The following is a 56,556-nucleotide window of genomic DNA, read 5'->3' on the forward strand; positions in this document are numbered from 1 at the left end:
ACGCCGTRAACCCATCCTTGGGGGCTTGGCCGCGGCATCCATGCCGCGGACACCCCCGCGACGCCCACCCGCCCGGCCCCTGACAGTTTCCTGCGTGTGCCAGCCACGGAAGAGAATCAAAAGATCAAAAGCAAAAGCAGGCTCTCGTTGTAGCGCCGAGCCCATGCTCGGCTGCCATACGCGAAGCCTCTGAGCCGAGCATGGCTCGGCTCTACAGAAGATCATTCCGATCATTATTTCGTTCATCCACGCATGGCGTGGATCCACCGTGTCGACCAAGGTCGACACCCATCAGGCACCGGCCATGCCATTCCGACAGATCGCAGGAATCTGTCGAAGGCGGGGTGGGTCCGGTTGCGGGGGTGTCCGCGGCATGGATGCCGCGGCCAAGCCCCCAGGGACGGGTTTACGGCGTCCCCCGCAACCGGACCCGCCCTGCCATCCCAAGGAATGCCCGCAGTTGCTGTTGCTTCGGCTGTTGCATTGGCCTCTGCGGGTGCAGGGCGCAGCCCTGCATCGACCAACTCCCTACTTCTTCAGGAAGTTGTCCACCAGCAGATGCTTCACATCGTCGAAGCGGCCGTTCAACACCGCCTTGGCGGCATACAGCGCCGTACCGGCCACCTGCTTGGCCTCGATCTGCGGCGGCATCACCAGCTCGGCGCGGCTGGTATGCACGTCCAGCAGCGCCGGGCCGCGCTGGGCAAGGAAGTCCTGCACAGCTTCTTCCAGATCCTCGCTACGGGTGACCGTGCGGCCGTGGAAGCCGATCACTTCGGCCAAGCGACCAAAGTCGGGGTTCTTCAGGTCGGTGTAGTTGTCCAGCAATCCTTCCACCTTCTGCTCCAGCTCGACGAAATTCAGCGAGCCGTTGTTGAACACCACCACCTTGATCGGCAGGTTCTCTTGCACTGCGGTCAGCAGGTCGCCCAGCAGCATCGCCAGGCCGCCATCGCCGGACAGCGAGATCACCTGCCGGCCCGGGAACGCCTTCTGCAGGCCCAGCGCCTGTGGCATCGCGTTGGCCATCGTGCCGTGCAGCAGGCTGGTCAGCGTGCGGCGGCGGCCATTCACCCGGATATGCCGCAACACCCACACCATCGGCGAGCCGCCGTCGGCGGTGAACAGCGCATCGTCGGTCGCATACTTCGACAGCAATGCGGTCAGGTGCTGCGGGTGGATCAACTCGCCTTCGCCCGGCTGTTCTTCCTGCTCGCGTTTCTTCAGCGCCTTGTCGCGACGTTCGATGCATTCGTCCAGGAAGCTGCTGTCCTCGCGCGGCGGCAGCATCGGCAGCAGCGCGTCCAGCGTCGGTGCGATATCACCCACCACGCCGAGGTTCACCGGATGGCGGCGACCAAGATGGCTGCCATCGCGGTCGACCTGGATGATCGTGGCCTTGTCCGGGTAGAACTGGCCCCAGGCGAAGTCGGCGCCGAGCAGCAGCAGCGTGTCGCACTCCATCAATGTGTGGAAGCCGGATTCGATGCCGAAGATGCCGGTCATGCCCATGTTGTACGGGTTGTCCGGCTCGACGAAGTCCTTGGCGCGCGAGGTGTGCGCGACCGGCGCCTGCAGGCGTCGTGCCAGCTCCAGCAGCTGCGCGTGCGCGCCCTGGCAACCGGCACCAGCGTAGACACCAATGCGCTTTCCCTGCCCCAACAACGCGGCGATACGCTGCAGTTCTGCGTCTGAAGGGCGCAGCACCGGCTGGGTGTAGTGCACAGAGAACGGCACATCGTGCTTCACCTCGGCCTGGCTGATATCGGCCGGCAGGATCACCACCGCCACACCGCGGCGGCTGATCGCGGCCTGGCAGGCCAGGGTGACCACGCGGCGCGCCTGTTCGGCGCTGTGCACCTGCTCGCAGAACACCGAACAACTGGCATACACCGCCTTGAAGTCCACTTCCTGCGGGAATTCCATGCCCAGCTCACTGGTCACCACCTGGCTGGCGATCAGCACCATCGGCGCGCGGTTGCGGTTGCTCTCGAACACGCCGTTGATGAAATGCAGGCTACCGGGGCCGCAGGAACCGGCGCAGGCGGTCAGCTCGCCGCTCACCAGTGAATCGGCGCCGGCGGCGAACGCTGCCACTTCTTCATGGCGCACATGCACCCACGCGATCTCGCTGCCATGCATCGCATCGGTCACATGGTTGAGCGTATCGCCCACGATGCCGTAGCAACGGCGGACACCGGCCTGCTGCAGGGCATCCACCACGATTTCGGCCACGCGCTTGCTCATCGGATACATCCTCGAACGGGGGAATGTCCGAGGCTAGACCCGGCGAAGTGATGCCTCCGTGGGCAAGTCGCGCATCACCTCGATGTGCAAACTGCGGACGGATGTCCGGTCAATCGTTGACGTTGATCCAGCCCAACACCGCACCGCGTTTCGGATTCTGGTAGCGCAGCTTCACCCAGCCGTCCTGTTCATCCAGCAGTTCCACGCGATCGCCCTGCACCAGGTAACGCTTGGTGCTGGTCGCGCCGGGTTGATCGAACAGGAACAGACGTGCCGGCACCACGGTAGCCTGCTGACCACGCAGCGGCCCGTCGGGCCGTGCGCCCAGGCCATCGGCAATGGCGCTCTCCAGCACACGACCGGCGGGATCGTAGGTGCGCCAGACCGCCAGGGGGCCCTGTTCATCGGTCTGTTCCCACTGCAGTGCGGCGTTCACCGTATCGCCCAGCATCAGCACATTCTCGCTGCGGTAAAGGTAGAGCGTTGCGCCTGCGAACCGGTACTGGTCGGCGTACCACATCGGGCCGCTGCGGCAGCTGCTGGTGAGGGTGCGGGTGGCAACGTCCACGCTCAGCCCCATCAGGTCACCGCAGCTGTCCTTGCCGTGGGTGTCGGCCTGCAGCGCGCGATACGAAGCGCTGGCCGGATCGAACCGGTACACCGCCACCGCTTCGTTGACCATGCCCACCGATGCACGCGCGACCAGCTCCGGGTAGCCATCGAAATCGACATCTTCCAGGGACCACCGCGAGTTGCCGTCGGCATCGGCCGCACCCGCCAGCGTCTGGCGCTTGCCCGACGGCGACAGCTGCACGGCGATGCTGCCATCCTGCTGGGGATCGGCGTGCGCCTGCACGTGGGTGGCCACCTGGAACCGCAGCGTTTCGCCATCGTCGCCACCCGCCTGCGCCGACGGTGCCAGCAGCCCTGCCAGCACCAGGCCCAGCACGCATTCCCTGTGTTTCATCATCGCTCCCTGCGGCACCGCGATGGCGCCTTCAACTCAGAACGATACCTCGACCGGCTGCCGCGACCACAGCACCGATTGATGCTTGGTCTGCTGCTTCCACGCCAGGCGGATCGCTTCGATATCAGCACGGCGCTGCGGGGTGTCCTCGTGCAGCACCACCAGCACCTTGGTGCGCAGGCGGTTGGGCGCGGCATCACCGCGGAACAGCCACTGGCCATAGGCATCGAACACGGTCAGTCCATCCGGGAAGCGCGGGGTCACTTCCTTGTCCAGGAAGGTGCGCCACTGCGCCTCGCTGATGGTGTCGGCCTGCGGACGGTTGCCCGCGCCCTGCTCCTCACCCACGCCGAAGTACAGCTCGCTGCGCACCCAGCCGTGGCCGTCGGACGGGCGTGCGGCATCGCCCTTCAGTTCGGCGGTGGTGGCCGTGGCATAGGCGCTGGGCGCCTGCGAGGACAGGCTGGCGCAGCCACTGGTGGCCAGCAGCACGGCGAAGACGAGGCCAAGGTGTTTCATCGGTACAGCTCCGGGGAAGGGGGGACAAGGCGAGCCGGCAGCGTACAGCGCCACCGGCCCGGCGTGCTGATGCCAACCGGGCATCAGCTCATGCCGGACCGGCAGGGGCTTGCATCGGCACCGGTCATCACGCGAAGATAATATATCGCTTCATCCGGATGGATGTAAGTGAAACTATCTCCCCCTTCCCCGTCGTCGTTGTTGCTGGAGCCCCCATGTCCGTCCGCCCGCCCGCGTCGCCGCTCGGCCTCGCCATCGCCCTCGCGCTTTCCTCCGCCGCCGTCCCGGCCCTGGCCCAGGACGCCACCAACCTGGACACTGTGATCGTCACTGGCACCCGTGCCGCCGACCGCACCGTGCTCGAATCCACCTCGCCGGTGGATGTGCTCACCGCCGAGGACATCCGCAAGGCCGGCGTGGTCAACGGGGAACTGGGCAGCGCGCTGCAGGCGCTGCTGCCGTCGTTCAACTTCCCGCGCCAGTCCAACTCCGGCGGCGCCGACCACGTGCGCGCCGCCCAGCTGCGCGGCCTGTCGCCGGACCAGGTGCTGGTGCTGGTCAATGGCAAGCGCCGCCATCACACCGCGCTGGTCAACACCGACAGCAAGATCGGCAAAGGCACCACCCCGGTCGACTTCAACTCGATTCCGGTCAGTGCGATCAAGCGCATCGAAGTGCTGCGCGATGGCGCCGGTGCGCTGTACGGCTCCGATGCAGTTGCCGGTGTGATCAACGTGATCCTCGACAACGGCGGCGACGGCGGCGAGATCGAAGCCAGCTACGGTGCCAACCACACCGACCTCAAGCCGATCGGCCGCACCCTCACCGATGGCCAGACCGGCAACATCAGCGCCAAGGTCGGCACCTCGTTGGGCGAGGACGGCGGCTTCCTGCGCGTCGGCCTGGAATACAAGCACCGCAACGGCACCAACCGCGCCGGCTTCGACCAGATTCCGCCGTGGGACCAGACGCCGGACAACCTGGCACTTCAGGGCAAGCGCAACTACGTGCTGGGCGATGGCAAGAGCAAGGACATCAACCTCTGGCTGAACACCGAGATCCCGGTCGGCCAGACGTCGACGTTCTACGCGTTCGGCACCTTCAACCAGCGTGATACCGAAGGTGCGAACTACTTCCGCTACCCCGATGGCGATGCCAACTGGAAGCAGGTCTATCCGAACGGCTACCGGCCGATCTCCGAAGGCGAGAACCGCGACGTGCAGGCCGTGGCCGGCGTGCGCGGCCAGTGGGGCGAGTGGAGCTACGACGGCAGCATCGATTACGGCCAGAACGACTTCACCTACCGCCTGCGCGACTCGCTCAACGCCTCGCTGGGCCCGACCAGCCCGACCCGCTTCAAGACTGCCGACTATGAGTACGCGCAGACCGTGGGCAACCTCGACCTGAGCCGCGTGTTCACCCAGAGCGAGCGCATCAGCCACACCCTGGGCCTGGGCGTGGAAGCGCGCCATGAGCGCTACCAGACCCGTCCCGGCGATCCGGCCAGCTATGCGGCCGGACCGTACACCGACCGCCCGACCGGTTCGCAGGCCGGTGGTGGCCTGACCCCGCAGGATGCGGCGCGCCTGTCGCGCGATGTCGCCAGCGCCTACGCCAGCCTGTCCAGCCAGTTCGGCGAAAAGTTCTCCACCGATCTGGCCGCGCGCTACGAGCACAACGACGACTTCGGTGGCGAACTGACCGGCAAGCTCGGCCTGCGCTATGAATTCACCCCGGCGTTCGCGCTGCGCGGTGCCATCTCCAACAACTTCCGCGCGCCGTCGCTGGCACAGATCGGCTACGAGTCCACCTCCACCGGCTACAACGCTGGCGGCCAGCTGGTGCAGGGCCGCCTGCTGTCGGTCAACAATCCGATCGCGCGGGGCCTGGGTGCGCAGAACCTGAAGCCGGAGAAGTCGATCAACACCTCGCTGGGCTTCACCAGCCGCATCGGTGAGCACTTCGACCTGTCGCTGGACTTCTTCCAGATCGACATCGACGACCGCATCGCGCTGTCGGAAAGCATCACCGGCGATGCGCTGACCGACTATGTGGCGGCCAACTACGGCGTCACCGGCCTGCAGAGCGCCAGCTTCTTCGTCAACGCCGCCGACACCCGCACCCGCGGCGCCGAGCTGGTTAGCAACTGGCGGCAGTCGCTCGGCAACGGCCAACTGCTGCTGACCGGCACCTACGCCTACACCAAGACCACGCTGAAGAACGTGCTGGCCACGCCGGCACAGCTGCGTGCACTGAACCCGGACTACGTGCTGTTCGGCATCGAAGAGACCAACACGCTGACCGATGCCACGCCGCGTACCCGCGGCAGCTTCTCGGCGGCCTGGAGCAACGACCACTGGTCGCTGAGCACCCGCGTGAACCGCTATGGCAGCGCCACCCGCGTGTTCAACTTCGGTGACGGCTACATCCCGCGCCAGACCTACCAGGCCGAGTGGCAGCTGGATGCGGAGGTCGAGTACCGCATCACCCCGCAGTGGAGCGTGGCCATCGGCGGGCAGAACCTCACCGACAACTACCCGGATCGATCCAACAGCGATATCCACTACTTCGGCAACCTGCCGTACGACGTGCTGTCGCCGATCGGCAGCAACGGCGCGTACTACTACGGCCGCGTCCGCTATACGTTCTGATTCGCAGAATAGACCCGGTAGAGCCGGGGGGGTAGAGTCGACTGTTAGTCGACTATCGCGCGCAGCGCGGGATTTTCTCGATCTGCGTGAAGGGCAGTCGACTAACAGTCGACTCTACCCCGTCGCCGGGTCCAGGGCCGGCAGGTCAGTGAACTGTCGCCCTGCCTCGACCTGCCCTACACGCCCGCGCTGGCAAGGTGGGGGACATGGCTGAACCGCTCCCCCTGCGTCCGCCACCGCCCTTGCTGGACGACGCCTGCGCGTTGTTCCTCGATGTCGATGGCACCCTGATCGAATTCGCTGCACGCCCGGATGCCGTGCAGCTGCTGCCCGATGTGCGTGAAGCCATCGGCCGCATCAGCGACCGCCTGGAAGGTGCCGTGGCACTGGTCAGTGGTCGCCCGCTTGAACAGCTGGATCAACTGTTCGCGCCTTTGAAGCTGCCCGCCGCCGGCCTGCATGGCCACGAACTGCGTGGCGAGGACGGTCGCGTCCTGCGCGACGAACACGACGACGACACCTCCGAGTGGCTGCACGCGCTGCACCAGCAGGCGATGCGCTTTGCCCATGGGCATCCCGGCGTGCTGGTGGAAGACAAGGGCGTCGGCCTGGCCCTGCACTGGCGCGGCGCGCCACACGCCGCCGGCGATGTCCGCGCATTCGCCGACCGCCACGTGCGCGGCCGCACCAGCTATCGCCTGCAACCGGGCGACCATGTCGTCGAGTTCGTCCCCGTAGGCACCGACAAGGGCCGCGCGGTAAGACGGATGATGCAGTACCTGCCGTTCCGTGGCCGCCTGCCGGTATTCATCGGCGATGACCTCACCGATGAATTCGGCTTCGATGCCGCCAACGGTCAGCATGGCTGGAGCGTACTGGTGGGCGAGCGTGAACCCAGCGCGGCGGTGTTCGCGCTGCCCGACATACGCAGCGTGCACGCCTGGCTGCGTGAGAATGCCTATTGACCCGGCCACCCCCACGGCCGCAACCGAGATGTACCGCGTGATGACCCAACCCGATCTTGATCTGGGCGTGGTCGGCAACGGCAGCTTCGGCGCCCTGGTCGACAAACATGCCCGCGTTGTCTGGAGCTGCCTGCCCACCTTCGACGGCGACCCCACCTTCTGCGCCCTGCTCGGCCCCAACCAGCAGACCGGCGGCGACTTCGCCATCGAGCTGGAGGACTTCGCCGACAGCGAACAGGAATACCTCACCAACACCGCGATCCTGCGCACCGTGCTGCGTGACACGCATGGCGGCGCACTGGAAATCCTCGATTTCGCCCCGCGCTGGCGCCAGAACGACCGCTTCTACCGCCCGGTCAGCCTGATCCGCCAGGTGCGCCCCTTGGCCGGCAGCCCACGCATCACCGTGCGTGCGCGCCCGCTGGCCGACTGGGGTGCGCGCGTGCCCGAGTCCACCTGGGGCAGCAACCACGTGCGCTGGGTGCTGCCCGGGCACGTGCTGCGGCTGACCACCGACGTACCGGTGCGCTTCGTGCGCGATGGCCTGCCCTTCGTGCTCAACCACCCGATCCACCTGATCCTGGGCGTGGACGAATCGCTCAACCGTTCGATCAGCGGCTATGTGCAGGAAGCCTTCCAGCGCACCCGCGACTACTGGCGCGAATGGGTGCGCTACCTGTCCATTCCGCTGGAATGGCAGGACGCGGTGATCCGCAGTGCGATCACGTTGAAGCTGTGCCAGTACGAGGACAGCGGCGCGATCATCGCGGCGATGACTACCTCCATTCCGGAAGCGCCCGGCAGCGTGCGCAACTGGGATTACCGTTACTGCTGGCTGCGCGATGCCGCCTTCGTGGTGCGTGCGCTGAACCGTCTTGGCGCCACGCGCACGATGGAGCAGTTCCTCGGCTACATCTTCAACCTGGCCACCACCGACGGCACCCTGCAGCCACTGTATGGCATCGGCTTCGAGGCCAAGCTGGACGAGAACGAAGTTCCCAGCCTGTCCGGCTATCGCGGGATGGGCCCGGTGCGTCGCGGCAACCTGGCCTGGGTGCAGCGCCAGCACGATGTCTACGGCAGCGTGGTGCTGGCCTCCACGCAGCTGTTCTTCGACCGCCGCCTGCAGGACCCGGGTGATGCGCACACCTTTGCCCGCCTGGAACCCCTGGGCGAACAGGCATTCGCCCTGCACGACGTACCCGATGCCGGCCTGTGGGAGTTCCGCGGCCGTACCGAGGTGCACACCTACACCAGCGCGATGTGCTGGGCGGCCTGCGACCGCCTGTGCAAGATCGCCGTGCGCCTGAAGCGCGACGACCGTGCCCACTACTGGCGCGAGCGCGCCGACACCATCCACGCACGCATCATGGCCGAGTCCTGGAGCGATGAGCTCGGCCACTTCACCGACACCTTCGGCGGCCATCGCCTGGATGCCTCGTTGTTGCTGCTGGCCGACATCGGCTTCATCGATGCGATGGATGCCCGCTTCGTCGCGACCGTCGAAGCCATCGGCCGCGACCTCAAGCATGGCAATTCGCTGTACCGCTACGTTGCACCGGATGACTTCGGCGAGCCGGAAACCAGCTTCACCATCTGTACCTTCTGGTACATCGATGCGCTGGCGGCGATCGGGCGCATGGACGAAGCACGAGGCATGTTCGAGCTGCTGTTGAAGCAGCGCAACCACCTTGGCCTGCTGTCGGAGGATCTGGCCTTCGACAGCGGCGAGGCCTGGGGCAACTTCCCGCAGACCTATTCGCACGTCGGCCTGATCACTGCTGCGATGCGCCTGTCGCGGTCCTGGCAGGAGGCCTCGTGAGTCGTCTGGTAGTGGTTTCAAACCGGGTGGCCGTGCCGGGCGAAAACCGTGCCGGCGGCCTGGCGGTCGGCCTGCTGGCCGCGCTGAAGGAACGCGGCGGGATGTGGTTCGGCTGGAGCGGCAAGAGCGTGCGCGATGGCAGCGGCACACTGCATCGGCAAAAAGACGGCGACATCGAGTTCGTCACGCTGGACCTGAGCAAGCGCGAGGTGGACGGCTACTACAACGGCTTCGCCAACCGCACCCTGTGGCCGCTGCTGCACTTCCGCCTGGACCTGGTCGACTATGACCGCGGCACCCGCGAGACCTATCACAAGGTCAACGCGCTGTTCGCCGACAAGCTCGCGCCGCTGCTGCGCGAGGACGACATCGTCTGGATCCACGACTACCACCTGATTCCGCTGGGTGCGTTGTTGCGAGAACGCGGCGTCGGCTGCCGCATCGGCTTCTTCCTGCACATCCCGATGCCTTCGGCCGACCTGCTGCAGGCCATGCCCGACCACCTGCGGTTGTTCTCGGCGCTGTACGCCTACGACCTCGTCGGCTTCCAGACCCAGCGCGATGCGGATCGCTTCCAGACCTACCTGCGCCTGTTCGGCGGCGGTCGCGTACTCGACAACGGCGAGCTGGAAGCACCGGGCGGCCGCCGCTTCCGTGCGGCCGCCTTCCCGATCGGCATCGACACCGAGCTGATCGCGCGCCAGGCCGGTACCGCCGCCACCAAGGCCGCCGTAAAGAACCTGCGCGCCAGCCTGCGTGATCGCCAGCTGGCCATCGGCGTGGACCGCCTGGATTATTCCAAGGGCCTGCCCGAGCGCTTCCTCGGCTTCGAACGGTATCTTGAGCGCCATCCCGACCAGCGCGGCTCGCTGACGTACCTGCAGATCGCCCCGGTCTCGCGCGGTGATGTGACCGAGTACCGGCAGCTGCGCAGCCAGCTGGAGCAGATCGCCGGCCACATCAACGGTGGCCACGCCGAGCCGGACTGGACGCCGTTGCGCTACGTCAACCAGAACTTCACCCACGCCACCCTCACCGGCTTCTACCGGGCGGCGGCAGTGGGACTGGTGACCCCGCTGCGCGATGGCATGAACCTGGTGGCCAAGGAATATGTGGCCTCGCAGGATCCGGAGGATCCGGGCGTGCTGGTGCTGTCGCTGCTGGCCGGTGCCGCCGACGAGTTGAAGCAGGCGCTCCTGGTGAACCCACATGATCTGGACGGCGTGGCCGATGCCATCGCCACGGCCGCGACGATGTCGCTGCGCAGGCGCAAGGAGCGCTGGCACGCGATGATGGAGCACCTGCGCACCTACGACATCAACCACTGGCGACGCAGCTACCTGGACGCACTGGAAGGCTGAGCGACAATCATCACTCCGGGCCGGTTCGACACGTCATCGGCGTGCCGGCACGGCCCGCAAATTGTCGTTTTCAGCACGAAACTAGATGCGAATGAAACCATATCGCCGCGCCCGCAATGCGACCTTCCGGCTGCCGCGCGCAACACCGGACCTTGTGTGAAGCCCGCTTCGCACAGGGGTTTTCCCGGTTTCATCACGCCTGCTGCTCACACCTCCGCAAAAACGAAAGCGGCAGCGCGCGCCGGTCTTCATTCCGCATTGACACCCGCTCCCCAAAGTGACGCCCCCGGAACGACCGCACGCCATCGCAGCGCCCGCTGCGCGGCGCTGCGCACATCACACCTGGGGAGTCACCGCATGTCCGCTTACGACCGTTTCATCGAAGATGCCGCAACACGCCTTGAACTGGGCCATCGCACCCGCTGGGTGGTCGAGGTGATCACCGCCTGGGTGGCCTCGCATCCCCACGGTCTGGACGGCGTGCAGCAGCGCTTCGAACAGGCTGGCCTGGCCGCTCGCTTCCACTCCTGGCGGCACCCGGCCACCCTGCGCCTGCCCATCGTTGCCAGCGAAATGGAGCGCGCCCTGGGCGCACACACGCTGGCCATGGTCGCCCACCGCAGTGGCATGTCGCCCGGGCCGTTCCGTGTGGTGATCTGCCACCTGCTGCCCGGCGTCGTCGCCCTGATGTCCGCCCCGCACACCGCCGATCAAGTGGCCACTGCCCCTGTTCCAGCACGCAGGAACGCCGCGCCCAGGCGCATGCGCAGCATGGTGCCGTCGCGTGCGATGTACGGCATGGCCCTGCGCAGCCTGCTTTGGACCGTGGCGGTGGTTGCGGTGCTGGGCCTCACCACGTGGCTGCTGGTGAAGGCGCGCACGCCGCTGTGGACGATGCAGGACATTCCCCGCCCGCATGAAGCACAACTCTCCCTCCAGCAGCGCGGCACGCAGGTGCAGGTGCACGGGCGCCTGCCCAGCGAGAGTGACCGTCGCCGCGTCTGGAATGCGCTTTCCGCCGTGCACGGCGCGCGCAACCTGGACGGTGGCATTGCGCTGGACCCGAACACGCAGGCGCCGCGCTGGCTGGATCGCCTGGTCGTGGATCTTCCCCACCTGCGGGGCGACGGCCTGCACCTTGCGTTTGACGGCACCCGGTTGCGGATCGACACCCGCTCCATGCAGGAGCCCGAGCGGCTGGCCATCTCGCGGCGGTTGCGCCAGGACTTCCCGGCGCTGGAGATGAGCGGGCTCTGGGGTCCAGGCCTGGCCGCACTGGCGCAACTGCCACCAGACGCCGTCCCCGCACAACGGGTGGCTGCGTTGAACCAGACCACGCTGAAATTCCGCGCAGGCTCCTCCGAACTGACCGGTGACTCACGGCAGACGCTGGAAGCCGTCGCCAACGCACTGCGTGACACGCCAGCAGGTACGCGCGTGGAAATCGGTGCACACACCGACAGCCGCGGCCAGGCCGAAGGCAACCTGTATCTCAGCCAGCAACGTGCCGAAGCGGTGTCGCAGGGGCTGCAGGCGTTGGGGGTGGAGCCTGGCACCCTGGTCGCCGTGGGTTACGGTCAGGAACATCCCGTGGCCGACAACCGCAGCGACAGCGGCCGCGCGCAGAACCGCCGTATCGGCTACCGGCTGCTCGACTGAGCCTGCAGACGCTGCGGGATTGAAGCAGCTGCTCCTGTAGAGCCGAGCCATGCTCGGCTGCTTTTTCGTAGCGTCAACGGGAGCAGCCGGGCATGGCTCTGCTCCACAGACGTCCGGCGATCAATCCAGGAACCGCGCGAGGTGTTCCGGCGCGGGCAGATGGCACGCATCGTGGCGTCCGAACCAGCGGTAGCGGTTGCGCGCCAGCACGCGATACGCCGCGTCACGCCAGGTGCGCGGCAGCAGGCGCAGCACGCCGCCCAGGCGCCAAGCACCGCCCAGCCCCGCCAGTACGCGCAGGATCGCATCGGTATCGGTCCACGCGCCCTGTGAGTCCAGCAGCAGGAACGACGCCGGGTCCTGCGGATCCAGCCCATGCGCACGCAACAGCGCGCTGCCCTGCGTGCCCTGCATCGCGGCGAAGCGGTAGCGCCCCTTGCGGTCGAAACGCAGCAGAAAGCGCACCCATCGATTGCACAGCGCACACACGCCATCGAACACGATCACCGCGCGGCCGGTCTCGGTGGCAACCTCACTGCGGTTCGAGCCAGCCTTCATAGCGGATCAGGGCTCCGGCCCAGGGCAAGGTCACATCGACCAGGAAAGTGTAGCGCCGGCCGTGCCACGCTTCACGGCAGCGCACGCCACCGAACCAGCGTGTTGGCAGCGGCAGCAGGCCCAACGCCCAGACCCGCCGCACCGTCCAGTCGATGCCGCCATCACGGGCCTGCAGGTCGAACGCGAAGCGCACCGCACCCAGCTGCTCGTGCAGATGCCCTTCGTGCTCCCACAACCGCGACACCATCGGCCAGCGGCCGAATCGTCGTGCCCATTGTTCGCCCTGCCCGTGCGCGCTGAACGCTACCTCGGTCGGCAGCGCATCGCCATTCTTCGGCAACCGTGCCACTGCAGCCAGCAACGGCACCAGCCAGTGCCGTCCCCGCACGATCCTTGCCTGCCCTGCATAACGGCAGGGCAGCGGCGCGGCATGCAGCGCCTGCACCGGAGCGGCCAGGGTGGCGAAGGCCGGCCCCAGCACCCGTGCGAACAGGGGCGTACTCAGGGTGCGATCCAGGCCAGCGTTGCCATGCGCCCGGTGCGACGGTCGCGCCGGTGCGAGTACAGGTCCGGATCGGCCATGGTCGAGACCGTGCCGCCGTATACCTGCGCCGGGTCCATGCCCGCGGCCTGCAGGCGCTGCCGCGCCAGCGCGAACAGGTCCACCTTCCAGTGCCCGGCACGGGTCGCCACGAACGCCACCTCGGCGGCCGGATCATGGCCGACGAAAGCGTGGTAGACCTCTTCGCCAATCTCGTAGTCGGCCGGCCCGGCGGCCGGGCCCAGCCACGCGCGCAGCTGCGCCGGCGGAGTCTGCATGGCGGCCACGGTGGCCTCCAGCATGCCGTCGGCCAGGCCACGCCAACCGGCATGCGCCGCGCCCACTTCGCTGCCATCGGCGGCAGCGAACACCACCGGCAGGCAGTCGGCGGTCAGGATCGCCAGCACCACGCCGGGCACCGAGGTCACCGCGGCGTCGGCCACCGGCTCGGCGGCACCCGGCACCGGCGGCGCGTTGAAGCGCAGCACGGTGCTGCTGTGCACCTGGCGCAGCCAGTGTGGCGCGGACGGCAACGCCAGCCCCTGCTGCAGCAGCTGGCGGTTGTGCTCGACATTGGCCGGAGTATCACCCTCGGCCGCGTGCCGGTTGCCCAGGTTGAACTGCGCGAACGGCGCCGGCGAGATGCCCGCGCCATGCCGACGCGTGGTCAGCGCATGGACGCCCGCAGGCGCCGGCCAGTCGGCCCACAGCAACGGCAGCGCGGCGTCCATTACCAGCGGTCCCGCTCGCGCGCGGCGAAGGCTTCGCTGTCTTCGCGCAGCACCTTCATCAGGTGCAGCATGTCCTCCGGCACCGGCGCGGTGTTGCGCACCGGCTCACCGGTGATCGGGTGCGTGAACTCCAGGGTCTCGGCATGCAGGGCCTGGCGCTTGAAGCCACGCAGCGCGGCCACCAGCTCGTCGCTGGCGCCCTTGGGCAGCTTCAGTGCACCGCCGTACAGCGGGTCACCGATGATCGGATGGCGCACGTGCGCCATGTGCACGCGGATCTGATGGGTACGGCCGGTTTCCAGGCGGCACTCCAGCGCGGTGTGCGCACGGAAGCGCTCGCGCAGGCGGTAATGGGTGATCGCTTCCTTGCCGTCCTCGCGCACGGCCATCTTCAGGCGGTCGCGCGGGTGGCGGTCGATCGGGGCATCGGCGGTACCGCCGGCCACCAGCGCGCCCATCACGATGGCCAGGTACTGGCGGTGCACGTCGCGTGCGGCCAGCTGCTCGACCAGCGCGGTCTGCGCTTCCAGGGTCTTGGCCACAACCATCACGCCACTGGTGTCCTTGTCCAGGCGGTGCACGATGCCCGCGCGCGGCAGTACCGCCACCGACGGGTCGCGGAACAGCAGGGCATTGACCAGGGTGCCGCTGTGGTTGCCCGCGCCCGGGTGCACCACCAGGCCGACCGGCTTGTTGATCACCAGCAGGTGCTCGTCCTCGAACAGCACGTCCAGCGGGATGTCCTCCGGCTGGGCATCGGTCTGGGTTTCCAGCACCACGTTGAGGGTCACCACCTCGCCGCCGCGCAGCGGATCGCGCGGGCGCACCTGGGCGCCGTCCAGCAGGACCTCACCGGCCTTGATCCACTCGGTCAGGCGCGACCGCGAGTATTCGGGGAACAGTTCGGCCACCACGGCGTCGAAACGGCGGCCGGCGGCGGTGTCGGGGACGATGGCCTGGCGGGCCGATTCAGAGGGTTGTTCAGACATGGCAGGGGGCATTCTTTGAAATTTTGGGGTCCCGGCGGCCGGTTTCAGTCGCTGGACAGGACACTAGGCTATCATCGACCCTTCGTATTCCAGCCGCGTCCCGCCTCGACCTCATGATCCGACGCTCCTCCATGCTCTCCGCGCCCGTCCGCCTCACCGCCCTGCTGCTGGTGCTGGTCATCGCCGCCACCGGCTGCCACCGTGGCGCCAAGAAGGGCGATCGCCCCGATGAAGGGACGCCGGTCGAACAGTTGTACGAGAAGAGCCACAAGCTGATGCAGGGTGGCAACTGGAGCGGGGCTGAAACCAGCTTCCGCCGCCTCGTGGCCCAGTATCCGTACGGCCCGTATACCGAACAGGCGATGATCGAAACCGCCTACGCGCAGTACAAGGCCGGCAAGCATGACGATGCGGTGTCCAGCATCGACCGCTTCATCCGTACCTACCCGACCCACCGCAACATCGCGTACCTGTACTACCTGCGCGGCCTGGCCAACTCCAACCGCAGTACGGTTTTCCTGCGCCGCGTATGGTCGCTGGATGCCAGCCGCCGCGACCTGTCCACGCCGCACCAGGCGTATTCGGACTTCAACATCGTGGTCGACCGCTACCCGAACAGCCGCTACGCCGCCGATGCGCGCCAGCGCATGCTGGAGCTGCGTGACGTGTTCGCCCAGCATGAGCTGGACAACGCCCTGTACTACATGCGCCGCGGCGCCTGGGTCTCGGCCGCCGGCCGCGCCAACTACCTGCTGGAAACCTACCCGCAGAGCGCGTTCCAGTACGACGCCGTCGCCGTCCTGGCCGATTCCTACACCCACCTGGGCAACAAGACCCTGGCCGACGACGCCCGCCGCGTCCTGCAGCTGAACCAGCCGGACCACCCGTGGCTGGAAGGCAAGTGGCCGAAGTACCCGTGGATGATCCGCAAGCTGAACCCGTTCGCCGGCGAGAAGTCCGCCAGCACCGGCCAGCGCAACGCGCGACTGGAAAAGAAGTAAGAAGGCAGAGGGCCCCGCAAGGGGCCCTTTTTCCATCCGGTGGATCCACGCCATGCATGGATGGATGGCAGGCGCGCTACTGGTCCCGCGCACTAGGAATTCTACGAATCCCCGGTCAATGCGACTTCGATCCCAATCGGCGCGCACATCGCCCGCCAGACTGCCCTGCAGTGGCCATTCCGGCCTGCAAGGAGCACTTCGATGTCACGACCCCACCGCCGTTTCCGGCCCCTGCCCGCGCTGATCATGGCGGCCCTTCTGGTGCCGACCGCCGGGCCGCTGGGTGCCGCCCCCCCTGCACCGGGTGATCTGCTCTCTGCCGCGCCCTACCGCGCCTCGTGGGTGCCCTCCAGGGCCAGCCAGGCCTACAAGCTGCACTACCGCACCCCCGACCACCGCGGGCAGCTGGCCGAAGGCACCGGCCTGCTGTACCTGCCCGCCGGTGCGGCACCGATCGGTGGCTGGCCGCTGGTGTCGTGGGCACATGGCACCCAGGGCATCGCCGATCGCTGTGCTCCCTCGGTCTCCGGCCCCTATCAGCCGGACCGCGACGGGCGCTTCCTCGATCAGTTCCTGGCGCAGGGCTATGCGGTGGTCGCTGCGGACTACCAGGGCCTCGGCAGCCCCGGCGACCACGCCTACCTGCACGTCCGCACGGCGGCACGCAACACCATCGATCTGGTCAAGGCCAGCCGCCAGTATCTGGGCGCATCAACGCTGTCGCCGCGCTGGGTCTCGGTCGGCCATTCGCAGGGCGGCGCCGCGGCGCTCACGGCCGGGCACCTGGCGCCCACCTATGGTGGTCCTTCCCTGCACTACCGCGGCAGCTTCACCACCGGCACGCCCACCGCGGTCGAGCTGACCGCCCTGGTGATGAAGCCGGACAACCGCACGCCCAATCCTGGCGCGGTCAATGCCTACCACGCCTACCTGCTCGACGGCCTGCTGCAGGTCGCACCGCAGATCGACCGGGTGCTCAGTGATACCGGGCGCGCACGCGTGGCCCTGGCACGCCAGCAATGCCTGGGCGAACTGGCCGCAACCCTGGAAGGCGCCGATACCGGGTCGATGTTCAGCGCACCACTGACCAGCGTGCCCGGCATCTGGGCCTTGCTGTACGACTATCTGGGCGTGCCGCGCAAGGGCTTCAGCCAGCCGCTGATGCTGGGCCATGGCAGCCAGGATCAGGACGTGCCGTATCTGACCACCCTGCTGTATGCCGCAGGCCTGGTACTGCGCGGCGAGCCGGTGGCGTTCCGGCGCTACCCGGTCGACCACCGCGGCACGCTGGATGCGGCGGCGGCCGATGGCCTGGCGTTCGTACGAGCCCGGCTGGGGGACGGCCACTTCAGCGGCGCTGCGGAAACCGCTGGCCTCGAACAGCTGCTCGACGAAGCCCGGTAGATCCGCGCCACGCATGGATACGCGGKAAATGGAGTTGCCGGCCAGCGGCCGGCACTACCGGGCACAGTAGATCCACGCCATGCGTGGATGGCCCGCTACCTCAGCCCTTGTAACCGTTGCTGATCGGATAGCGACGCTCGCGACCGAACGCACGGCGCGACACCTTCGGGCCTGGTGCAGCCTGGTGCCGCTTCCACTCGCTGATGCGCACCAGGCGCAGCACGCGGTCGACCACGGCCGCGTCGTAACCGGCGGCAACGATCTCCGTGCGCGACTGCTCCTGGTCGATGTAGCGGTACAGGATGCCATCGAGCACGTCGTAGGCCGGCAGCGAGTCCTGGTCCAGCTGGTTCTCGCGCAGCTCGGCCGACGGCGGGCGGCTGATCACCGCCGGTGGGATCACCGGCGCACCGCCCACGGTATTGCGCCACTTCGACAGCCCGAACACTTCGGTCTTGTACAGGTCCTTCAACGGCGCATAGCCACCGCACATGTCGCCGTAGATGGTGGCGTAGCCCACCGCGTACTCGCTCTTGTTGCCGGTGGTCAGCAGCAGGCCGCCAAACTTGTTGGCCAGCGCCATCAGGATCACGCCACGGCTGCGCGACTGCAGGTTTTCCTCGGTCACGTCCGGCGTGGTGCCTTCGAACATCGGTGCCAGCGATTCCATCAGGCCCTTGAACGCCGGCTCGATCGAGACCGCTTCCAGCTTCACCCCCAGTGCCTGGCACTGTTCGGCAGCCAGGTCGTTGGACAGGCCGGCGGTGTAGCGCGACGGCAGGCGCACCGCGGTGACGTTCTCCGCCCCCATCGCGTCCACCGCCATGGCCAGTACCAGCGCCGAATCGATGCCACCGGACAGGCCCAGCCACACCTTCCTGAAGCCGTTCTTGCGGCAATAGTCCTGGATGCCACGGGTGACGGCACGCCAGGCCAGCGCGTCCATGCTCTCGTCGCCATCGTCCATCCACACGTGCGGCATGAAGCGGCGCGTTTGGCCGTCGTACTCCACCACCAGCCACTGGTCGACGAAGGCGGCGGCAGCGGGGTGCACCGTGCCGTCACCATCGGCCACCACCGAGGCACCATCGAACACCAGCGCATCCTGGCCACCGACCACGTTGAGATAGGCGATGGCCGCGCCACTCTCGCGGGTGCGCGCGGCCAGCACCGCATCGCGCTGGGCGTGTTTGCCGCGTTCGTACGGCGAAGCATTGGGTACCACCACCAGCTGCGCGCCGGCGCGCACGGTATCGGCCAGCGGCTCGGCGAACCACAGGTCCTCGCAGATCAGCAAACCCACCGGAATGCCGTTGACCTCGAACACGCAGCTGCCACCGTCCGGATCGACATCGAAGTAGCGGCGTTCGTCGAACACGGCGTAATTGGGCAGCTCGCGCTTGCGGTAGGTCTGCTCGACCAGGCCATCACGCAGCACGCTGGCGGCGTTGTAGACCACCGCCCCAGCCGCCTGCGGCCAGCCGACCACTGCGGTGATGCCGCGGCAGGCCGCGGCGATGCGCGTCATTGCCTGCTCGCACTCGTACAGGAAGCCTGGGCGCAGCAGCAGGTCTTCCGGCGGATAGCCGCTCACCGCCAGCTCGGGGAACATCACCAGCTCGGCGCCGTACTCGTCGCGCGCCTGGCCGATCATCTCGATGATGCGCTCGGTGTTGCCGGCGACATCGCCGACCGGGAAGTCGAACTGCGCCATCGCGATGCGGATCGAAGCCATGGGAATCCAGCCTGTGGTTGCAATGCGGCCATTGTAGATCCACGCCACGCATGGATGGCGGTGCGGCGGCACGACGGTTATCCGGGGTCAGATCCCTTTTGCTGCGCAAAAGGGATCTGACCCCACGCCGCGCGGGGCCCAGACGCAGAAAGGCCGCCCGAAGGCGGCCTTTCTGTTTTGCAGCAGTCGGCGGGAAGAGCAGTCGACTAACAGTCGACTCTACAGTCCCCCTGCGGTCTTACTTGACCAGCTTGGCGATGGCAGCGCCCAGGTCGCCCGGCGAACGCACGGTGACGACGCCAGCGGCTTCCATGGCGGCGAACTTGCCTTCAGCCGTGCCCTTGCCACCCGAGGCGATCGCACCGGCGTGGCCCATGCGCTTGCCGGCCGGAGCCGACGCACCGGCGATGAAACCGACGACCGGCTTCTTCACGTGGTTCTTGATGTACTCGGCGCCGGCTTCTTCGGCGTCGCCGCCGATTTCGCCAACCATGATGATGCCTTCGGTCTGCGGGTCTTCGTTGAACAGCTTCAGGCAGTCGACGAAGTTCAGGCCGTTGATCGGGTCACCACCGATGCCGATGCAGGTGGACTGGCCCAGGCCGACTTCGGTGGTCTGCTTGACCGCTTCATAGGTCAGGGTGCCCGAACGCGACACGATGCCGATCTTGCCCGGCTGGTGGATGTGGCCCGGCATGATGCCGATCTTGCACTCACCCGGAGTGATGACGCCCGGGCAGTTCGGTCCGATCAGCACGGTGTCCGGATGCGAGCGGGTCAGCACGTTCTTGACGCGCAGCATGTCCAGCACCGGGATGCCTTCGGTGATGCAGACGATGACCTTGATGCCGGCAGCAGCGGCTTCCAGGATCGCGTCAGCCGCGTACGGCGGCGGCACGTAGATGACCGAAGCGTTGGCGCCGGTGCTCTGCACGGCGTCGGCAACGGTGTTGAAGACCGGCAGGTCGATATGGGTGGTACCACCCTTGCCCGGGGTCACGCCGCCGACAACCTGGGTGCCGTACTCGATCATCTGAGTGGCGTGGAAGGTGCCCTGCTGGCCGGTGAAGCCCTGCACGATCACCTTGGTGTTCTTGTTGATCAAAACAGACATTGGAATTCCTTGGTGTCGGTATCAGGCGGCGTTCTTGACAGCTTCAACGATCTTCTTGGCGCCATCGTTGATGTTGTCAGCCGGGATGATGGCCATGCCGCTGTCACGCAGCAGCTGCTTGCCTTCTTCCACGTTGGTGCCTTCCAGGCGCACCACGACCGGAACCTTGACGCCCACTTCCTTCACGGCGGCGATGATGCCTTCGGCAATCATGTCGCAGCGGACGATGCCGCCGAAGATGTTGACGAAGATGCCTTCGACCTTGTCCGAGGACAGGATCAGCTTGAAGGCTTCGATGACGCGCTGCTTGTTGGCACCGCCGCCCACGTCCAGGAAGTTCGCCGGCTCGCCGCCGTTGAGCTTGATGACGTCCATGGTGGCCATGGCCAGGCCGGCGCCGTTCACCATGCAGCCGATGTTGCCGTCCATGGTGACGTAGTTGATGTCCAGCTCCGAAGCGATCACTTCGGTCGGGTCTTCCTGGGTCTTGTCGCGCATGGCGACCAGGGCCTTCTGGCGGAACGCGGCGTTGTCGTCGCTGTCGAACTTGCCGTCCAGCGCGTACAGGTTGCCGTCGTCCAGGATGGCCAGCGGGTTGATTTCAACCAGGGCCAGGTCCTTTTCGTTGAACAGGCGGTACAGGTTCACCATGATGCTGGCGAACTGGCCGGCCTGCTTGGCGGTCAGGCCCAGCTTGAAGCCGAAATCGCGGCCGTGGTAACCCTGCACGCCTTCGACGAAGTCGACGTTCAGCGAGTGGATCAGCTCCGGGGTTTCAGCGGCGACCTGCTCGATCTCCACGCCGCCTTCCGAAGAGGCGATGTAGGTGATGGTCTTGGTGCCACGGTCGACCAGCACCGACAGGTACAGTTCCTTGACGATCTCGCCGGCGGTGGTCACCAGCACCAGGTTGACCGGCAGTTCAACGCCTGCGGTCTGGTAGGTGGCCATCTTGGTGCCGAGCATCTTGGCCGCAGCGGCCTTCACGTCGTCGGTGGTCTTGCAGAACTTGACGCCGCCAGCCTTGCCGCGGCCGCCAGCGTGGATCTGCGCCTTGACCATCCAGGGGCCCTGGCCCAGGGAGTTGGCAGCGGCAACCGCTTCGTCCGGGGTCGCAGCGACCTTGCCGGCCGGGACCGGGATGCCGTACTCGGCAAGCAGTTGTTTTGACTGGTATTCGTGGAAATTCATGCGTCACCGTGGGAATAGGAACGACCGCACGCAATTCCTCAGGGCCCCGGCGGGGCGCCGGCATGGACCGCGGCGGGCCCACTATTGTGGCCGAGCCAGCGCCGGGGCGCAAAGAAGTCTGTACAAAACGCCGGACGCGGGCAGATTTCCACCGCCATTCAGGCAGTTGCGCCAGGGCCGGGGCTGGCCACCGGTGTCCGCACCGGGCCAAATGCGCGATCCGGGTCACTTCGGCGGCGCCCCGCCTGGGGCCCTATACTGCCCTTCGCAAACGCGACGTGCCGGCCCGGCTTCAGGGGGCGCCGGCCAGGCCCGCCGCAGAATCCAGACCCAGGCAGCCAGAAGGGGAGTTCCGGCGTGTCACCCAGTGCTTCATTGATCGACCGCATCGAATCGATTCCGCGGCGTGAACTGTATTTCTTCGCGCTGTACCGGGTGCTGATCGCTACGGTCATTGCCGCCCTGCTCTACAGCCCCTTGTCGGCCATGGTCGGCGAAGCCCATCACCCGCGGCTGGCCGATGTGGTTGCGGTCATCTACCTGGCCCTGTCGCTGCTGGCCCTGGCCCTCGGCCGCAACGAACGCTGGCTGCGCCCGATCGTGGTCAGCGGCGTGCTGGTGGATATCGTGGCCGCCACCCTGCTGTCGCACGCCCTGCCCGGCGCCAGCGCCGGCATCTCGATGTCGCTGCTGTTCAACATCGCCGCCGCCGCCACCCTGCTGCCGCTCAGCCTGGGGCTGGGCCTGGCGCTGGCCGCCAGCCTGGCCACCGGCGTCGAGTACACATGGAAGCTGCTGGAAGGCGGAGACCCCACCCGCACCCTGGCCGAGCTGGCGATGTTCGCCACCAGCTACCTGGCACTGGCCTTCATCAGCTACCAGGTGGGCAACCGCGCCCGCCGCAACCAGCAGCTGGCCAACCAGCGCGGCGACGAAGTGGCCAACCTGTTCCAGATCAACGAACTGATCATCCGCCGCATGCGCACCGGCGTGCTGGTGGTGGACGCCGACAACCGCATCACCCTGGCCAACGAAGCGGCCTCGATGCTGCTGGGCGACAATGAGGGCAACGGCGAAAGCGGACGCCTGGACCTGGCCAGTGCCGCACCGGAACTGGCGCGCCGGCTGCAGCGCTGGCGCAATGGCTGGGCACAGGACGAACTGCCGCTGCAGCTCAATCCCGACCAGCCGGAAGTACAGCCGCGCTTCGCCCGCCTGCTGGCCGGCAGCGACCTTGCGCTGGTGTTCCTGGATGATTCCAGCGTCGTCTCGCGCCGCGCCGAATCGCTCACCCTCTCTGCCATGGGCCGCTTCTCGGCCAGCCTCGCCCACGAGATCCGCAACCCGCTGGCGGCGATCAACTATGCCGTGCAGCTGCTCGAGGAAGGTACCGGCTTCAACGAGAGCGACCGCCGCCTGCTGCAGATCATCCGCCAGCAGTGCCAGCGCACCAACGGCATCGTCGAAAGCGTGCTGGGCCTGGCCCGGCGCGAGCGTGCCACGCCCGAGAACGTGGACCTGGTCGCCTTCGTGCGCCGCTTCGTGCTGGAGTACAAGCAGGGCCAGACCCTGGAAACCGACAGCATCGAACCGATCATCAGCGACACATCGGTGATGGCCCAGGTCGACACCAAGCATCTCTACCAGGTGCTGACCGTGCTGGTGCACAACGCGCTGAAGTACGGCCGCATCGGCCAGCAACCGGCACGGGTGCGGCTGCGCGTGGCCCAGCACGAACGCAGCGCGGTGATCGACGTGATGGACCGTGGCCCGGGCATCCCCGAGAGCGTTGCCGCACAGCTGTTCCGGCCCTTCTTCACCACGTCCGAGCATGGCACCGGACTGGGCCTGTACATCGCGCGCGAGCTGTGCAGGGCCAACCAGGCCCGCCTGGACTACATCGCGGTACCCGCTGGTGGCTCCTGCTTCCGGCTGGTGCTGCCCGGTCCACATACGCTGCTGCCCAGCTGATGCCCATTCTGTGCGTCAAACATTTGTCGCTTCCAGCCCCCTCGTTTATCTTTCACGCCCATGAATGAAACCCGCAGCGCCCTCGTCGTCGACGACGAACGCGACATCCGCGAACTGCTGGTACTGACCCTCGGCCGCATGGGGCTGCGCATCAGTACCGCCGCCAACCTGGCCGAGGCACGTGAGCTGCTGGCCAGCAATCCGTACGACCTGTGCATCACCGACATGCGCCTTCCGGATGGCAACGGTATCGAGCTGGTCAGCGAGATCGCCCAGCACTACCCGCGCACGCCGGTCGCGATGATCACCGCCTTCGGCAGCATGGATCTCGCCGTGGAGGCGCTGAAGGCCGGCGCGTTCGATTTTGTCAGCAAGCCGGTGGACATCTCGGTGCTGCGCGGGCTGGTCAAGCACGCGCTGGAACTCAACAACGCCGAGCGCCCGGCACCGGGCCCCAACGCCGAACAGGGCGGGCGCCTGCTTGGCCACTCACAGGCCATGGATGTGCTGCGCACCACCATCGGCAAGGTCGCGCGCAGCCAGGCGCCGGTCTACATCCTCGGCGAGTCGGGCGTCGGCAAGGAGCTGGTCGCACGCACCATCCATGCCCAGGGCGCGCGCGCGGCCGGCCCGTTCGTGCCGGTCAACTGCGGCGCCATTCCCGGCGAGCTGATGGAGAGCGAATTCTTCGGCCACCGCAAGGGCAGTTTCAGCGGCGCGCACGCCGACAAGCCCGGCCTGTTCCAGGCTGCGCACGGCGGCACCCTGTTCCTGGACGAAGTGGCTGAACTGCCACTGCAGATGCAGGTGAAGCTGCTGCGCGCGATCCAGGAAAAGTCGGTGCGCGCGGTGGGTGCGGCCAACGAGGAGCCGGTGGATGTCCGCATCCTCTCGGCCACCCACAAGGATCTGGCCGAGCTGGTCGAGGACGGGCGCTTCCGCCACGACCTGTACTACCGCATCAACGTGATCGAACTGAAGGTGCCGCCGCTGCGCGAGCGCCGCCAGGACCTGCCCGAACTGGCCGCCGCCGTGCTGGCCCGATTGGCCCGCAGCCACGGCCGCGCCACCCCGCTGCTGGCGCCGTCGGCGCTGGAAGCGCTGGCGCAGTACGCGTTCCCGGGCAATGTGCGCGAGCTGGAGAACATCCTGGAACGTGCACTGGCCCTGGCCGAGGAAGACCGCATCGGCGCCGATGACCTGCGCCTGCCGCAGCACGCGCCGCGTACGCCGGGCAGTGCCGCGCCCGCCGAAGCGGTGGCCGACCTGCAGCCGGGCAGCGCTGCCCTGCCCTCCTACATCGAGCAGCTCGAGCGCAGCGCCATCCAGCGTGCGCTGGAAGAGAACCGCTGGAACAAGACCCGTACCGCCGCGCAGCTGGGCATCACCTTCCGTGCGCTGCGCTACAAGCTGAAGAAGCTGGGGATGGAGTAAGGGCCGGGTCGGATCCCTTTCCAAAGAAAAGGGCTCTGACCCGACGCGGACCCACCAACGTGGTAGTGCCGGCCGCTGGCCGGCAACCTCATGCATCGCGTCATCCACGCATGGCGTGGATCTACTGTGGAGCCGAGCATGGGCTCGGCTCTACGGAAAACCGCGTTGCATCAATCCTTGGTGACGCGGTTGATCTCGGCCAGGCTGGTGATGCCCGCCGCCGCCTTCTTCAATGCCGACTGGCGCAGGTCATTCACCCCGATCTGCTGCGCCGCCTCGGCAATCTGCAGCGCATTGCCACCGGCCAGCACGATGGTGGCGATCTCATCGGTCATCGGCATGACCTGGTAGACGCCGGTCCGCCCCTTGTAGCCCTCGGTGCATTCATCGCAGCCCACGGCCTCGTACAGCTCGATGCCCGCATCCAGCTGCGCCTGGGTGAAGCCTTCGGCCAGCAGCGCATGTTCGGGCAGGCTGGATGGGCGCTTGCAGTTGCCGCACAGGCGGCGCGCCAGGCGCTGGGCGATCACCAGCGTCACCGAGCTGGTGATGTTGTACGGCGCGATACCCATGTTCATCAGTCGCGCGATGGTCTGCGGCGCATCGTTGGTGTGCAGCGTGGACAGCACCATGTGGCCGGTCTGCGCGGCCTTGATGGCGATCTCCGCCGTTTCCAGGTCGCGGATTTCGCCGACCATGATGATGTCCGGATCCTGTCGCAGGAACGAGCGCAGCGCCGCGGCGAAGGTCATGCCGCGCTTGTTGTTCTGCTGCACCTGGTTGACGCCGGGCAGGCGGATTTCCACCGGGTCTTCGGCGGTGGAGATGTTGCGCGTCTCGTCGTTGAGGATGCCCAGCGCGGTATACAGCGACACGGTCTTGCCCGAACCGGTCGGGCCGGTCACCAGCACCATGCCGTAGGGCTTGTGGATGGCATCCAGGAACAGCTTCTGCTGGTCCGGCTCGTAACCCAGCTTGTCGATGCCCAGTTTGGCCGCGCTGCCATCGAGGATACGCAGCACCACCTTCTCGCCGAACAGGGTCGGCAGCGTGCTGACGCGGAAGTCGATCTGCTTGGTCTTGGACAGGTTGAGCTTGATGCGGCCGTCCTGCGGGACGCGCTTCTCGGCAATGTCCAGCTGTGCCATCACCTTCAGGCGGGCGGCGATGCGCTGGTTCAACTTCACCGGTGCGCGCGCGACCATCTTCAGCAGGCCGTCGATGCGCAGGCGAACGCGGTAATCGTCTTCGTAGGGCTCGAAGTGGATGTCCGAGGCGCCCTTGCGGATCGCATCGACCAGCACCTTGTTGACGAACTTCACCACCGGGGTGTCGTCACCCTTGGCGTCGATGCCGGAATCGCCGCCGGTGGCGCCGAGATCCTCGTCGCCGGCCGCCACGTCCAGGTTGCCCATGCCCTCGTCATCGCCGCCCAGGGCGTCGCCGAGGGTGTCATGGCTGGCGTGCCACTGTTCCAGCGTGCGGCGGATCTGGTCCTCGTCGACCAAGATCGGCTCGACCACCAGGTTGGTGTGGAACTTGATCTCGTCCAGCGAGTGGGTCGGGTTGCTGGTGCCGACGAACAGCTTGCCACCGCGCTTGAACAGCGGCAGCACGTTGTGCTTGCGCAGCAGCTCCTCGCTGACCAGGCTCATCGCGTTCTGGCCGGCGTCGAAGGTGGACACGTCGAACAGCGGCATGCCGAACTCGACCGCGTTGGCGGCGGCCAGCTGCGAGGCATTGACCAGCTTGTTCTGCGCGAACCACGTTGGCAGTGGCTGGCGGGCGGCCGCGGCCTTGGCCATGGCATCGCGGGCGGTGGCCTCGTCCAGGGCCCCGTCCTGCACCAGGCGACGGGCCAGGCCGGTGATGCCGACAAGATTGGCGGTGGTGACAGCGTTCATATGAATCCTTGGCTCATGGGGTCATGCCATGCCGTACGCCTTGCACGGACACCGCACGGGGCAGCAGAACCCGCCGCGACCCAAGGGCCACCGGCATCGCCAATCCATGAGCAACACTGCCTGGCCCGGCACTCCCGGCCCGGCAGGCACGATCCTGACTCCCTCGGGGATGATAGCCCCGTCAAGGGGCAGCCAGCATCCCATTGAAGCGCTGAAGTGTGATCAGCAGCCGGTCGGGCGATAGCGCGCTTCGAACGCGCTGCCATCGCAGCTCCAGATGCCCTCGGCGGAGCGGCGCAGGATCAGGTCCTTGCCTTCCAGCGCGCTGTGGCCTTTCAGCGTGCAGCTGATGTGGCCGACACCGGATTCGCTGAGTTCGGCCTCGACGTTGGAGCAGTGGGCGTTCTGGGCGCCGCCGATGAACTCGGGGGTGACCAGGCTGGCCGAGCGGTTTTCATAGACGACCGTTTCAACCAGCATCTTGCCCGGGCTGATGTCTGCCAGCGCGGCCGTCAGCTGGGTACGAATGATGTAAGGCTGGAACGCCACCGTCGCGATAGCCGCCAGAATGGCGATGATGGCCACCACGATCATCAGCTCGATGAGCGTGAAGCCCTTTTGCGTGTTCATGACTCCCCCTGTTTGATCCAGCAATCCCCATTGCTGCGTGCCGACCGGAATTCGTACTCCAGTCAGCACAAGGCCCGCCGAAGCGGGCCTTGTGTCAACTCTGATGACAGCTACAGGAGCAGCAAACTCCCATGCCTGTCAGGTCAAGAGCATTAGGTACCAGTGCAGCCAGCCGGGCGGAACTTCTTGTCAACCGACACGGTGACACAGCTGAAACCACCAGCCTTAGTGATTGCACCCGAGGTTGCGTCCACGGTTGCTTCAGCATAGGTCAGTGCGATGGTGGAGCTGGTGCCGATACGGCCCGGCTCACGGATGGTGCAGGTCATGCCATCAGCATCAACTGCAATCTTAGAGCAGCTACCAGTCTCCTTCGCTTGGAAGCCTGCAGTCGCCTCGGTCGGATCACGGCCCGCGCTCTTTTCCATCTCGAACTGGGTCTTGTGCGAGGCCAGGTCGGCCAGCGCAGCGGTGACCTTCGACTTCGAGGTGTAGTCCTGGTAGGCCGGCAGCGCGATGGCGGCCAGGATGGCGATGATCGCGACGACGATCATCAGTTCGATAAGGGTGAAGCCCTTCTGGTTCTTCATTGGTACATCCCCAAGATAGTGGTGGTTGAGTTCAGTGCACGGGATCGGACCGGGCTGTGCCGGTTGAGCGGGCCCCATGCCCTGCGGGTGGATCAACGCAGGTTGCGTGCCAACCCCGGCACGCCTCCCCCTGGATTTCCCCGCGCCCATGATGGCAGCAATTTCGCGGATGGGAACCCCCCGCTTCAGATTCTGCGATGGACGCGGCAATGTGACGCAGTGCGTCACCTTTGGCCGGCACCCGGCACGAAATCGCACGCTGGGCCGCCTGCCAACTGCCCATCCGGCCTTGAACCCGCTACCATCGATGGCTAGTTACCCGCCTGGGGATGGCGGGTCTTGGGGAGCCAACATGTCTGTCAGTCGCAGTGCGATCAAGAAAGAGCCGGTGGCGCGCGCCACCATGGAACTGCAGCCGTTTGTCTGGGAGGGGACCGACAAGCGGGGCGTGAAGATGAAGGGCGAGCAGCTGGCCAAGAACGCCAACCTGCTGCGCGCCGAGCTGCGCCGCCAGGGCATCAACCCGGGCCAGGTCAAGCCCAAGTCGAAGCCTCTGTTCGGCGCTGCCGGCAGCCCGATCAAGCCGAAGGACATCGCCTTCTTCAGCCGGCAGATGGCCACGATGATGAAATCCGGCGTGCCGATCGTGTCGTCGCTGGACATCATCGCCAGCGGGCACAAGAACCCGCGGATGAAGAAGCTGGTGGACACCATCCGCACCGACATCGAAGGCGGCTCTTCGATGCATGAGGCCATCAGCAAGCACCCGGTGCAGTTCGACGAGCTGTACCGCAACCTGGTGCGGGCCGGCGAAGGCGCCGGCGTGCTGGAAACCGTGCTGGACACGGTGGCCACCTACAAGGAAAACATCGAAGCGCTGAAGGGCAAGATCAAGAAGGCGCTGTTCTACCCGATCATGGTGGTGGTGGTGGCGATGCTGGTCAGCGGCATCATGCTGGTGTTCGTGGTGCCGCAGTTCGAGGACGTGTTCAAGAGCTTCGGTGCCGAGCTGCCCGCCTTCACCCAGATGGTGGTGAACCTCTCGAGATTCATGGTGTCGTGGTGGTGGCTGATGCTGCTGGTCGCGATCGGTTCGGCGGTCGGCCTGGTCATGGCCTACAAGCGCTCGCCGAAGATGCAGCATGCGATGGACCGGTTCGTGCTGAAGGTGCCGGTGATCGGGCAGATCATGCACAACAGCGCCATCGCCCGCTTCTCGCGCACCACCGCGGTGACCTTCAAGGCCGGCGTGCCGCTGGTGGAGGCGCTGGGCATCGTGGCCGGTGCCACCGGCAACACCGTGTATGAAGAGGCGGTGCTGCGCATGCGCGACGACGTCTCGGTGGGTTACCCGGTGAACATGTCGATGAAGCAGACCAACCTGTTCCCGCACATGGTCATCCAGATGACCGGCATCGGCGAAGAGGCCGGCGCGCTGGACGCCATGCTGTTCAAGGTGGCCGAGTACTATGAGCAGGAGGTCAACAATTCGGTGGATGCCCTGAGCAGCCTGCTGGAACCGATGATCATGGTGTTCATTGGTACCATTGTGGGCGGCATGGTGATTGCCATGTACCTTCCCATCTTCAAACTCGGCGCCGTCGTCGGATAACACATACATGGCTTTTCTCGACCAGCATCCTGGCCTCGGCTACCCCGCCGCGGCCGCCTTCGGACTGCTGCTGGGCAGTTTCCTGAACGTCGTCATCCTGCGGCTGCCCAAGCGGCTGGAATGGCAGTGGAAGCGCGATGCGCGCGAAGTCCTGGAGGAACCGGACTTCTATGAACCACCCCCACCGGGGATCGTGGTCGAGCCGTCGCACTGCCCGCACTGCAAGCACAAGCTGAGCTGGTACGAGAACATCCCGCTGTTCAGCTGGATCATCCAGGGCGGCAAGTGCCGCCACTGCAAGGCGCCGATCTCGCTGCAGTACCCGCTGGTGGAGGCGATGACCTCGCTGCTGGTGGTGGCCTGCGTCTGGCAGTTCGGCTTCGGCTGGCAGGGGTTCGGCGCCATCGTGCTGACCTGCTTCCTGATCGCGCTGTCCGGTATCGACCTGCGCACCCAGCTGCTGCCCGACCAGCTCACCCTGCCGCTGATGTGGCTGGGGCTGATAGGCAGCATCGACAACCTCTACATGCCGGCCAAGCCCGCCCTGGTGGGCGCGGCGGTGGGCTACCTGTCGCTGTGGACGGTCTGGTGGCTGTTCAAGCAGCTGACCGGCAAGGAAGGCATGGGCCACGGCGATTTCAAGCTGCTGGCGGCCCTGGGCGCCTGGTGTGGCCTGAAGGGCATCCTGCCGATCATCCTGCTGTCCTCGGTGCTGGGCGCCATCATCGGCTCGATCTGGCTGTACAGCCGGGGCCGTGACCGCGCCACGCCGATTCCGTTCGGCCCTTACCTGGCCATTGCCGGCTGGTTGTACTTCATGTGGGGTGCGCCGCTGGTGGAGCAGTACATGGTGATGAGCGGGCTGCGCTGAGGGGAGGCCCCATGAGCCGCTATGTGGTTGGCCTGACCGGTGGCATCGCCTCGGGCAAGAGTGAAGTGACCCGGCGCTTCGAAGCGCTGGGCATCGTGGTGGCCGATGCCGATCTGGCCGCCCGGGCCGTGGTTGCCGCTGGCAGCCCGGCGCTGGCCCGCATCGCCGGGCGCTTCGGCGCCGGCATGCTGCTGGCCGATGGCAGCCTGGACCGGGCGCGCCTGCGCGCCCACGTGTTTGCCGACCCGGCCGAGCGGACAGCGCTGGAAGCCATCACCCACCCGGCCATCCGCCTGCTGATGCAGCAGCAGTGTGAGCAGGCCACCAGCCCCTATGCGATTGCAGCCATTCCGCTGCTGACCGAAGTGGGTGGGCGTGACGCCTACCCCTGGCTGGACCGGGTGCTGCTGGTGGATGCGCCGGAAGCGGTGCAACACGCCCGCCTGATGCAGCGCGATGGCATCGACGCCGCGCTGGCCGACCGGATGATCGCCGCCCAGGCCAGCCGTGCGCAGCGGTTGGCACTGGCCGATGACGTGGTGGTCAATGATGGGCGGCCGGAGGACCTGCAGGCGCAGGTGGAACGGCTGCATGCGCGGTATCTGGGGTTGGCCGGGGGGTGAGGCCTGGTTGCCGGCCAGCGGCCGGCACTACCGGAGCGCATCCACGCATGGCGTGGATCTACTGATCGGGCATCCGCGCATGGCGTGGATCTACTGATCGGGCGCCCATGCGCGGAGTGGATCTACTGTAGAGCCGAGCCTGTGCTCGGCTCCGGGGAGCCAATGCAGCCGAGCGCGGGCTCGGCTCTACACGAGGCAGGCGCCTACAACGGCTTCGGCGAGAACGTCAGGGTGGCGATCACGCCACGCTCGCCACCGGGGCGCACGCTCACCTGCCAGCCGTACAGGTCGCACAGACGGCTGACGATCGACAGGCCGATGCCGCCGCCCTGCGAATGGCCGGCGTGCGTGCCACGGTAGCCACGCTGGAACAGCTTGGCCGCATCTTCCTCGCTCAGGCCCGGGCCGCTGTCGGTCACCGATACCGAATTGGTGCCCACGAAGACGCGCACTTCGCCATCCTGCGAGTACTTCACCGCGTTGCCGATCAGGTTGCCCAGCGCCACCGACAGCGCCGCCTCGGGTGCATCGATCACCAGGTTGCGCTCGCCTTCCAGCAGCAGCTCCAGCGGCTTGCCGCCCAGCTGCGCGCGGTGCGCATCCAGCAGCTGCTCGGCCACGCGGGCCACGTTGCTGGTGCCCTGCCCGCGCTCGTTGCGCGACAGCAGCAGCAGCGCGCCGATCAGGTCGCTGCACTGCTGCTCGGCACGCTGGATGCGCTGCAGGCGCTGCAGTACCTTCTCGTCCAGGCCGGGCCGGGTCAGCAGCAGCTCGGTGGCACCGCGGATCACCGCCAGCGGCGTGCGCAGTTCATGACTGACGTCTGCATTGAACTCGCGGTCGCGCTGCACGACTTCGGTCAGCCGCGAGGAATAGTCGTCCAGCGCCTGTGCCAGCTGCCCCACCTCGTCATCGGGAAAGCGCGGCGCCAACGGCTCGGGATCACTGGTACCGCCACGGTACGCACGCAGCCGGGCGGCCAGGTCCGACACCGGCTTCATCACCTTCGACGCCGACCACCAGCCCAGCACCAGCGACAGCACGCTGAACACCAGCACCGACAACACCAGCGCGCGGTTGAGCTGCTTGCCACCGCGTACGCTGTCGGTCATGTCATAGGCGAGGAAGAACCAGGCGTCGGGCGTCTTCCGCACGGCCAGCTTGTAGGAATACGGTTCGCCGTGTTCGTCGCCGCTGACGCTGTGGATGCCATCGGAGAAGCCCGCCCACTGCGCGCGCTCTTCACGCACCCGGTCGAACTTGTCCTTGGAATAGGCATACGCACGGATCTGCAGCACCGGCGCGTCCGGGTTGTGGCCCGGGTGTTCGTAGTAGCGCCGCGCGTACTCGTCGATGTTGCGGTTCATCAGCTCTTCCACCAGCTGGTTTTCCACGCGCAGGCGGGCCCAGTTGGTGGCGAACGCGAACAGTGTTGTCAGGCAGAAGCCCAACAACACGAACGAGACGATGATGCGGCTGCGCAGGCGCCGCCGATATGGCGTGCGCCGGCGCTCCCCCTTGGTTGCCACGGAATCAGGCTTCCGGGGTGGCGATGCGGTATCCGATGCCATGGCGGGTCTGGATCAGCGGCACTTCAAACGGCTTGTCGACCACCGCACGCAGGCCATGGATATGCACGCGCAGCGAATCCGAGTCAGGCAGCTCCTCGCCCCACACGCGGGTTTCCAGCTCCTGGCGGGTCACCACCGCCGGCGCCGCTTCCATCAGCGCCTGCAGGATCTTCAGCGCGGTCGGATTGAGCTGCAGCAGCTTGCCCTGGCGGCGCACTTCCAGCGTGTCCAGGTTGTACTCCAGATCGCCGGTTTCCAGCACGCGGGTCTGCACGCCCTTGCCGCGGCGCGACAGGGCGTTCAGACGCACTTCCACTTCCTGCAGCGCGAACGGCTTGATCAGGTAGTCGTCGGCACCGGAATCGAAGCCGGCCAGCTTGTTGTCCAGCGAATCGCGGGCGGTCAGCATCAGCACCGGTGTCTGCTTGCGCGCTTCGTTGCGCAGCTTGCGGCAGACTTCGATGCCGTCCATGCCTGGCAGGTTGAGATCCAGCACGATCGCGTCGAACTCGTGCACCACGGCCAGATGCAGGCCGGTGACCCCGTCAGCCGCGAAGTCCACCGTATGCCCCCGGTCCTCCAGATAGTCGCCCAGGTTGGCCGCAATGTCGCTGTTGTCTTCGATTACCAGGATTCTCACTGTCACCTCTAATTGACTGTACTGCCGGCGCGCATGACCTGCCTCATGTCCTGCTGTGCCCGTTCCTTCTGCCGAGCGCGCTCGGCAACGGTCATGCACTGCGTCGTGGTCCGGTTGGAACCGATGGGCTTTTCACGTTGGCATATTAGACGACTATCTTCACGCGCCTGTGTCAAAACCGTGTTCACGACCTGCTGATCGTTGAAGACCTGGGTTTGCACCGGTTCAGGCATGGAATCGCGCGCCGGGTACTGCTCCACCGCTGCCCGCATGCGCGCCAGGGCGTCGTTGACGCGGGTGCGCTCGTCCTGCTTGAGTTCCGAATAGGTTTCGCCGTCCTTGAGCTCCACCTCGATACGCGCGATCTGCTGCTGCAGCGGCTGACCGGGCACGAACACCTCCTTGCCCCTGGATGCCGATGCGGTACTGACCAGGGCGAGTCCTGACAACAGGACGGCCGACATCAAAGCCTGTTTCATGGCAAACAAATCCTTGTCTGTGGCGAATCCCGACTCTATTCGCACCACCTTCACGCCAGCAAGTGCCAATGGTCGGGGCAGCGGAAGCCCTACCGCGAGCTGGCAGGGTTGAAGTTGTTGAAGGTGCGCTGGTCGTTCAACAGCGCCTTGCCCTTTTCCTCGATCCGGCGGCGCTCGGCCACCGTCAGGCAGCGGCTTTTGGGCATGTTGCTGCCGGTGCTGCGCGTGTGCTGGCAGATCTGCCGACTGTCCTCGTGGGCGCGGGTGAGCAGGGTATTGATCCGCTCCTGGTCGTTGAAGACCTCGCCCTGCACCTGCGGTGGCAGTTCCTGCAGGCTCTGGTGGCTGCCCATCCGCGCGGTGATCCGGGCCAGTGCCTGGCGCACCTCGCTGCGGTCATCAGCGGAAATCTCGCTGTAATCGCCATCATCCAGGGCCTTTTCGACCTGGCGCACCTGCTCGGCCACCGGCGACTGCCGGTCCATCTGCACAACGGATTTCTCCGGCTTGGCCGCAGCAGATCCGGCCAGACCCAGCAACAACGCGATCATCGTGATGCGGTACATCGCCAGCCTCCGATCCATCCAGGAACGATGGGGGCCACTCTACGGCCGTCACGCTGCCTCCACAAGGGACACCGGGCAGGCATAAAAAAGACCCAGGCGGTGCCCCCGCCTGGGTCTGAAGTTGTATCCCGATACCGATCCTGCTGAGAGGCAGAGCTGCGGTTCGCTGAAGCCTACGCGCGGGCCGATTAAAGGCTTGTTAAAGCCGGCCTCATCCGCCCATGAGAATTTCAAGCCATTGAATAGTCAAGGCTTTTTAAGCTTCTCCACGTGCTCGATGATGCGCGTGGCCACATCCACCCCGCAGGCGGCCTCGATCCCTTCCAGCCCCGGCGTGGAGTTGACCTCCAGCACCAGCGGGCCGCGCGCGGAGCGGATCAGGTCCACCCCGCACACCGACAGTCCCAGTGCCTTGGCCGACCGCACCGCCACCTGCTGCTCGGCACGGCTGGCCTTGGCCGCCACCGCCGTACCCCCGGCATGCAGGTTGGAGCGGAAGTCCCCTTCCGGCGCTTGTCGCTGCATCGAGGCCACCACCTGGTCACCGACCACGAAGCAGCGCAGATCGGCCCCCTTGGCTTCGCCGATGAACTCCTGCATCAGGAAATTGGCGTACAACCCGCGCAGGGCCTCGACAATGCCGCGGGAGGCGCTGGCCTTCTCGGTAAGGATCACGCCCCGCCCCTGGGTACCCTCGTTGAGCTTCACCACATGCGGCGGCGGGCCCAGCATGGACAACAGGTCGACGGTGTCGTCGGGGTTGTCGCCGAACACGGTGACCGGCATGTCGATGCCCCTGGCCGCCAGCAGCTGGTGCGCGCGCAGCTTGTCGCGCGAACGCAGGATCGCGTCGGACGGATTCGGGGTGCGTGCGCCCATCAGTTCGAACTGGCGCAGCACGGCCGTGCCATAGCGGGTGATCGAGGCACCGATGCGCGGGATCACCATGTCCACGCCGGTCATCGGCCGGCCCTTGTAGTGCATCGAAAAGCCATCGGCGGCAATGCGCATGTAGCAGCGCAGCGGATCGAGGATGCGTACGGTGTGGCCGCGCGCACGTGCCGCCTCGACCAGCCGGCGGGTGGAATAGAGGGAACTGTTGCGGGACAGGATGGCGAGCTTCATCGCGGCAGGATCGGACGGCAGGCGCGCAGCATAGCGCGGGTGTGTGGCGGGCGGATGATGCCGCGCGGGCAGGCGATTCTGCGTGCCTGGCAGGGCTGTGCGAAGATGCCCTGCCGGCTGCAGGACAGGACACGGCCGGCCCATGCAAACCAAGGAGAACCACAGATGCGAATGGGAATTCCGCTGTTGTTGCTGTTTGGCCTGGTGGGAGGCGCCGCAGATGTGCAGGCTGCGCCGACCCATGCAGTCTCCCGGCTCTACTTCGATGCCAACAACACCCTGATCGGCCAGGGCCTGCGCTACTGCACCGGCAGGACCCAGCACCAGGGCGTTGCCTCTCATGCCAATACCCGCTGGATCGATGTCTCCTACGCGTGCCAGGGCGACTCGACCGACGTTTCCTACGGCAGCTGGGTGCCTGCGCAACTGCGGCAGGATTTCTGCACGCTGTATGACGCCTGCACATCGCTGATGCCATGGCCGGAACCCGGCCTGCCCGGCACCCTCGGCAACGGCTTCTACTCTGACTGACAGCCGCTGGCCGCCGTACCGTCTCCGGCGATGGCAGCGCCGTCGCCGGAGATTCCACCCGCTATGCCCCGGAGACTCCATGCCACTGACGATCCTTCCGCGCTTCTCCGAAGTGGATGTACTCGGCCACGTCACCAACACCGCCCTGCCCGTCTGGTTCGAGGAAGGCCGCCAGGAGATCTTCCGGCATTTCAGCCGTGATTCCAGCATGCGCGACCTGGCGCTGATCCTGCGCCGCTACGAGATCGACTTCCTGCAGCAGATACAGGCGGGGCACGAAGTGCGCATCGAGACCCGCATCGAGAGCATCGGCCGCTCCTCGCTGTCGATCGTGCAGCAGGCGTTCCAGTTCGAGGCCCTGGTGGCCAGCGGGCGCTGCGTGATGGTGCACTTCGACTACACGACCAACGCCTCGCGCGAGATCGATGCGGAGCAGCGCCGGGCGTTGTCGGGGCTGTTCACCGAGGAGTATGCGCAGTCGCTGCGGGAAACGAGCGCGAGGGCAGGCGCAGCCTGAAACGCCCATCACGGGCGCGCAGCGCCAATCCGGTTTCACGCCATTCGACAGGCAGCTCCAGGGCGGTGTGGGGCGTGGGGTATCGATGGACGGCATCGAACTCCCAGCGTTCCTCATAGGCTTCGCATTGGAGTATGCCGTCATCGTCAACGTCGATCACATTGATCCAGGCCACGCTCCGGGCCTTGCCGAAGCCGCCCATCGCATGACGGGCAAAGGCCTGCCAGCGCCCCTGCCAGCAGGCAAGCCACAGGCCCTCGATGGGTCGCAGGTTTTCATCAAGCACACTGCCGGCCACCACCAGGCAGCGTCCCGACGGACTCGCGATCACCGTCTCCAGATCACAGACGTGGCGACCACTGGCGGCCTCGTCAAGGTAAAGGGAATACGGGCAGATGCACGCGAACAGGGCCGGATGCGCGGTCACGCGCAGATCATCGGGAAGCAGCGGGACCGCGCGCAGGACCCGGGCATCAGGCAGGACGTGCCTCAGCTCCCGCGGCACTCCGGCGGCCAGCGCCGGATGTCCCGGCTCCAGCCACAGACCTCGGCAGGCATGCAGCTGGGTCACGCTGCCGGACTGGCGGCGCAGCCACGACTCCGCCCCGGCGTCCCCATCGCACTGCCGGCGCTCGCTCAGCTGCTGCCGGAACAGGCCGGGAGCAGCCGCAAGCACGTGCACCGCCTTGCGACGCTCGTCGTAGACGAACACCGCTTCGTGTCGATCCACATACCCGCTGGCCAGGCGCAGCGCGCCTCCCGGCAGGTCCTGCCATTCACCGCTGGCATCACGGCTGCCGCCGGTGGATACGCCTTCGACGATGGCGCCATCGCGCAGCATCTGCGTGCTGTACGCCGGCCCGCCCATGCCCAGCTCGCCCCAATCCAACAGCACATCATGTGCGGGCGGCCGCTCGGCAAAGGGCTTCATCGATCGCGAGCGCAGGCGTGAACCGCCCACGGCATCGCCGACCAGATCGATTCGCTGCAGCACGCCCCCCACCGCAAGGCACACGCCAAGGCCGACCACCACGCCCAAAGGTGACCACCAGGCCACGCAGACGGCGACCAGGGCCAGGAACGGCAACCACTGGGTGTAGCGCCGGACGGCGCTTCGATCAACCGACATGCGGATGAGAGGCGCGCAGCTGCGAGCCGTCCACGTTTGCATGGCCGCTCTGATCGATTGCGGCCGATGCGGGTTCAGGCATCCTGCATTCCGGGAACTGCGCCGAATCGATTCTCTTCCTCGCTCCCGGGAAGCAGCATGACCGGAAACAGGACGAACACCCCCAGCGGAATGAACGCGATCACGGTGTACCAGCCTGACTCGTCGATATCGTGCAATCGCCGCACGGTCAGGGCCAGCATCGGAGGCAGGAAGACGATGACCGCGCAGACGGTCATGACCCATCCCAGCTTCCACAGGATCTCGGACGTTTCCCAATCGAACGACAGGTAGCCGACCAGCCAGTAACCGCGATCCATCACGCTGTAGCTCACCGCTATCACGAACCCGGCAAGCAGCGAATACGACCAGAACTCCCTCCGGTCGGATCGTCCGGAAAAATCAAAGCATCGCCTGATGGGCACAAGTGCAGCGATCATTCACGCTCCGGGCAACGGATGATGGGCGTCAACAGCTAACGATCTTTTAGCATTCCGAAGCCAAGCATCAACTGAACCCTGAAGCCTGTCCAAGCCCGGGAGGCCACAGCAGCTGCAGCGGCAGCAGGGGAATTCCTGTCCTGCAGGCTCCGCGCCAGGGTGTATTCGGACACGGCCGATCCGGCCAAGGGATATCTGCGAAGCGAACGCCCAGCCCAGGCATTCACCGGCCATCTCGACCGGGATCCATGCGCGGAGAAGCAGGGATTTGGATATCGCGGAGCGTCTGCCTGATGCAGACCGCTGGAAACATGGAGCGGGTGATGGGAATTGGACATTCAGGCTTTGCCAGCGGAACGGATCGGCGGGCGGCGAAATCGTTTCGTCGGCGAGGATGCGTCTCCCCAGGAACCAATGCCCCTTGGATCGTTCAGGCAAGAATGTCCGTACATCCAAACGTCATTTAACAAGTTGAATGGGCTTGGCTAAAAAGGAGCACCACTCAACATAGGGATAGGATGTCAAGGATGTCTCAGAACGCCCAACTGGTTTTCGGGTTGATTGCGATCGTCTTACTCCTGGTCTCCCCGCGTGCGGAAGCAGGTCTGGTCTGTGGACAAGGCACTGTAATGGGGAAGCGCCAACAGGTTTGCTATTCGGATGGCTGGGATGATCCGGGCGGCGGACCGGTCGGGAGCGGCCCCAGGGGCGCTGGGCCGGTGGGTGGCGGGAACAATGGAGCAGACCAGTATTGCCCGATTCTATTGCGGTCGAAGCCAAGCGGCTGTGCCTCGGAGGGCGCCATCCAAGGGGCTGACTATGCCTCTGACAAGTTCATGATCGGCTCCGGGCTCGCGACGGCGCTGTCGAACCTGTCAAACTCGAACATCACATCTCAGTCCCGGGGAGCGATCCAAGCCTCGCTTGGACAGCACACCGTTGATCTCTCCGACATCAGAAGGCCGTTGAACGAGGTGAACAGGACACTGATCGATGGACTGGTGCAGGCATGCGAGCTTCAACGCCAGCACGACGCGGCAAACCCGCCGTTCTCGCCTCACCCAGGCGGAGTGTCGCCTGGACTCAGGGCCTGCCTCGCAACGGTTGCGAGAGTCAACGGTGAGGCAGACTCAAACTTCGGAAGCTTCTTCCAGACCTGGCTCCACAGCAAAGGAATTGTCCTGTCTGACCTCGGAATACCGCAGACCATCGTCAACTGGTTTGCTCCCGAGAATTCGCTGAATGTGAAGTTCGAAAAGGCAAGTGAGCAGAAGCAATGCAATCTTTGGTTCAAAGAGGTCCGCGAAAATGGCTGCTAAGGCGCGATTGATGATGTCAGGTGCCCTCCTCTTGGCCGCTACCGCAATGCTCTCGGGTTGCGGCAGGAGTGATGAGGCCAGGGACATCCATTCCACCCAGGATCAGGCCACCGACACCAGCAGTGGTGCCAGGGAGCCCGGCGCTGTTGTGATTTCGGCTGCAGATTCGAACTCACTGGGCGGCTTGCCTGCAACCGCTCTGCAGCAGTACTACGCTTGCAAGGCGGATTCGGGCTCTTGCAGCAAGGATCCGCTGGTGGCCGCTAGCCCTGAGGAAGCACAGTGGCTCCTCGCTCGTGGCTACCCGACTCCGGATCAGATCGCAAATTCGAACTCCTACAGCGCGGACACACTGAAGCTTGCCGCCGAAAAATCTGGTGCGTTGGTTGACAAGAGCTTGTATGGCCATGCCTTGTTACGCGAGGGGCGCTACAGGGAAGCGGTAGGCTCCATGGTTGACAGCTTCATTCAAGGCGGAAACATCTACGGCCTGTATCTTGCGTCGAACGCATACATGCACTCCGGGGAACTGCTGAACCCTCCTCTCGCGCTGGCATACCTGCGGCTTGCCTATCTTGCTGGTGATTCAAAGGCCGGCATAGCGCTTGAAATGGAGGCACCTCAGCTTTCTGCGCCGGAGCGCGCCAGCATCGACAGAAGGGCTGCGGAGCTGAGAAATCAGCTGTCGCCTGCCGGGAGCTGGCCGCGACCGTAGACGTGCAGCTGCACTGAAGAGATGAGTGTGGGCCAAGCGCTGCCAGGCTTGGCTCACACTGCGACATCAGGATCCAGGCCTGGGCTTAGGACGGTTCCCATCGGACAGCCCTTATCCGCCGCCCTTCCAGCGACAACTGAGTTTGATCTTCAGAACGGCATCGCCAGCAAGTGCTACTAGCCTCCCAGCTTCCCGGTCACTGAATAGAGGGGCTCCAACAGCCATTCGTAGAGCTTGCGACGCTCCCCCATGATATCGGCTTCGAGCTGCATGCCTGGACGGAGCGGCTCCATCGTTCCATATGCCAGAACCCCTTGCTGATCCAGGGAAACAAGGACTCGATACAGGGACTGCTTTGCATCACCGTCCTTCTGGGATCCCGCCAACGCGCTGCGAGAGATACGGATGACCGTTCCCTCGTGGGCTCCAAACTTCTGGTAAGGATAGGCTTGGTAGCGCAGGAGAACCCGGTCGCCTGATTTGACGAAACCGACGGCCGAACTGGGCACCAGCAACTGTGCTCGAAGCTCGGAGCCTTGGGGAAGCAGGCTGAGAATGGGCTGCCCCGGCTGCACTGCCTGGCCGGCCTCAACGAGTCGATTTGCCACCAATCCAGTTACCGGCGCACGAAGGAGCAGCTCTCCGTCGGCCTCCATTCGAACGGTCTCCTGACTCAGCGCAGCCAGATCACGTTCAGAAGCTGCCTTGGCGGAGCGCCGTTGATGGGGAATTTCTGCCAGCCTCTGCTCCAGTTCGGCCAGGTTCCGCCGGATCGAGGTCGCTTGGCGTTGCAGAGCTTGTTGCGCGTTGACCGTCTCGAGCATCGACTGCTCTTGCTGGTTGATCTGAACCAGGCTGACGTAGCGCTCATCCTCGACACTCCGGTATCGGGCAAGCGTCTCACGACCAATTCTCACCTGCTCGCCGCGGGTTCTGATCTCTGCCTCGATCTGCGAAAGCTCGCGCAGCATCGCAGAGCGCTGTGCCTTCGCACCCTCCTGCTGTGCTGCGAGCTGCCTGTCCTGGAATTCGCTCATCGCCTCCACGCTGGTCATGCGGGAGCGCTGTGCCTCAAGCACCGTTGATACGGCATCCTGTCCGGAGGAGGTGACCCGAGGCACATTGATCGTTAGCAGCCCATCCTGGCGCTGGACGTGATCCCCTTCCTCAACATCCAGTCTCGCAACCACGCCTGCCGACGGAGCGACCACGGTGGAAAGCCCGAGATCGGGCACAAGCTCGCCCATAACCCTTGATCTGCGCGAGTACTCGCCCAGGCAAAGAAAGCCGCTGACGGCTGAGGCAGCGATGGCGGCGAACGCCGCCAGAAGCCAGAAACGGAGCGGTTGCGCCAGGGATACGCCACCGAGCCAGCTCCGGCGCTGGGCATCGATGGCTTCCTTGCGGAAGAAGCCACTCATGCAGGGACCTCTTCGACGCCGTCCCGATCCGCTTTCACGGAGCTTGACACGTCCTGCATCAACACCTGTGCCACTGCTCCCGCATGCATGACCAGCACCCGGTCAGCGCTGGCGATGGTTTCTGGACGATGGGCGATGATCACCCGGGTCAGCTCAAGCTGTCGGACGGCTTCATTCACCAGCCTCTCCCGCTCAACATCCAGATGGCTGGTTGCCTCGTCCAGGAAGAGCAACTGCGGCTTGCGATACAGTGCGCGAGCGAGGATCACCCGCTGCTTCTGCCCTCCGGAAAGCGTCGTACCCATGTCGCCGATCAAGCTGTTGTAGCCCATCGGCATCGCTGCGATGTCATCATGCACAGCCGCCACCTGTGCGACCTCACGCACTCTGGCTTCATCATGATGATCGTCCTCGAAGGCAATGTTGTCGCTGACACTTCCGGCGAAGAGCTGGTCATCCTGCATCACCGCTCCGATCATGCGACGGTAGTCACCCACGCCGATCCTTGACAACGGTACGCCACCAATGCGGATCTGGCCCTCGGTCGGATGTAGCAGACCCAGAAGTATCTTGATCAGCGTGGACTTCCCACAGCCTGAAGGGCCAATGATGGCTACCGACTCCCCGGCGTCCACCACAAAGCTGCAGTCCTTCAGCACCCAGGGCTCACCGGGGGCGTAGCGGAAACCGAGCCCCTCAACCTCAATGCGAAGTCCATCCGGAAGCATGTTGCCCGCGCTGAAAGAGTGGTCCTCCGGCTCGGTGAGAACAATGTCGGAGAGCCGCTCGCCATGCAGGCGCAGCATGCGAAACTCCACCCACTTGTCGATCAACGCTCCCACCCGCTGTGAGAACTGATCCTTGTAGGCGAGGTAGGCAATCAGCATGCCCACGGAGAACACATTACTCATCGCCAGCAGCGCGCCGAGCCAGATCACCGCGATACGTTCCATGCCAAACAGCAACTGATTGGCACCACCGAAGTTCAGCCCGAACTTTGCCAACCAGACGTCATGGTTGACCGTCTCGTTCATGAGATTGAAGTAACTGGCTTGTCGAGCCGTTTCCCGACCAGCCACCTTCACCGACTGAACTCCGCGAATGGACTCGAGGAGATGGCTCTCCTGCCGAGCCGCGGCAATCAACTGCTTCTCCGTGCCTCGCCGGAGGGGCGCAAAGGCACAGGCACGCGCGATTGCATACAGAGCAACCGCAAGCAGCGTGACCAGCGCAAGCTTCCAGCTGTAGAGCAGCATCATTCCCAGCGTCACCGCCGCCATGAGTCCATCAATGAGCGCCTCTACGAAGCTGGTCGTCAACGTTTTCTGGATGGCTTGAACGCTTCCCATCCGTGAAGTGACATCGCCCAGATGGCGCTTCTCGAAGAAGTCCAGGGGCAAACGCTGCAGGTGTTGAAAGACGTTGCCGGTCCATTGCAGGTTGAGCCTGCTTGACAGATAGATGACCGCTCGGCCTCGGATCTGCCCGATACAGACCTGCAGCAGCAGTGCCAGCGCGAATCCAATGCCCAGCACGGTCAGCAGGTCTCTGTCGTAGGCGACGAGCACTTGATCGACGGTCCATTGCATGAAGAACGGCGCTATCAGGACGAATAACTGAAGAGCAATGGACAAGAACAGCAGCAGCCCCAAAGCCTGCCACAAGCCCTGGATCTTCCCGGTCAGCTGTGCAAGCGAGATGGCTGGCGGACGCGGGCTGACCCGGAACCCGGTGGTTGGATGCAACTCCAGTGCAATTCCGGTGAAATGACGCGAGACCTCCTCCAGAGAGAGCTTGCGCTTGCCAAAGGCTGGATCCAGAACAGTGACGCCACTGCGACCCACTTTACTGATTACGACGAAATGGTTGAGATCCCAATGCGCGATGCACGGCAACTGAAGTTGGCTCAGATGCTCCAGGTCCAAGCGCAGGGGGCGGCAACGAAAACCGAGCGCCCCACCAATTTCGATGATCTGAGCAAGCGTTGCCCCTTTGAGTGAAAGGGCGTAACGGCGGCGGAGTTCTCGGAGTCCGATGTTGTTCCCATGATATGACGCAACCATGGCCAAGCAGGCAAGCCCGCATTCGGCGGCCTCCGACTGGATTATCGTATCAATAGCCTTACCTCTCCATGCGGCAGTACCGTTGCGAGCCCTTGGCAGGCGCCCCTTGGGATGCCCCCAAGCAAGCGATTCGTTGCGCTTGAAGCGAAAATTCCTGCAGAGCGGAAACGCGGGTTGATTCAATCCTCGCCAGCCACGAATGCTGCGAGATCGGCAATCGAAATCGCTTACGGGAGAAGCCGTCCTGCATACCAGGCACCACAGGATCAGGCCTCAGCTCACGACTGAATTCCGTAGTCCCTGAGCGTTGGATAGAATATGACCCACTGCGTAATCGTAAGATTGATGGTGCCGTGCACTGTTGCCAGCTGGGTCGTGCTCAACCTGAATTGACAAGCCAATACGCAGAGAAGTATCGAAAACAGGAAGGATGAAACAAATGCACCGACGTGGACTGCAGCAAATGCAGCACTAACGATGATGGTGCCTAGAAAACGCCCAAAGTAGTGCGATGTGCCATCAAAAAGCAGGTGCCGCACAACCTTCTCCTCAAAAAGAGGTGCGACGACGCAGCTGGTCACCAAGCCCAGGACATAGAACCTGGTGGGGATTTCGCCAAAAGGGATGAAGGTGGTTTCGGGTATTGCAGGGATGCCGATGGCAAGAATCCAGACTGCTCCCCCAACGGCCCCAACAGCCACCAGAGCGGCTCCAAGCCGAAACGTCCACTCTCTTCGGGACTCATTGGGAAGCAGCCAGACGCAAACAGCAAAGGCGACAATTTCGGTCATTGCCTTTGATCCGAAAACGTCAAAATGGCGCAGAACTCCCTGTGCCGCACCGACACCCACAATTGCAATTGCAGCTACGAATATCTTGTTTTCCGCTATGGGACGAGGCTTCCAGCGCGCGACCTTTGTAATCAAAATGTTCTCCCAAGGGCCCAGGCCCGAACTCGGGCCTGGGCCGATGCTTCCGCCTCTACATCATCATGAACCGTGCATCAAAGGCTTGGCCTTGAGCCGACGCCACCGAGGCGGGCGATCAGACTGCCCGGATCATCGAGCCATGAGGTAATGGTAGATCAAGCCAGCAGCGCCGATCCCACTGAATGGCGCAACCCTTCCATACATATAGGCAGCCTCTCCAAGGTCGTGCAGGGTGCCGCTGATATGAGTGCCTTCGCTGGAACCAACCTGGAAGTTGATTCCGCGCGTACCACCTGAAACTTCTGCAAGTTCAAAATGACTGAGATCACGCATAGAGCCTCCATTTCATAGTTGTCGGGACGTCCATCCTTCCGAACCCGCGCTGGGCGTCGGGCTGGAGCCATGCCACAGCGACAGTCACTCGTTTCGTTGCGACGTTGCACTGAAGCAGGACTCCCATGGAAAAACGGGGGAAGGCAGCATTTCCCCCAACCGCCCCGCTCATGACGTTCACAATTCATTCACATCGCACCATAAGCAGCAGGGGCTGGCCTGCCTGTGCTCTGGAGCAACGCGCCTTCGGCCGGGTCGACAGCATTCTTTCGGGGCTCGTCCCGGGATGCGATGAGTTGTCCGATCCCACCATCGGAATTGTGGCCAGGAAGCCAGAAACTCCGCCCACAAGCATCACCCCAGCTGCTCGCAGTTGCGCCACTTCGTTGACACGTACGCCACCGTAGAGGCCCTGTATCGGCGCCCAGAAGCGATGCGGTTGCCTCAATGCCCAGTGCGGGAAGCCCGCTTCGGTCGCCAGCCACAGTTCGTCATGCGTGAACGGAGGACCCGTCTCCAGCGCCGCCACTCCTGGCCGCTCCGTCGATAAGGCGATGCCTTCCATCAGGCCAATCTGCAGAAGCCGCAGCTTGCACAGGTGCGAGTGGGCCTGACGGGACCGAAGGCGACCTGGGGACCTGAGGCACGTAGCCAGCAACCGCAGCAGCCAACAGGTTCTTCCCCGTAGACTGCTCCATCAGTCACTTCAGCATCTCCACGCCCTGGAGCGTTTCCAGCTGATCACTCGCAACGTGCGTTCCGTCGCGCAGCTTCATGCCTTCAATGATCAAGTCCCTGCGCTACCAGTACATACCCGCCCGCAGGCAGGCTCAGGCAGAGGACGAACCAGGAAGCGCAGGCCCAGCCGGGGCATTCATCGGTCGCCACGACCGAGATCTACGTGCGAAAAAAGAGGGGGGTCCAAGGCCACTCCGACGCGGTGAATCGCGGAGCAGTCTGGATATCGCGGAGCGCCTGAGACGGCGCAAACCGTTGGGAGACATGGAGCGGGCGATGGGAATCGAACCCACGTCAGTAGCTTGGGAAGCTACAGCTCTACCATTGAGCTACGCCCGCGTTGCGGTGGAAAGTCTATGCGGAGGGACCGGTACAGCGCAATGGTGGCCACCGCATCCGCGCGGGGTCAGAGCCCTTTCCTTGCGGAAAGGGATCCGACCCCGGCGGTTCCTGCTTAGAAGCTGCCGCTGAAGTTGGCGAACAGCGTTGCGTCCTGGGCACGCTTCTGCCCGGCCGAAGCGCTCACGCCGAAATTGCTCTGCAGCCCGAACAGTTCGGTGCGGGCGCCCAGCACGACAGTCGCGTAGTCCTTGTCGAACTTCAGGCCCGGCACACGGTAGCTGCCCAGCTCCGGCAGGGTCTGCAGCCACGCGCTGGCCTGCTTGGTGTCTTCGAACTCATGGTCGTAGGTCAGCTGCGCGTACGGCTTGAGGGTGCCGCCATCGAAGCGGGCCTGCCAGCCGATGCGGCCAACGGTCGAATCAACGTTCTGGCGGTCGTAACCCAGCGCGGTAGCCAGGGTGCCGGCCGCAGCGCTTTCGGTGTAACCATCGATCTTCACCTTCTGCCAGATCACCGAAGCGATCGGACCGTGGCGGAAGCCGCCTTCGGTGCCGAACTCGTAACCGGCATTCAGGGCGGCGGTCAGGTTGCTGCCGTCCGGCGAACCGCCGTGCTCGCGGGTGGCCGGGCCGAGCTGGACCTTGCGGTTCACGTCGTACGACAGCCAGGTGTAGCTGACCTGGCCGTTCACCCAGATGCGATCGCCGTACCAGCCGGCAAACAGACCGGCGGTGGTGTCCTTCTGGGTGAAGTCGCCACGGCTGTTGCCGAAGTCGGCGTTGAGGCGGCCGAAGCCGGCGAAGCCACCGAACACCATGCCGTCGCGCGCCCAATCGATGCCGAACAGGCCGGCCGGCGCCAGGCCGTCGTACAGATCCGCGTGGTCGTAGCGCTGCAGGTCACCGCGCACGCCACCCCACCAGGACAGGCCATCGGCCGGACGGCCGCCCAGGTGCATGCTGACCTGATCGGCACGCGAACGACCGATGGTCTGCGCCGAGTGGCTCAGTACCTGCTGCAGGCGCGGGGCTTCCAGCACCGAGACCGCGTACTGGCCCAGCAGCTGGTGGCCCGCCGTGGTCGGGTGCACGCCATCGGCGAACAGATAGGTGTTGGCCGCATCCGGGCTGACATAGCTGGTCGGATTGCAGCCGATGATGCTCGCGGTGGAGTTGTTCGGATCGATCTTGCAGGCGGTGCTGGTGACGTTGGTGAAGCCGTACATCGCCGGGTTGGCTGCCACTTCGCCCAGCACGGTGAAGGTATCGAGCGGGATGAACTCGATGCCGGCCTGCTTCAGGCCACCGTACAGGGCCTTGTTGTAGCCGGCCGACAGCGCGGTGGCGGTGGCCGCGTTCGGGCCGCGGAAGGCCGGGGTCAGGCCGACGTTCGGCAGGTTCGGCACCAGCACGTACTGTGCACCGGCCTGCTTCAGCGCACCCACCAGGGCGATCTGGTCGGTGACAGCCGCGCCGATGATGGCCTGCGCCTGCGCTGGCGCAGCGGCAGCAGCGAACAGGTCGTTGGCACCACCCCACACCGTATACAGGACATTGCCGTCAGCCTTGCCGCCATTTGCGGCGAGGTAACGGGCGGCCTGCGACTTCAGCGACGGGATGGTCCCCATTGCGCTCGGCACGTCCACGCCAACGCGGGCGCCGCCGGCCGCATAGTTGTCACCGTTCTGGCCGTTGCCGTTGGCGCCGCCGTTGAGGCCGTAGTAATTGGCAACCTGCTGCGACCACACCCAGCCCGGGTTGGTGGTGAACTGGCCGGTGACCGGCTGCACGCCCGGATCGAGCAACGGGCGGAAATAGCCGGCATCGGTGAGGCTGTCACCGAAGAACACGGCCTTGGAATACGGGGACTCGCCTGCCATGGCCGGAAGCGCGGCCAGCGCGATCGCGGCCGCCATCAGGGAGCGGATCGGGTGTTTGCTGAGCTGCATGTAGGAAACTCCTTTGGGGAAATCGTTGGGGACCCGGCGGACGTACGCCGGCGCACGGTGAATGGTTTCACTGCACCGCGTTTTGCTCACGCTGCGCCGCCGCATGGATTGTCGCCCGATCGCCGGGAAACCTGCTGTGCCGGAGCTGGCGCCCCGTTCAATTTGCAAGCGTTCCGATCCCGGCGGGCTATAGGCGACAATGCGCGGATGAACATCCAGCTCAATGGCGAACCCCGCACCCTGCCCGCTTCGGCGACCCTCCACGACCTGCTGGAGGCCGAGCAGTTGCTGCAGCGCCGGGTGGCCGTGGAGGTCAACGGCGAGATCGTCAGCCGCAGCCGCCACGGCGAACATGTACTGGCCGAGGGTGATGTGGTCGAGATCGTGCACGCGCTGGGCGGGGGCTGAGACCTGCCTTGGTAGTGCCGGCCGCTGGCCGGCAATCCGACGCCGTGAGGCACCCTGCATCTGCCGGCCAGCGGCCGGCACTACCCTCACCCTCCTGCGGACAGCACCACCATTGCGTGATCCCATCTTCAGGCGGATAGGCGATAATCCCGCCATGAACGTTCATGTCTCCCCCGATTCGCTGGTGATCGCCGGCAAGACCTATGGCTCGCGGCTGCTGACCGGCACCGGCAAGTTCAAGGATCTGGAAGAAACCCGCCTGGCCACCGAGGCTGCAGGCGCCCAGATCGTTACCGTGGCGATCCGCCGCACCAACATCGGGCAGAACCCGGGCGAGCCGAACCTGCTCGACGTGCTGCCGCCGGAGCGCTACACGATCCTGCCCAACACCGCCGGCTGCTACACCGCCGAAGACGCGGTGCGCACCTGCCGGCTGGCCCGTGAGCTGCTGGACGGCCACAACCTGACCAAGCTGGAAGTGCTGGGCGACCAGAAGTCGCTGTACCCGGATGTGGTGCAGACCCTCAAGGCCGCCGAACAGCTGGTCAAGGACGGCTTCGAAGTGATGGTCTACACCTCCGACGACCCGATCCTGGCCAAACGCCTGGAAGAGATCGGCTGCGCTGCGGTGATGCCGCTGGCCGCGCCGATCGGTTCGGGCCTGGGCATCCAGAACAAGTACAACCTGCTGCAGATCATCGAAGACGCCAAGGTGCCGATCATCGTCGACGCCGGCGTCGGTACCGCCTCCGATGCGGCGATCGCGATGGAGCTGGGCTGCGACGGCGTGCTGATGAACACCGCCATTGCCGGTGCGCGCCACCCGGTGCTGATGGCCAGTGCCATGCGCAAGGCGGTCGAGGCCGGCCGCGAAGCCTTCCTGGCCGGGCGCATTCCGCGCAAGCGCTACGCCAGCGCCTCCTCCCCGGTGGATGGGCTGATCGGCTGATGACCAATCCTTTCGACAGCGCCGGTTCCAAGGCCCCGCCCAAGCCCTTCACCGTGAGCGAGGGCCGCCGCGAGGTGCGCAGCTTCGTGTTGCGCCAGGGCCGTTTCACTCCCGCCCAGCAGCGCGCGTTCGACGAACGCTGGCCGCGCTTCGGCATCGACTACAACGGCCAGCCGCGCGACCTGGACGCCACCTTCGGCCGCCCGGCGCACAAGGTGCTGGAAATCGGCTTCGGCAACGGTGCCGCGCTGCGCTTCGCCGCCCAGCATGATCCGTCGCGCGATTACATCGGCATCGAGGTGCACGCCCCGGGCGTGGGCCGCCTGCTGAACGCGCTGGCCGAGGACAACGCCGACCACGTGCGCCTGTACCACCACGATGCCGTGGAGGTGCTGCAGAACGAGATTGCCGACGGCGCGCTGGATGAAGTGCGCATCTACTTCCCGGACCCGTGGCACAAGAAGCGCCACAACAAGCGCCGCCTGCTGCAGCCGGCGTTCGCCGAGCTGCTGGTGCGCAAGCTGCGCCCGGGTGGCCGCCTGCACTGCGCGACCGACTGGGAAGACTACGCCGAGCAGATGTGGGACGTGCTCGATGCCACCGCCGGCCTGGTCAACCGCGCCGGCCCGCGTGGCAGCGTGCCGCGACCGGACTGGCGCCCGCAGACCCACTTCGAGACCCGCGGCCAGAAGCTCGGCCATGGCGTCTGGGACCTGTTGTACGACCGCACCTGACGATCGCCTGAGGACACCGCGCCCCACATGGATACCGCGCTGACGCTGACCAACGACATGAAGCTCGTGCTCGGGCTGGTCGGCTTCACGATGGCGATGTTCCTGTTCGAGCGCATCCGCGCCGACGTGGTCGCGCTGGTGGTGCTGGTGGTGCTCGGTGTCACCGGGCTGATCGCGCCGGAGGAAATCTTCGGCGGCTTCTCCGGTAACGCGGTGATGAGCATCATCGCCACCACCATCCTCGGTGCGGGCCTGGACCGCACCGGGGCGCTGAACCGGCTGGCCGCGTGGTTGCTGCGGCGCGGCCATGGCGTCGAGCAGCGGCTGCTGATGATGACCACGGCCATTGCCGGCCTGAACTCCTCTTTCATGCAGAACCCGTCGGTGATGGCGCTGTACCTGCCGGTCGCCTCGCGACTGGCAGCGCGCACGGGCCTGACCCTGCAGCGCCTGCTGCTGCCGATCTCGGCGGCGATCGTGATGGGCGGCGCGCTGACCATGGTCGGCAACTCGCCGCTGATCCTGCTGAACGACCTGCTGGCCTCGGCCAACAACAACCTGCCCTCGGGCCTGGCCACCATCGAGCCGCTGCGCATGTTCGCGCCGCTGCCGATCGGCGTGGCCCTGCTGATCGCCTCGCTGCTGTACTTCCGCTACTACGGCGACCGCAAGCTGGTTGAAGAAGAAAGCCTGGTCAACGACGGCGTCACGCCGGCACGCACCGAGAGTTACTTCGCCAAGACCTACGGCATCGAAGGTGATGTGTTCGAGCTGGTGGTCAGTGCCGAAAGCCCGCTGGTCGGCATGACCCTGGGCGAGGCCGAGAACCTGCACGATGCGCCGCTGCTGCTTGCCCTGAAGACCGGCAACGACACCCGTCTGGCGCCGCCGGCGGAGATGCGCATCTGGGTCGGCAGCGTGCTCGGTGCGATGGGGCCGCGTGAGCAGATCAACGACTTCGCGCAGAACCAGTTCCTGCGCATGTCCTCGCGGCTGAAGCACCTGGGCGACCTGTTCAACCCCAGCCGCGCCGGTATTTCCGAGGCGGTGGTGCCTCCGACCTCGAACGTGATCGGCAAGAGCGCGGCCGATCTGCGCCTGCGCAAGGAGCGCGGCATCAGCCTGCTGGCGATCAACCGCGACAAGCAGGTGATCCGCGAGGACGTGCGCGATGTGCAGCTGCGTGCCGGCGACATGCTGGTCTTCCACAGCATCTGGACCGACCTGGCGCAGGCCGCGCGCAGCCGTGACTTCGTGGTGGTGACCGACTACCCGACCGGCGAGCAGCGCCCGCACAAGTTCAAGATCGCCATGGCGATCTTCGCGCTGACCATCCTGATCGCGCTGACCAGCAAGCTGCCGGTGGCGCTGACGCTGATGACCGGCGTGGCCGGCATGCTGCTGACCGGCGTGCTGCGCATGGACGAGGCGTATGCCTCGATCAACTGGAAGACGGTGTTCATGATGGCCGGGCTGATTCCACTCGGCTGGGCAATGGACTCCAGCGGCGCGGCGGCGTGGGTAGCCGGGCATACGATCGACAAGCTGCCGACCGGTATCCCGGTGTGGGTGCTGGAGGTGGCGCTGGCGCTGTTGACCACGGCGTTCTCGCTGGTGATCAGCCATGTGGGCGCGACCATCGTGATGGTGCCCATTGCGGTGAACCTGGCGCTGGCGGCGGGCGGCAACCCGACCGCATTCGCGCTGATCGTGGCGCTGTCGGCGTCCAACAACCTGATGACGGCCTCCAATCCGGTGATCTCGATGATCACCGGCCCGGCCAACTACACCCCGCGCGAGATGTGGCGGGTCGGCGGACCGCTGTCGCTGATCTATACCTGCGTGGTGGTGCTGATGATCAACCTGATGTTCTGAGGGTGGGGTTTGTTGGCAGGGCTGCGCCCTGCACCCGCAGAGGCCGAAGCAACGGCAACGGCAAAAGCGTGCATTTCGTGGGATGGCGGGGTGGGTCCGGTTGCGGGGGACGCCGTAAACCCGTCCGTGGGGGCTTGGCCGCGGCATCCATGCCGCGGACACCCCCGCAACCGGCCCCACCCCGCCTTCGACAGATTTCTGCGATCTGCCAGAACGGCGTCGTGCACCGCTCTGGTAGGTGTCGACCTTGGTCGACACGGTAGATCCACGCCATGCGTGGATGGATCTCTGGATGCCTGTTGATCCGGCGGCTGCGGACCGTTGGTCCGCGCGCGGCTGTTGGTAGGTGCCGACCTTGGTCGACACGGTAGATCCACGCCGTGCGTGGATGGATCTCTGGATGCCCGTTGATCCGGTGGCTGCGGACCGTTGGTCCGCGCGGCTGTTGGTAGGTGTCGACCTTGGTCGACACGGTAGATCCACGCCATGCGTGGATGGATCTCCGGATACCTGTTGATCCGGTGGCTGCGGACCGTTGGTCCGCGCGCGGCTGTTGGTAGGCGTCGACCTTGGTCGACACCGTAGATCCACGCCATGCGTGGATGGATCTCTGGATGCCTGTTGATCCGGTGGCTGCGGACCGTTGGTCCGCGCGCGGCTGTTGGTAGGTGTCGACCTTGGTCGACATGGTAGATCCACGCCATGCGTGGATGGATCTCTGGTCGACACGGTAGATCCACGCCGTGCGTGGATGGATCTCTGGATACCCATTGATCCTGTGGGTGCGAACCTTGGTTCGCACGCCGGTTGCCTCAGGCCAGGTAGACCTGCCCGTCGCGCACGTCCACCGGCACCGCACGCAGGCGGTCGCCCTTGCACGGGCCGGCAATGCAGTCGCCGCTGTCCAGTGCGAACGAGGCGCCATGCGCGGCGCACACCAGGTGGCCCTCACGGCTCTTCAGGAACTGGCCCGGGGCCCAGTCCAGGCGGCGGCCGGCGTGCGGGCAGATGTTCAGGAACGCACGCACCTGCGCACCGTCGCGGTACAGCACCAGCGATTCGGCATCGCCATCAACCACCGCTTCGACCTCGGCAAACGCGCCATCGGCAATGGCATCAAGGGCGATCAGGGCAGCAGCGGCAGTCATGGCGAAGGCTCGGACAGTAAACGCGCATTGTCGCACGCCCGCTCAGGTGACTGGCTGCAACATGAACACAAGTCATTGATTCGTAATAAGCACAGGCTATATTTAACGAGTTTTTCACTCAATGACAGTGGCGCGTCCCGATACTCTGGTTTCGCTGATCCCAGCCTATCGAGCCGCCATGTTCAATCGCGCATCCGCCTTCAACCAGTTCCGCACCCTGTTCGCGCCGCGCAAGCCGCGCCATCCGTTGGTGCGCGTTGCCGTGGGCCTGCTCGGCCTGGCGATCCTGGCCGCGATGGTGTTCATCGGCGTGTTTGTTGGTGCAGCGATGATCCTGGTCGGCCTGGCATGGAAGCTGCTGGCTTCGCGCAAGCCGGGCACTGCGCGTCCGGTCGATCCGACCGTGGTCGAAGGCGAATACCGCGTGGTGCGCAAGCCGGTGCTGCCGGCCTCGCGCTGATCCGCATCTTCGGCGCCCGCTGACGGCGGGCGCCATGCGTTCTAGACTGCGGGCACGCCCTTCCTGGATGCCCGCATGCCCGATGTCTCCGATGTGATCCCTGCCGTAGCCCTGCCGCGTGTACCGGTGGTGGGCGGTGGCAGTTTCCCCGTGCACCGCATCTACTGCGTCGGCCGCAACTTCGCCGACCATGCCCGCGAGATGGGCGCAGCGGTGCCGGCGGCCGATGACCGCGGCCGCCCGATGTTCTTCAGCAAGCCGGCCGATGCCATCGTGGTCGGCCACGACGATGCCATCCCCTACCCGCCGGCAACCGCCAACCTGCACCACGAAGTGGAACTGGTGGTGGCGATCGGCCGCGATGCGCCTGCCGGTGAGTTGGCCGTGGCCGATGCCGAAGCACTGGTCTACGGCTACGCCGTCGGCCTGGACCTGACCCGCCGCGACCTGCAGGCTGCGGCCAAGGACAAGGGCCACCCATGGGATGCCGCCAAGGGCTTCGATGCCTCCGCGCCGATCAGCGAAATCGTCCACGCCGAGGAAGTCGGCGACCTGGCCGCGCTGAACCTGTCGCTGGAGGTCAACGGTGAAGTGCGCCAGCAGGCGCTGCTCGACCAGATGATCTGGAACGTGCCGGAGATCCTGCATGAGCTGTCCAAGCTGTGGCAGCTGCGTGCCGGCGACCTGGTGTTCATGGGCACCCCATCCGGGGTGGCTGCATTGAAGCCGGGCGACCGCTTCAGTGCCCGCCTGGAAAACGTGGCCGAGCGCCACGGCGTGATCGCCGGCTGACATCACCTGCGCTACCCTGCGCGCTGTCCACTTCCCCCACCGGAGAAAAACAACAATGGGAATGCTCACCGAGTTCAAGGAATTCGCGATGCGCGGCAACGTCATCGACCTCGCCGTCGGCGTGGTGATCGGCGCGGCCTTCGGCAAGATCGTGACGGCGCTGGTCGAGAAGATCATCATGCCGCCGCTGGGCTACCTGATCGGCCGCGTGGACTTCTCCAGCCTGGCCTGGACCCTGTCGCCGGCTCACCTGGGTCCGGATGGCAAGGAGATTCCGGCCGTGGTGGTTGGCTACGGCGACTTCATCAATACCATCATCCAGTTCGTGATCGTGGCCTTCGCCATCTTCGTCGTCGTCAAGGCGATCAACCGCCTGTCGCGCAAGCAGGAAGCCGCCCCGGCCGCACCGGCCGAGGAAGTGGTGCTGCTGCGCGAGATCCGCGACAGCCTGAAGAAATAAGGCAGCCTACCGGTAGTGCCGGCCGCTGGCCGGCAACATCGGAACATGCGGGAGCCGGCCAGCGGCCGGCACTACCGCGACTGCACGAAAGCCCCGCTCCGGCGGGGCTTTCGCTTTGCCGGACATGGCGGAAAACAGCGTTCGCGCCGGCCATGACCTCCCGCCCATGCGCGGGCCTGAACGACTGTTAAGCTCCAAGGCTTGGTCCCTTCCGGAGTTGCCCATGCGTCGCCGCGTCCTTGCCATCGCATCCTCCCTCGCCCTGCTGGCCGCTCCGGCCTTTGCGGCGCCCCACACCACCACCCTGCCGCCGGCGTCGCTGGCCACCGCTGCGCAGCTGCGCGACCAGGCACTGGCCGACGACACCGGCTGGAAGGTGGTCGAATCGCTCACCACCGAAATCGGTCCGCGCATTGCCGGCAGCGAAGCCGACGCCCGTGCCGTGGCCTGGGCCGAAGCCAAGTTCAAGGCATTGGGCTTCGACAAGGTGTGGAAGGAACCGGTGACCTTCCCGAAGTGGGAACGCCGCAGTGAACATGCCGCGGTGACCGGCAGGAACCCGCAGCCGCTGCAGATCACGGCACTGGGCGGCAGCCCGGGCGGCACCGTGGAAGCGGAAGTGGTGCGCTTCGCCGACCTGGCCGCGCTGCAGGCGGCACCGGCCGGTTCGCTGAAGGGCAAGATCGCCTTCGTCGATTACCAGATGCTGCCGTTCCGCGATGGCCGCGACTACGGCCGTGGCGGCGCGATCCGCAGCAAGGGCCCGTCCGAGGCGATCCGCAAGGGCGCGATCGGCTTCCTGATGCGCTCGGCCGGTACCGATTCGCACCGCGTGCCGCACACCGGCATCACCCGATTTGACGATGGCCTGACCCCGGTGCCGTCGGCAGCACTGTCGGTGCCCGACGCCGACCAGCTGGCCCGCCTGCTGGCCCGTGGCAGCACCACGGTGAAGGTGGCGCTGGACTGCGGCTGGGATGGCACGGCAACCTCGTACAACGTGATCGGCGAGATCACTGGCCGCAGTCTGCCGAAGGAAGTGGTGGTGATCGGCGGCCACCTGGATTCGTGGGACCTGGGCACCGGCGCGGTCGATGACGGCGCGGGCGTGGGCATCACCATGGCCGCTGGCCACCTGATCGGCCTGCTGAAGCAGGCGCCGAAGCGCACCATCCGCGTGATCGCCTTCGCCAACGAAGAACAGGGCCTGTACGGCGGCAAGGCCTACGCCGAGGCGCATGCCAAGGACGTGGCCCTGCACCAGCTGGCTGCCGAGAGTGACTTCGGTGCCGGCCGCATCTATGCCTTCAATACCGGTTCGCCGAACCCGGAAGGCTCGCGCGAGGCCACGAAGCAGATTGCCGAAGTGATGAAGCCGCTGGGCATCGAGTACCAGGCCGACAAGGGTGGCCCGGGCCCGGACGTCGGCCCGCTGGCCGCCAAGGGCGGTGCGTGGGCGTGGCTGGCGCAGGATGGTTCGGACTACTTCCACCTGCACCACACCGCCGACGACACGCTGGACAAGATCGACCCGAAGGCGCTGGCACAGAACGTGGCCGCCTATGCGGTGTTCGCGTACCTGGCCGCGGAAGCCGATGGCAGCTTCGGCAGCGAAGCCAAGGCGACCACGCCACCGAACGAGTGAAATTCTGAAGGCGGAGGACGCTGAGTTGCAGGCTCAGCGTCTCCCCCTCTTTCCTTCAACTGCGAGCATCCCCATACAGACAATCCGTCTTCCTGGAAAGTACGCGTGGAAGGATTCGAACTACTCGACCAGATGGATTTCCACTTGGGT

The 56,556-nt window shown here is 65.6% G+C and carries 51 protein-coding genes and 1 tRNA gene (1 of these 52 only partly in view); 25 read left to right on the top strand and 27 right to left on the bottom strand.

Annotated features, from left to right (window positions below):
- Positions 1–528: 528 nt before the first annotated feature.
- The 3 genes from D7T59_RS13345 to D7T59_RS13355 form a co-directional block, all read right to left on the bottom strand.
- Positions 529–2,247: a thiamine pyrophosphate-dependent enzyme gene (locus D7T59_RS13345; RefSeq protein WP_180853412.1), complete on the bottom strand. Its 1,719-nt coding sequence runs from the start codon at positions 2,245–2,247 to the stop codon at positions 529–531.
- A 109-nt stretch (positions 2,248–2,356) separates the two neighbouring features.
- Complete coding sequence (locus D7T59_RS13350; RefSeq protein WP_180853413.1) at positions 2,357–3,214, bottom strand: XAC2610-related protein; 858 nt, start codon at positions 3,212–3,214, stop codon at positions 2,357–2,359.
- 36 nt (positions 3,215–3,250) lie between these two features.
- Positions 3,251–3,733, bottom strand: coding sequence for a DUF3574 domain-containing protein (locus D7T59_RS13355; RefSeq protein ID WP_106549581.1), 483 nt, complete (start codon positions 3,731–3,733; stop codon positions 3,251–3,253).
- 215 nt (positions 3,734–3,948) lie between these two features.
- Between D7T59_RS13355 and D7T59_RS13360 the strand changes: the two genes are divergently transcribed.
- The 5 genes from D7T59_RS13360 (at position 3,949) to D7T59_RS13380 (ending at position 12,191) form a co-directional block, all read left to right on the top strand.
- Positions 3,949–6,384: a TonB-dependent receptor plug domain-containing protein gene (locus tag D7T59_RS13360; RefSeq protein WP_180853414.1), complete on the top strand. Its 2,436-nt coding sequence runs from the start codon at positions 3,949–3,951 to the stop codon at positions 6,382–6,384.
- Positions 6,385–6,590: 206 nt separating this feature from the next.
- Positions 6,591–7,349, top strand: a complete 759-nt coding sequence (gene otsB, locus D7T59_RS13365; protein ID WP_164136191.1) for a trehalose-phosphatase — start codon at positions 6,591–6,593, stop codon at positions 7,347–7,349.
- 40 nt (positions 7,350–7,389) lie between these two features.
- Positions 7,390–9,171 (top strand): glycoside hydrolase family 15 protein, encoded by a 1,782-nt coding sequence (locus tag D7T59_RS13370; protein ID WP_164136192.1) that lies wholly within the window; start codon positions 7,390–7,392, stop codon positions 9,169–9,171.
- On the top strand, positions 9,168–10,532 hold the full coding sequence (gene otsA / locus D7T59_RS13375; RefSeq protein ID WP_180853415.1) for an alpha,alpha-trehalose-phosphate synthase (UDP-forming): 1,365 nt from the start codon (positions 9,168–9,170) through the stop codon (positions 10,530–10,532). The genes D7T59_RS13370 and otsA overlap by 4 nt, the downstream gene beginning before the upstream one ends.
- A gap of 357 nt (positions 10,533–10,889) precedes the next feature.
- On the top strand, positions 10,890–12,191 hold the full coding sequence (locus D7T59_RS13380; protein WP_164136194.1) for an OmpA family protein: 1,302 nt from the start codon (positions 10,890–10,892) through the stop codon (positions 12,189–12,191).
- A gap of 120 nt (positions 12,192–12,311) precedes the next feature.
- Here D7T59_RS13380 and D7T59_RS13385 read toward each other — a convergent pair whose 3' ends face one another.
- The 4 genes from D7T59_RS13385 to rluD are packed head-to-tail and all read right to left on the bottom strand — an operon-like array spanning position 12,312 to position 15,010.
- Positions 12,312–12,749, bottom strand: a complete 438-nt coding sequence (locus tag D7T59_RS13385; protein WP_164136195.1) for a thiol-disulfide oxidoreductase DCC family protein — start codon at positions 12,747–12,749, stop codon at positions 12,312–12,314.
- Positions 12,724–13,230, bottom strand: coding sequence for a DUF4166 domain-containing protein (locus D7T59_RS13390; RefSeq protein WP_180853416.1), 507 nt, complete (start codon positions 13,228–13,230; stop codon positions 12,724–12,726). The genes D7T59_RS13385 and D7T59_RS13390 overlap by 26 nt, the downstream gene beginning before the upstream one ends.
- 20 nt (positions 13,231–13,250) lie before the next feature.
- On the bottom strand, positions 13,251–14,021 hold the full coding sequence (pgeF, locus tag D7T59_RS13395; RefSeq protein ID WP_180853417.1) for a peptidoglycan editing factor PgeF: 771 nt from the start codon (positions 14,019–14,021) through the stop codon (positions 13,251–13,253).
- Positions 14,021–15,010, bottom strand: a complete 990-nt coding sequence (gene rluD / locus D7T59_RS13400; protein ID WP_019660164.1) for a 23S rRNA pseudouridine(1911/1915/1917) synthase RluD — start codon at positions 15,008–15,010, stop codon at positions 14,021–14,023. The genes pgeF and rluD overlap by 1 nt, the downstream gene beginning before the upstream one ends.
- Positions 15,011–15,123: 113 nt before the next feature.
- On the opposite strand from rluD, the gene D7T59_RS13405 reads away from it, so the two are divergent.
- The gene (locus D7T59_RS13405; protein ID WP_024956778.1) at positions 15,124–16,011 is read left to right on the top strand and encodes an outer membrane protein assembly factor BamD; all 888 of its coding nucleotides are present in this window, start codon (positions 15,124–15,126) and stop codon (positions 16,009–16,011) included.
- 201 nt (positions 16,012–16,212) lie between these two features.
- A complete protein-coding gene (locus tag D7T59_RS13410; protein WP_180853418.1) occupies positions 16,213–17,415 on the top strand; it encodes a lipase family protein in 1,203 nt (400 codons plus the stop codon).
- 100 nt (positions 17,416–17,515) lie between these two features.
- On the opposite strand, the gene D7T59_RS13415 is transcribed toward D7T59_RS13410, so the two are convergent.
- The 3 genes from D7T59_RS13415 to sucC form a co-directional block, all read right to left on the bottom strand.
- Positions 17,516–19,150: an NAD+ synthase gene (locus D7T59_RS13415; protein ID WP_180853419.1), complete on the bottom strand. Its 1,635-nt coding sequence runs from the start codon at positions 19,148–19,150 to the stop codon at positions 17,516–17,518.
- A 238-nt stretch (positions 19,151–19,388) separates the two neighbouring features.
- A complete protein-coding gene (gene sucD, locus D7T59_RS13420; RefSeq protein WP_005410793.1) occupies positions 19,389–20,264 on the bottom strand; it encodes a succinate--CoA ligase subunit alpha in 876 nt (291 codons plus the stop codon).
- A gap of 21 nt (positions 20,265–20,285) precedes the next feature.
- Positions 20,286–21,455 (bottom strand): ADP-forming succinate--CoA ligase subunit beta, encoded by a 1,170-nt coding sequence (gene sucC / locus D7T59_RS13425; RefSeq protein WP_004154430.1) that lies wholly within the window; start codon positions 21,453–21,455, stop codon positions 20,286–20,288.
- Between the two features lie 357 nt (positions 21,456–21,812).
- Between sucC and D7T59_RS13430 the strand changes: the two genes are divergently transcribed.
- Together D7T59_RS13430 and D7T59_RS13435 are read left to right on the top strand one after the other, a co-directional pair.
- Positions 21,813–23,426, top strand: a complete 1,614-nt coding sequence (locus tag D7T59_RS13430; RefSeq protein WP_164136200.1) for a sensor histidine kinase — start codon at positions 21,813–21,815, stop codon at positions 23,424–23,426.
- Positions 23,427–23,486: 60 nt separating this feature from the next.
- Entirely contained in the window at positions 23,487–24,860 is a 1,374-nt protein-coding gene (locus D7T59_RS13435; protein WP_164136201.1) for a sigma-54-dependent transcriptional regulator, read from the top strand.
- A 170-nt stretch (positions 24,861–25,030) separates the two neighbouring features.
- On the opposite strand, the gene pilB is transcribed toward D7T59_RS13435, so the two are convergent.
- The 3 genes from pilB to D7T59_RS13450 form a co-directional block, all read right to left on the bottom strand.
- Positions 25,031–26,764, bottom strand: coding sequence for a type IV-A pilus assembly ATPase PilB (pilB, locus tag D7T59_RS13440; protein WP_180853217.1), 1,734 nt, complete (start codon positions 26,762–26,764; stop codon positions 25,031–25,033).
- Positions 26,765–26,986: 222 nt separating this feature from the next.
- Complete coding sequence (locus D7T59_RS13445) at positions 26,987–27,394, bottom strand: pilin (RefSeq protein WP_180853228.1); 408 nt, start codon at positions 27,392–27,394, stop codon at positions 26,987–26,989.
- Between the two features lie 152 nt (positions 27,395–27,546).
- Positions 27,547–27,984 (bottom strand): pilin, encoded by a 438-nt coding sequence (locus D7T59_RS13450; protein ID WP_180853218.1) that lies wholly within the window; start codon positions 27,982–27,984, stop codon positions 27,547–27,549.
- A gap of 352 nt (positions 27,985–28,336) precedes the next feature.
- On the opposite strand from D7T59_RS13450, the gene D7T59_RS13455 reads away from it, so the two are divergent.
- From D7T59_RS13455 to coaE, 3 genes are read left to right on the top strand one after another with little or no spacing between them, the layout of a single operon-like run.
- Positions 28,337–29,596 carry a type II secretion system F family protein gene (locus tag D7T59_RS13455; RefSeq protein WP_180853219.1) on the top strand — a complete coding sequence of 420 codons (1,260 nt, stop codon included), beginning with the start codon at positions 28,337–28,339 and terminating at the stop codon, positions 29,594–29,596.
- 7 nt (positions 29,597–29,603) lie between these two features.
- Positions 29,604–30,467 (top strand): prepilin peptidase, encoded by an 864-nt coding sequence (locus D7T59_RS13460; RefSeq protein ID WP_049429911.1) that lies wholly within the window; start codon positions 29,604–29,606, stop codon positions 30,465–30,467.
- A gap of 11 nt (positions 30,468–30,478) precedes the next feature.
- On the top strand, positions 30,479–31,090 hold the full coding sequence (gene coaE, locus D7T59_RS13465; RefSeq protein ID WP_180863245.1) for a dephospho-CoA kinase: 612 nt from the start codon (positions 30,479–30,481) through the stop codon (positions 31,088–31,090).
- Positions 31,091–31,293: 203 nt separating this feature from the next.
- On the opposite strand, the gene D7T59_RS13470 is transcribed toward coaE, so the two are convergent.
- The 5 genes from D7T59_RS13470 to rimK form a co-directional block, all read right to left on the bottom strand.
- On the bottom strand, positions 31,294–32,661 hold the full coding sequence (locus D7T59_RS13470; RefSeq protein ID WP_111110857.1) for a sensor histidine kinase: 1,368 nt from the start codon (positions 32,659–32,661) through the stop codon (positions 31,294–31,296).
- The gene (locus tag D7T59_RS13475) at positions 32,624–33,301 is read right to left on the bottom strand and encodes a response regulator transcription factor (protein ID WP_005410804.1); all 678 of its coding nucleotides are present in this window, start codon (positions 33,299–33,301) and stop codon (positions 32,624–32,626) included. Before D7T59_RS13475 ends, D7T59_RS13470 begins: the two co-directional genes overlap by 38 nt.
- 8 nt (positions 33,302–33,309) lie before the next feature.
- Positions 33,310–33,780, bottom strand: coding sequence for a hypothetical protein (locus tag D7T59_RS13480; protein ID WP_099553743.1), 471 nt, complete (start codon positions 33,778–33,780; stop codon positions 33,310–33,312).
- 89 nt (positions 33,781–33,869) lie between these two features.
- The gene (locus tag D7T59_RS13485) at positions 33,870–34,346 is read right to left on the bottom strand and encodes a hypothetical protein (protein WP_164136206.1); all 477 of its coding nucleotides are present in this window, start codon (positions 34,344–34,346) and stop codon (positions 33,870–33,872) included.
- A gap of 246 nt (positions 34,347–34,592) precedes the next feature.
- Positions 34,593–35,471, bottom strand: a complete 879-nt coding sequence (gene rimK, locus D7T59_RS13490; protein WP_164136207.1) for a 30S ribosomal protein S6--L-glutamate ligase — start codon at positions 35,469–35,471, stop codon at positions 34,593–34,595.
- Between the two features lie 165 nt (positions 35,472–35,636).
- Between rimK and D7T59_RS13495 the strand changes: the two genes are divergently transcribed.
- Positions 35,637–36,002 carry a hypothetical protein gene (locus D7T59_RS13495; protein ID WP_239506832.1) on the top strand — a complete coding sequence of 122 codons (366 nt, stop codon included), beginning with the start codon at positions 35,637–35,639 and terminating at the stop codon, positions 36,000–36,002.
- 79 nt (positions 36,003–36,081) lie between these two features.
- Positions 36,082–36,519: an acyl-CoA thioesterase gene (locus D7T59_RS13500; RefSeq protein ID WP_180853220.1), complete on the top strand. Its 438-nt coding sequence runs from the start codon at positions 36,082–36,084 to the stop codon at positions 36,517–36,519.
- Here D7T59_RS13500 and D7T59_RS13505 read toward each other — a convergent pair.
- Both D7T59_RS13505 and D7T59_RS13510 read right to left on the bottom strand, forming a co-directional pair.
- A complete protein-coding gene (locus tag D7T59_RS13505; protein WP_180853221.1) occupies positions 36,461–37,648 on the bottom strand; it encodes a hypothetical protein in 1,188 nt (395 codons plus the stop codon). The two genes, D7T59_RS13500 and D7T59_RS13505, sit on opposite strands and share 59 nt — an antisense overlap.
- Positions 37,649–37,722: 74 nt before the next feature.
- Entirely contained in the window at positions 37,723–38,127 is a 405-nt protein-coding gene (locus D7T59_RS13510; protein ID WP_164136210.1) for a DUF805 domain-containing protein, read from the bottom strand.
- A gap of 527 nt (positions 38,128–38,654) precedes the next feature.
- On the opposite strand from D7T59_RS13510, the gene D7T59_RS13515 reads away from it, so the two are divergent.
- Together D7T59_RS13515 and D7T59_RS13520 are read left to right on the top strand one after the other, a co-directional pair.
- Complete coding sequence (locus tag D7T59_RS13515) at positions 38,655–39,446, top strand: hypothetical protein (RefSeq protein WP_180853222.1); 792 nt, start codon at positions 38,655–38,657, stop codon at positions 39,444–39,446.
- Positions 39,436–40,161, top strand: coding sequence for a hypothetical protein (locus D7T59_RS13520; RefSeq protein WP_180853223.1), 726 nt, complete (start codon positions 39,436–39,438; stop codon positions 40,159–40,161). The genes D7T59_RS13515 and D7T59_RS13520 overlap by 11 nt, the downstream gene beginning before the upstream one ends.
- A gap of 176 nt (positions 40,162–40,337) precedes the next feature.
- Here D7T59_RS13520 and D7T59_RS13525 read toward each other — a convergent pair whose 3' ends face one another.
- From D7T59_RS13525 to D7T59_RS13550, 6 genes are all read right to left on the bottom strand, one after another.
- Positions 40,338–41,582: an HlyD family secretion protein gene (locus D7T59_RS13525; protein ID WP_180853224.1), complete on the bottom strand. Its 1,245-nt coding sequence runs from the start codon at positions 41,580–41,582 to the stop codon at positions 40,338–40,340.
- A complete protein-coding gene (locus D7T59_RS13530) occupies positions 41,579–43,645 on the bottom strand; it encodes a peptidase domain-containing ABC transporter (protein WP_407070870.1) in 2,067 nt (688 codons plus the stop codon). Before D7T59_RS13530 ends, D7T59_RS13525 begins: the two co-directional genes overlap by 4 nt.
- A gap of 278 nt (positions 43,646–43,923) precedes the next feature.
- Entirely contained in the window at positions 43,924–44,436 is a 513-nt protein-coding gene (locus tag D7T59_RS13535; RefSeq protein WP_258013188.1) for a CPBP family intramembrane glutamic endopeptidase, read from the bottom strand.
- 267 nt (positions 44,437–44,703) lie between these two features.
- Positions 44,704–44,907 (bottom strand): hypothetical protein, encoded by a 204-nt coding sequence (locus tag D7T59_RS13540; protein ID WP_180853225.1) that lies wholly within the window; start codon positions 44,905–44,907, stop codon positions 44,704–44,706.
- A gap of 1,003 nt (positions 44,908–45,910) precedes the next feature.
- A tRNA-Gly gene (locus D7T59_RS13545) sits at positions 45,911–45,984 on the bottom strand.
- Positions 45,985–46,099: 115 nt separating this feature from the next.
- Positions 46,100–47,935 (bottom strand): autotransporter outer membrane beta-barrel domain-containing protein, encoded by a 1,836-nt coding sequence (locus D7T59_RS13550; protein WP_180853226.1) that lies wholly within the window; start codon positions 47,933–47,935, stop codon positions 46,100–46,102.
- A gap of 207 nt (positions 47,936–48,142) precedes the next feature.
- Between D7T59_RS13550 and thiS the strand changes: the two genes are divergently transcribed.
- The 4 genes from thiS to D7T59_RS13570 all read left to right on the top strand — a co-directional run bounded on the left by thiS (position 48,143) and on the right by D7T59_RS13570 (position 51,901).
- Positions 48,143–48,343 (top strand): sulfur carrier protein ThiS, encoded by a 201-nt coding sequence (gene thiS / locus D7T59_RS13555; protein WP_008265079.1) that lies wholly within the window; start codon positions 48,143–48,145, stop codon positions 48,341–48,343.
- Between the two features lie 154 nt (positions 48,344–48,497).
- Positions 48,498–49,292, top strand: coding sequence for a thiazole synthase (locus D7T59_RS13560; protein WP_005410813.1), 795 nt, complete (start codon positions 48,498–48,500; stop codon positions 49,290–49,292).
- Positions 49,292–50,026, top strand: coding sequence for a tRNA (guanosine(46)-N7)-methyltransferase TrmB (gene trmB, locus D7T59_RS13565; protein ID WP_053501092.1), 735 nt, complete (start codon positions 49,292–49,294; stop codon positions 50,024–50,026). The genes D7T59_RS13560 and trmB overlap by 1 nt, the downstream gene beginning before the upstream one ends.
- 27 nt (positions 50,027–50,053) lie before the next feature.
- Positions 50,054–51,901: an SLC13 family permease gene (locus D7T59_RS13570; protein ID WP_164136212.1), complete on the top strand. Its 1,848-nt coding sequence runs from the start codon at positions 50,054–50,056 to the stop codon at positions 51,899–51,901.
- Between the two features lie 812 nt (positions 51,902–52,713).
- Here D7T59_RS13570 and D7T59_RS13575 read toward each other — a convergent pair.
- Positions 52,714–53,049, bottom strand: coding sequence for a Rieske (2Fe-2S) protein (locus D7T59_RS13575; RefSeq protein WP_012511947.1), 336 nt, complete (start codon positions 53,047–53,049; stop codon positions 52,714–52,716).
- Positions 53,050–53,227: 178 nt separating this feature from the next.
- Here D7T59_RS13575 and D7T59_RS13580 point away from each other — a divergent pair, with 178 nt between their 5' ends.
- The 5 genes from D7T59_RS13580 to D7T59_RS13600 form a co-directional block, all read left to right on the top strand.
- The gene (locus tag D7T59_RS13580) at positions 53,228–53,509 is read left to right on the top strand and encodes a hypothetical protein (protein WP_049466016.1); all 282 of its coding nucleotides are present in this window, start codon (positions 53,228–53,230) and stop codon (positions 53,507–53,509) included.
- A 75-nt stretch (positions 53,510–53,584) separates the two neighbouring features.
- On the top strand, positions 53,585–54,301 hold the full coding sequence (locus D7T59_RS13585; RefSeq protein WP_180853227.1) for a fumarylacetoacetate hydrolase family protein: 717 nt from the start codon (positions 53,585–53,587) through the stop codon (positions 54,299–54,301).
- A 55-nt stretch (positions 54,302–54,356) separates the two neighbouring features.
- The gene (gene mscL / locus D7T59_RS13590) at positions 54,357–54,761 is read left to right on the top strand and encodes a large-conductance mechanosensitive channel protein MscL (RefSeq protein WP_164139207.1); all 405 of its coding nucleotides are present in this window, start codon (positions 54,357–54,359) and stop codon (positions 54,759–54,761) included.
- A 223-nt stretch (positions 54,762–54,984) separates the two neighbouring features.
- Positions 54,985–56,406 carry a M28 family peptidase gene (locus D7T59_RS13595; protein ID WP_164139204.1) on the top strand — a complete coding sequence of 474 codons (1,422 nt, stop codon included), beginning with the start codon at positions 54,985–54,987 and terminating at the stop codon, positions 56,404–56,406.
- A 105-nt stretch (positions 56,407–56,511) separates the two neighbouring features.
- Positions 56,512–56,556, top strand: the start of a protein-coding gene (locus D7T59_RS13600; RefSeq protein WP_180853479.1) for a hypothetical protein. The gene runs 945 nt beyond the window's last position; 45 of the gene's 990 nt are visible here — the first part of the coding sequence; its start codon is at positions 56,512–56,514; the stop codon falls past the right edge of the window.

The sequence above is a fragment of the Stenotrophomonas maltophilia genome (genome assembly GCF_013464915.1).
GTDB lineage: Bacteria > Pseudomonadota > Gammaproteobacteria > Xanthomonadales > Xanthomonadaceae > Stenotrophomonas > Stenotrophomonas maltophilia_AT.

Excerpts from the sequence above, each read along its gene's own strand:
- D7T59_RS13570 (WP_164136212.1), top strand. The coding sequence starts at position 50,054 with ATGGATACCGCGCTGACGCTGACCAACGACATGAAGCTCGTGCTCGGG.
- D7T59_RS13455 (WP_180853219.1), top strand. The coding sequence starts at position 28,337 with ATGTCTGTCAGTCGCAGTGCGATCAAGAAAGAGCCGGTGGCGCGCGCC.
- D7T59_RS13470 (WP_111110857.1), bottom strand. The coding sequence starts at position 32,661 with ATGGCATCGGATACCGCATCGCCACCCCGGAAGCCTGATTCCGTGGCA.
- D7T59_RS13575 (WP_012511947.1), bottom strand. The coding sequence starts at position 53,049 with ATGACTGCCGCTGCTGCCCTGATCGCCCTTGATGCCATTGCCGATGGC.
- D7T59_RS13505 (WP_180853221.1), bottom strand. The coding sequence starts at position 37,648 with ATGTCGGTTGATCGAAGCGCCGTCCGGCGCTACACCCAGTGGTTGCCG.
- D7T59_RS13585 (WP_180853227.1), top strand. The coding sequence starts at position 53,585 with ATGCCCGATGTCTCCGATGTGATCCCTGCCGTAGCCCTGCCGCGTGTA.
- D7T59_RS13415 (WP_180853419.1), bottom strand. The coding sequence starts at position 19,150 with ATGGCTTCGATCCGCATCGCGATGGCGCAGTTCGACTTCCCGGTCGGC.
- D7T59_RS13450 (WP_180853218.1), bottom strand. The coding sequence starts at position 27,984 with ATGAAGAACCAGAAGGGCTTCACCCTTATCGAACTGATGATCGTCGTC.
- rimK (WP_164136207.1), bottom strand. The coding sequence starts at position 35,471 with ATGAAGCTCGCCATCCTGTCCCGCAACAGTTCCCTCTATTCCACCCGC.
- sucD (WP_005410793.1), bottom strand. The coding sequence starts at position 20,264 with ATGTCTGTTTTGATCAACAAGAACACCAAGGTGATCGTGCAGGGCTTC.
- D7T59_RS13560 (WP_005410813.1), top strand. The coding sequence starts at position 48,498 with ATGAACGTTCATGTCTCCCCCGATTCGCTGGTGATCGCCGGCAAGACC.
- D7T59_RS13580 (WP_049466016.1), top strand. The coding sequence starts at position 53,228 with ATGTTCAATCGCGCATCCGCCTTCAACCAGTTCCGCACCCTGTTCGCG.
- D7T59_RS13405 (WP_024956778.1), top strand. The coding sequence starts at position 15,124 with ATGATCCGACGCTCCTCCATGCTCTCCGCGCCCGTCCGCCTCACCGCC.
- D7T59_RS13445 (WP_180853228.1), bottom strand. The coding sequence starts at position 27,394 with ATGAACACGCAAAAGGGCTTCACGCTCATCGAGCTGATGATCGTGGTG.
- D7T59_RS13550 (WP_180853226.1), bottom strand. The coding sequence starts at position 47,935 with ATGCAGCTCAGCAAACACCCGATCCGCTCCCTGATGGCGGCCGCGATC.
- D7T59_RS13515 (WP_180853222.1), top strand. The coding sequence starts at position 38,655 with ATGTCTCAGAACGCCCAACTGGTTTTCGGGTTGATTGCGATCGTCTTA.
- D7T59_RS13460 (WP_049429911.1), top strand. The coding sequence starts at position 29,604 with ATGGCTTTTCTCGACCAGCATCCTGGCCTCGGCTACCCCGCCGCGGCC.
- mscL (WP_164139207.1), top strand. The coding sequence starts at position 54,357 with ATGGGAATGCTCACCGAGTTCAAGGAATTCGCGATGCGCGGCAACGTC.
- D7T59_RS13360 (WP_180853414.1), top strand. The coding sequence starts at position 3,949 with ATGTCCGTCCGCCCGCCCGCGTCGCCGCTCGGCCTCGCCATCGCCCTC.
- otsB (WP_164136191.1), top strand. The coding sequence starts at position 6,591 with ATGGCTGAACCGCTCCCCCTGCGTCCGCCACCGCCCTTGCTGGACGAC.
- rluD (WP_019660164.1), bottom strand. The coding sequence starts at position 15,010 with ATGTCTGAACAACCCTCTGAATCGGCCCGCCAGGCCATCGTCCCCGAC.
- D7T59_RS13535 (WP_258013188.1), bottom strand. The coding sequence starts at position 44,436 with ATGACCGAAATTGTCGCCTTTGCTGTTTGCGTCTGGCTGCTTCCCAAT.
- D7T59_RS13370 (WP_164136192.1), top strand. The coding sequence starts at position 7,390 with ATGACCCAACCCGATCTTGATCTGGGCGTGGTCGGCAACGGCAGCTTC.
- D7T59_RS13350 (WP_180853413.1), bottom strand. The coding sequence starts at position 3,214 with ATGAAACACAGGGAATGCGTGCTGGGCCTGGTGCTGGCAGGGCTGCTG.
- D7T59_RS13510 (WP_164136210.1), bottom strand. The coding sequence starts at position 38,127 with ATGATCGCTGCACTTGTGCCCATCAGGCGATGCTTTGATTTTTCCGGA.
- D7T59_RS13410 (WP_180853418.1), top strand. The coding sequence starts at position 16,213 with ATGTCACGACCCCACCGCCGTTTCCGGCCCCTGCCCGCGCTGATCATG.
- D7T59_RS13385 (WP_164136195.1), bottom strand. The coding sequence starts at position 12,749 with ATGAAGGCTGGCTCGAACCGCAGTGAGGTTGCCACCGAGACCGGCCGC.
- D7T59_RS13530 (WP_407070870.1), bottom strand. The coding sequence starts at position 43,645 with ATGGTTGCGTCATATCATGGGAACAACATCGGACTCCGAGAACTCCGC.
- pgeF (WP_180853417.1), bottom strand. The coding sequence starts at position 14,021 with ATGGACGCCGCGCTGCCGTTGCTGTGGGCCGACTGGCCGGCGCCTGCG.
- D7T59_RS13495 (WP_239506832.1), top strand. The coding sequence starts at position 35,637 with ATGCGAATGGGAATTCCGCTGTTGTTGCTGTTTGGCCTGGTGGGAGGC.
- D7T59_RS13485 (WP_164136206.1), bottom strand. The coding sequence starts at position 34,346 with ATGTACCGCATCACGATGATCGCGTTGTTGCTGGGTCTGGCCGGATCT.
- thiS (WP_008265079.1), top strand. The coding sequence starts at position 48,143 with ATGAACATCCAGCTCAATGGCGAACCCCGCACCCTGCCCGCTTCGGCG.
- D7T59_RS13595 (WP_164139204.1), top strand. The coding sequence starts at position 54,985 with ATGCGTCGCCGCGTCCTTGCCATCGCATCCTCCCTCGCCCTGCTGGCC.
- D7T59_RS13345 (WP_180853412.1), bottom strand. The coding sequence starts at position 2,247 with ATGAGCAAGCGCGTGGCCGAAATCGTGGTGGATGCCCTGCAGCAGGCC.
- sucC (WP_004154430.1), bottom strand. The coding sequence starts at position 21,455 with ATGAATTTCCACGAATACCAGTCAAAACAACTGCTTGCCGAGTACGGC.
- D7T59_RS13355 (WP_106549581.1), bottom strand. The coding sequence starts at position 3,733 with ATGAAACACCTTGGCCTCGTCTTCGCCGTGCTGCTGGCCACCAGTGGC.
- D7T59_RS13520 (WP_180853223.1), top strand. The coding sequence starts at position 39,436 with ATGGCTGCTAAGGCGCGATTGATGATGTCAGGTGCCCTCCTCTTGGCC.
- trmB (WP_053501092.1), top strand. The coding sequence starts at position 49,292 with ATGACCAATCCTTTCGACAGCGCCGGTTCCAAGGCCCCGCCCAAGCCC.
- pilB (WP_180853217.1), bottom strand. The coding sequence starts at position 26,764 with ATGAACGCTGTCACCACCGCCAATCTTGTCGGCATCACCGGCCTGGCC.
- D7T59_RS13380 (WP_164136194.1), top strand. The coding sequence starts at position 10,890 with ATGTCCGCTTACGACCGTTTCATCGAAGATGCCGCAACACGCCTTGAA.
- coaE (WP_180863245.1), top strand. The coding sequence starts at position 30,479 with ATGAGCCGCTATGTGGTTGGCCTGACCGGTGGCATCGCCTCGGGCAAG.
- D7T59_RS13480 (WP_099553743.1), bottom strand. The coding sequence starts at position 33,780 with ATGAAACAGGCTTTGATGTCGGCCGTCCTGTTGTCAGGACTCGCCCTG.
- D7T59_RS13435 (WP_164136201.1), top strand. The coding sequence starts at position 23,487 with ATGAATGAAACCCGCAGCGCCCTCGTCGTCGACGACGAACGCGACATC.
- D7T59_RS13500 (WP_180853220.1), top strand. The coding sequence starts at position 36,082 with ATGCCACTGACGATCCTTCCGCGCTTCTCCGAAGTGGATGTACTCGGC.
- D7T59_RS13525 (WP_180853224.1), bottom strand. The coding sequence starts at position 41,582 with ATGAGTGGCTTCTTCCGCAAGGAAGCCATCGATGCCCAGCGCCGGAGC.
- D7T59_RS13540 (WP_180853225.1), bottom strand. The coding sequence starts at position 44,907 with ATGCGTGATCTCAGTCATTTTGAACTTGCAGAAGTTTCAGGTGGTACG.